General features: G+C 68.8%; 49 protein-coding genes and 6 pseudogenes (1 of these 55 running past the window's edge). 26 read left to right on the forward strand and 29 right to left on the reverse strand.

Annotation, left to right across the window (positions count from 1 at the left end):
- Positions 1-991: 991 nt before the first annotated feature.
- From ACFVWD_RS37150 to ACFVWD_RS37165, 4 genes and pseudogenes are all read right to left on the reverse strand, one after another.
- Positions 992-1,747 (reverse strand): hypothetical protein, encoded by a 756-nt coding sequence (locus ACFVWD_RS37150; RefSeq protein WP_389602447.1) that lies wholly within the window; start codon positions 1,745-1,747, stop codon positions 992-994.
- Positions 1,748-1,762: 15 nt separating this feature from the next.
- Positions 1,763-2,339: pseudogene (locus tag ACFVWD_RS37155) on the reverse strand (hypothetical protein); the annotation flags it as partial.
- A gap of 593 nt (positions 2,340-2,932) precedes the next feature.
- Positions 2,933-3,253 carry a hypothetical protein gene (locus ACFVWD_RS37160; RefSeq protein WP_389602448.1) on the reverse strand — a complete coding sequence of 107 codons (321 nt, stop codon included), beginning with the start codon at positions 3,251-3,253 and terminating at the stop codon, positions 2,933-2,935.
- 196 nt (positions 3,254-3,449) lie between these two features.
- Positions 3,450-3,791, reverse strand: a complete 342-nt coding sequence (locus ACFVWD_RS37165; RefSeq protein WP_389602449.1) for a hypothetical protein — start codon at positions 3,789-3,791, stop codon at positions 3,450-3,452.
- A gap of 1,239 nt (positions 3,792-5,030) precedes the next feature.
- Between ACFVWD_RS37165 and ACFVWD_RS37170 the strand changes: the two genes are divergently transcribed.
- Together ACFVWD_RS37170 and ACFVWD_RS37175 are read left to right on the forward strand one after the other, a co-directional pair.
- Positions 5,031-5,588 (forward strand): hypothetical protein, encoded by a 558-nt coding sequence (locus ACFVWD_RS37170; protein WP_389602450.1) that lies wholly within the window; start codon positions 5,031-5,033, stop codon positions 5,586-5,588.
- Between the two features lie 42 nt (positions 5,589-5,630).
- Positions 5,631-8,120 carry a Helicase associated domain protein gene (locus ACFVWD_RS37175; protein WP_389602451.1) on the forward strand — a complete coding sequence of 830 codons (2,490 nt, stop codon included), beginning with the start codon at positions 5,631-5,633 and terminating at the stop codon, positions 8,118-8,120.
- Positions 8,121-8,246: 126 nt separating this feature from the next.
- Here the strand turns inward: ACFVWD_RS37175 and ACFVWD_RS37180 are convergent, their stop codons facing one another.
- On the reverse strand, positions 8,247-8,474 hold the full coding sequence (locus tag ACFVWD_RS37180; protein ID WP_389602452.1) for a hypothetical protein: 228 nt from the start codon (positions 8,472-8,474) through the stop codon (positions 8,247-8,249).
- Positions 8,475-8,489: 15 nt separating this feature from the next.
- Between ACFVWD_RS37180 and ACFVWD_RS37185 the strand changes: the two genes are divergently transcribed.
- The 3 genes from ACFVWD_RS37185 to ACFVWD_RS37195 all read left to right on the forward strand — a co-directional run bounded on the left by ACFVWD_RS37185 (position 8,490) and on the right by ACFVWD_RS37195 (position 9,728).
- The gene (locus ACFVWD_RS37185; RefSeq protein WP_389602453.1) at positions 8,490-8,909 is read left to right on the forward strand and encodes a hypothetical protein; all 420 of its coding nucleotides are present in this window, start codon (positions 8,490-8,492) and stop codon (positions 8,907-8,909) included.
- Positions 8,910-8,933: 24 nt separating this feature from the next.
- Positions 8,934-9,125 (forward strand): hypothetical protein, encoded by a 192-nt coding sequence (locus ACFVWD_RS37190; RefSeq protein ID WP_389602454.1) that lies wholly within the window; start codon positions 8,934-8,936, stop codon positions 9,123-9,125.
- A gap of 372 nt (positions 9,126-9,497) precedes the next feature.
- A complete protein-coding gene (locus ACFVWD_RS37195; protein ID WP_389602455.1) occupies positions 9,498-9,728 on the forward strand; it encodes a hypothetical protein in 231 nt (76 codons plus the stop codon).
- A 95-nt stretch (positions 9,729-9,823) separates the two neighbouring features.
- Here ACFVWD_RS37195 and ACFVWD_RS37200 read toward each other — a convergent pair whose 3' ends face one another.
- A complete protein-coding gene (locus ACFVWD_RS37200) occupies positions 9,824-10,162 on the reverse strand; it encodes a thioredoxin family protein (RefSeq protein WP_389602456.1) in 339 nt (112 codons plus the stop codon).
- 549 nt (positions 10,163-10,711) lie between these two features.
- A complete protein-coding gene (locus ACFVWD_RS37205) occupies positions 10,712-11,851 on the reverse strand; it encodes a PucR family transcriptional regulator (protein WP_389602457.1) in 1,140 nt (379 codons plus the stop codon).
- Positions 11,852-11,938: 87 nt separating this feature from the next.
- On the opposite strand from ACFVWD_RS37205, the gene ACFVWD_RS37210 reads away from it, so the two are divergent.
- The 4 genes from ACFVWD_RS37210 to ACFVWD_RS37225 all read left to right on the forward strand — a co-directional run bounded on the left by ACFVWD_RS37210 (position 11,939) and on the right by ACFVWD_RS37225 (position 16,700).
- Positions 11,939-12,994: a ferredoxin reductase gene (locus ACFVWD_RS37210; RefSeq protein ID WP_389602458.1), complete on the forward strand. Its 1,056-nt coding sequence runs from the start codon at positions 11,939-11,941 to the stop codon at positions 12,992-12,994.
- Between the two features lie 7 nt (positions 12,995-13,001).
- Positions 13,002-14,120 (forward strand): fatty acid desaturase family protein, encoded by a 1,119-nt coding sequence (locus tag ACFVWD_RS37215; protein WP_389602459.1) that lies wholly within the window; start codon positions 13,002-13,004, stop codon positions 14,118-14,120.
- A 276-nt stretch (positions 14,121-14,396) separates the two neighbouring features.
- A complete protein-coding gene (locus ACFVWD_RS37220; protein WP_389602460.1) occupies positions 14,397-15,374 on the forward strand; it encodes an ATP-dependent DNA ligase in 978 nt (325 codons plus the stop codon).
- Positions 15,375-15,770: 396 nt separating this feature from the next.
- Positions 15,771-16,700 carry a replication-relaxation family protein gene (locus ACFVWD_RS37225; RefSeq protein ID WP_389602461.1) on the forward strand — a complete coding sequence of 310 codons (930 nt, stop codon included), beginning with the start codon at positions 15,771-15,773 and terminating at the stop codon, positions 16,698-16,700.
- Positions 16,701-16,958: 258 nt separating this feature from the next.
- On the opposite strand, the gene ACFVWD_RS37230 is transcribed toward ACFVWD_RS37225, so the two are convergent.
- Entirely contained in the window at positions 16,959-17,405 is a 447-nt protein-coding gene (locus ACFVWD_RS37230; RefSeq protein WP_389602462.1) for an NUDIX domain-containing protein, read from the reverse strand.
- 204 nt (positions 17,406-17,609) lie between these two features.
- Positions 17,610-18,698 carry an alcohol dehydrogenase catalytic domain-containing protein gene (locus ACFVWD_RS37235; protein WP_389602463.1) on the reverse strand — a complete coding sequence of 363 codons (1,089 nt, stop codon included), beginning with the start codon at positions 18,696-18,698 and terminating at the stop codon, positions 17,610-17,612.
- Between the two features lie 102 nt (positions 18,699-18,800).
- On the opposite strand from ACFVWD_RS37235, the gene ACFVWD_RS37240 reads away from it, so the two are divergent.
- From ACFVWD_RS37240 to ACFVWD_RS37250, 3 genes are all read left to right on the forward strand, one after another.
- The gene (locus ACFVWD_RS37240; RefSeq protein WP_389602464.1) at positions 18,801-19,694 is read left to right on the forward strand and encodes a LysR family transcriptional regulator; all 894 of its coding nucleotides are present in this window, start codon (positions 18,801-18,803) and stop codon (positions 19,692-19,694) included.
- 739 nt (positions 19,695-20,433) lie between these two features.
- Positions 20,434-21,048, forward strand: coding sequence for a DUF1326 domain-containing protein (locus ACFVWD_RS37245; protein WP_389602465.1), 615 nt, complete (start codon positions 20,434-20,436; stop codon positions 21,046-21,048).
- Complete coding sequence (locus ACFVWD_RS37250; protein ID WP_389602466.1) at positions 21,045-21,803, forward strand: DUF2182 domain-containing protein; 759 nt, start codon at positions 21,045-21,047, stop codon at positions 21,801-21,803. Before ACFVWD_RS37245 ends, ACFVWD_RS37250 begins: the two co-directional genes overlap by 4 nt.
- A gap of 1,944 nt (positions 21,804-23,747) precedes the next feature.
- Here the strand turns inward: ACFVWD_RS37250 and ACFVWD_RS37255 are convergent.
- On the reverse strand, positions 23,748-24,602 hold the full coding sequence (locus tag ACFVWD_RS37255; RefSeq protein WP_389602467.1) for an oxidoreductase: 855 nt from the start codon (positions 24,600-24,602) through the stop codon (positions 23,748-23,750).
- Between the two features lie 79 nt (positions 24,603-24,681).
- A complete protein-coding gene (locus ACFVWD_RS37260) occupies positions 24,682-25,947 on the reverse strand; it encodes an MFS transporter (RefSeq protein ID WP_389602468.1) in 1,266 nt (421 codons plus the stop codon).
- A gap of 68 nt (positions 25,948-26,015) precedes the next feature.
- Between ACFVWD_RS37260 and ACFVWD_RS37265 the strand changes: the two genes are divergently transcribed.
- Positions 26,016-26,573: a MarR family winged helix-turn-helix transcriptional regulator gene (locus ACFVWD_RS37265; RefSeq protein ID WP_389602469.1), complete on the forward strand. Its 558-nt coding sequence runs from the start codon at positions 26,016-26,018 to the stop codon at positions 26,571-26,573.
- 360 nt (positions 26,574-26,933) lie between these two features.
- On the opposite strand, the gene ACFVWD_RS37270 is transcribed toward ACFVWD_RS37265, so the two are convergent.
- From ACFVWD_RS37270 to ACFVWD_RS37290, 5 genes are read right to left on the reverse strand one after another with little or no spacing between them, the layout of a single operon-like run.
- A complete protein-coding gene (locus ACFVWD_RS37270; protein ID WP_389602470.1) occupies positions 26,934-27,629 on the reverse strand; it encodes an SDR family oxidoreductase in 696 nt (231 codons plus the stop codon).
- Positions 27,626-28,081: a VOC family protein gene (locus ACFVWD_RS37275; protein WP_389602471.1), complete on the reverse strand. Its 456-nt coding sequence runs from the start codon at positions 28,079-28,081 to the stop codon at positions 27,626-27,628. The genes ACFVWD_RS37270 and ACFVWD_RS37275 overlap by 4 nt, the downstream gene beginning before the upstream one ends.
- Complete coding sequence (locus ACFVWD_RS37280) at positions 28,078-28,356, reverse strand: hypothetical protein (RefSeq protein ID WP_389602472.1); 279 nt, start codon at positions 28,354-28,356, stop codon at positions 28,078-28,080. Before ACFVWD_RS37280 ends, ACFVWD_RS37275 begins: the two co-directional genes overlap by 4 nt.
- A 7-nt stretch (positions 28,357-28,363) precedes the next feature.
- Positions 28,364-29,497, reverse strand: coding sequence for a ferritin-like domain-containing protein (locus tag ACFVWD_RS37285; protein WP_389602473.1), 1,134 nt, complete (start codon positions 29,495-29,497; stop codon positions 28,364-28,366).
- A gap of 27 nt (positions 29,498-29,524) precedes the next feature.
- Complete coding sequence (locus tag ACFVWD_RS37290; RefSeq protein ID WP_389602474.1) at positions 29,525-30,325, reverse strand: DJ-1/PfpI family protein; 801 nt, start codon at positions 30,323-30,325, stop codon at positions 29,525-29,527.
- Positions 30,326-30,582: 257 nt separating this feature from the next.
- Here ACFVWD_RS37290 and ACFVWD_RS37295 point away from each other — a divergent pair, with 257 nt between their 5' ends.
- From ACFVWD_RS37295 to ACFVWD_RS37325, 7 genes are all read left to right on the forward strand, one after another.
- Positions 30,583-31,350 (forward strand): cupin domain-containing protein, encoded by a 768-nt coding sequence (locus ACFVWD_RS37295; RefSeq protein ID WP_389602475.1) that lies wholly within the window; start codon positions 30,583-30,585, stop codon positions 31,348-31,350.
- Positions 31,351-31,360: 10 nt separating this feature from the next.
- Complete coding sequence (locus ACFVWD_RS37300) at positions 31,361-31,906, forward strand: DJ-1/PfpI family protein (RefSeq protein WP_389602476.1); 546 nt, start codon at positions 31,361-31,363, stop codon at positions 31,904-31,906.
- A 92-nt stretch (positions 31,907-31,998) separates the two neighbouring features.
- Entirely contained in the window at positions 31,999-32,730 is a 732-nt protein-coding gene (locus tag ACFVWD_RS37305) for an HAD family hydrolase (RefSeq protein ID WP_389602477.1), read from the forward strand.
- A 33-nt stretch (positions 32,731-32,763) separates the two neighbouring features.
- Positions 32,764-33,426, forward strand: a complete 663-nt coding sequence (locus tag ACFVWD_RS37310; protein WP_389602478.1) for a type 1 glutamine amidotransferase domain-containing protein — start codon at positions 32,764-32,766, stop codon at positions 33,424-33,426.
- Positions 33,427-33,624: 198 nt separating this feature from the next.
- A complete protein-coding gene (locus ACFVWD_RS37315) occupies positions 33,625-34,518 on the forward strand; it encodes a LysR family transcriptional regulator (protein ID WP_389602479.1) in 894 nt (297 codons plus the stop codon).
- 19 nt (positions 34,519-34,537) lie between these two features.
- Positions 34,538-35,236: a type 1 glutamine amidotransferase domain-containing protein gene (locus tag ACFVWD_RS37320; RefSeq protein ID WP_389602480.1), complete on the forward strand. Its 699-nt coding sequence runs from the start codon at positions 34,538-34,540 to the stop codon at positions 35,234-35,236.
- Positions 35,237-36,383: 1,147 nt separating this feature from the next.
- On the forward strand, positions 36,384-38,501 hold the full coding sequence (locus ACFVWD_RS37325) for an MFS transporter (RefSeq protein WP_389602481.1): 2,118 nt from the start codon (positions 36,384-36,386) through the stop codon (positions 38,499-38,501).
- Between the two features lie 11 nt (positions 38,502-38,512).
- Here the strand turns inward: ACFVWD_RS37325 and ACFVWD_RS37330 are convergent, their stop codons facing one another.
- Complete coding sequence (locus ACFVWD_RS37330; RefSeq protein WP_389602482.1) at positions 38,513-38,965, reverse strand: MarR family winged helix-turn-helix transcriptional regulator; 453 nt, start codon at positions 38,963-38,965, stop codon at positions 38,513-38,515.
- 325 nt (positions 38,966-39,290) lie between these two features.
- Positions 39,291-40,502 (reverse strand): annotated as a pseudogene (locus ACFVWD_RS37335) (RNA-guided endonuclease InsQ/TnpB family protein); the annotation flags it as partial.
- Positions 40,503-40,575: 73 nt separating this feature from the next.
- On the opposite strand from ACFVWD_RS37335, the pseudogene ACFVWD_RS37340 reads away from it, so the two are divergent.
- Positions 40,576-40,719 (forward strand): annotated as a pseudogene (locus ACFVWD_RS37340) (transposase); the annotation flags it as partial.
- A 75-nt stretch (positions 40,720-40,794) separates the two neighbouring features.
- Here ACFVWD_RS37340 and ACFVWD_RS37345 read toward each other — a convergent pair.
- Positions 40,795-41,973 carry an alpha-hydroxy-acid oxidizing protein gene (locus tag ACFVWD_RS37345; RefSeq protein WP_389602483.1) on the reverse strand — a complete coding sequence of 393 codons (1,179 nt, stop codon included), beginning with the start codon at positions 41,971-41,973 and terminating at the stop codon, positions 40,795-40,797.
- Positions 41,974-42,185: 212 nt separating this feature from the next.
- Here ACFVWD_RS37345 and ACFVWD_RS37350 point away from each other — a divergent pair, with 212 nt between their 5' ends.
- Positions 42,186-43,448, forward strand: a complete 1,263-nt coding sequence (locus tag ACFVWD_RS37350; RefSeq protein ID WP_389602484.1) for a PucR family transcriptional regulator — start codon at positions 42,186-42,188, stop codon at positions 43,446-43,448.
- Positions 43,449-43,512: 64 nt separating this feature from the next.
- Here the strand turns inward: ACFVWD_RS37350 and ACFVWD_RS37355 are convergent, their stop codons facing one another.
- A complete protein-coding gene (locus ACFVWD_RS37355; protein WP_389602485.1) occupies positions 43,513-44,322 on the reverse strand; it encodes an SDR family NAD(P)-dependent oxidoreductase in 810 nt (269 codons plus the stop codon).
- 90 nt (positions 44,323-44,412) lie between these two features.
- On the opposite strand from ACFVWD_RS37355, the gene ACFVWD_RS37360 reads away from it, so the two are divergent.
- On the forward strand, positions 44,413-44,976 hold the full coding sequence (locus tag ACFVWD_RS37360) for a TetR/AcrR family transcriptional regulator (RefSeq protein ID WP_389602486.1): 564 nt from the start codon (positions 44,413-44,415) through the stop codon (positions 44,974-44,976).
- A gap of 100 nt (positions 44,977-45,076) precedes the next feature.
- Here ACFVWD_RS37360 and ACFVWD_RS37365 read toward each other — a convergent pair whose 3' ends face one another.
- The 6 genes and pseudogenes from ACFVWD_RS37365 to ACFVWD_RS37390 form a co-directional block, all read right to left on the reverse strand.
- Positions 45,077-45,838, reverse strand: coding sequence for an SDR family oxidoreductase (locus ACFVWD_RS37365; protein WP_389602487.1), 762 nt, complete (start codon positions 45,836-45,838; stop codon positions 45,077-45,079).
- A gap of 68 nt (positions 45,839-45,906) precedes the next feature.
- On the reverse strand, positions 45,907-47,517 hold the full coding sequence (gene mdlC / locus ACFVWD_RS37370; RefSeq protein WP_389602488.1) for a benzoylformate decarboxylase: 1,611 nt from the start codon (positions 47,515-47,517) through the stop codon (positions 45,907-45,909).
- A gap of 514 nt (positions 47,518-48,031) precedes the next feature.
- Positions 48,032-49,246: pseudogene (locus ACFVWD_RS37375) on the reverse strand (RNA-guided endonuclease InsQ/TnpB family protein).
- A 148-nt stretch (positions 49,247-49,394) separates the two neighbouring features.
- Positions 49,395-49,757, reverse strand: a complete 363-nt coding sequence (locus ACFVWD_RS37380) for a hypothetical protein (protein WP_389602489.1) — start codon at positions 49,755-49,757, stop codon at positions 49,395-49,397.
- A gap of 222 nt (positions 49,758-49,979) precedes the next feature.
- Positions 49,980-50,396: an SgcJ/EcaC family oxidoreductase gene (locus ACFVWD_RS37385; RefSeq protein ID WP_168500473.1), complete on the reverse strand. Its 417-nt coding sequence runs from the start codon at positions 50,394-50,396 to the stop codon at positions 49,980-49,982.
- Positions 50,397-50,655: 259 nt separating this feature from the next.
- Positions 50,656-51,621 (reverse strand): sigma-70 family RNA polymerase sigma factor, encoded by a 966-nt coding sequence (locus tag ACFVWD_RS37390; protein WP_389602490.1) that lies wholly within the window; start codon positions 51,619-51,621, stop codon positions 50,656-50,658.
- A 110-nt stretch (positions 51,622-51,731) separates the two neighbouring features.
- Between ACFVWD_RS37390 and ACFVWD_RS37395 the strand changes: the two are divergent.
- A pseudogene (locus tag ACFVWD_RS37395) lies at positions 51,732-51,995 on the forward strand (hypothetical protein); the annotation flags it as partial.
- Here ACFVWD_RS37395 and ACFVWD_RS37400 read toward each other — a convergent pair.
- Positions 51,982-52,590 carry a TetR/AcrR family transcriptional regulator gene (locus ACFVWD_RS37400; protein ID WP_389602491.1) on the reverse strand — a complete coding sequence of 203 codons (609 nt, stop codon included), beginning with the start codon at positions 52,588-52,590 and terminating at the stop codon, positions 51,982-51,984. The pseudogene ACFVWD_RS37395 and the gene ACFVWD_RS37400 overlap by 14 nt on opposite strands.
- A 111-nt stretch (positions 52,591-52,701) precedes the next feature.
- Between ACFVWD_RS37400 and ACFVWD_RS37405 the strand changes: the two genes are divergently transcribed.
- A complete protein-coding gene (locus ACFVWD_RS37405; protein WP_389602500.1) occupies positions 52,702-53,712 on the forward strand; it encodes an NADP-dependent oxidoreductase in 1,011 nt (336 codons plus the stop codon).
- A gap of 214 nt (positions 53,713-53,926) precedes the next feature.
- Here ACFVWD_RS37405 and ACFVWD_RS37410 read toward each other — a convergent pair.
- Both ACFVWD_RS37410 and ACFVWD_RS37415 read right to left on the reverse strand, forming a co-directional pair.
- A pseudogene (locus ACFVWD_RS37410) lies at positions 53,927-54,238 on the reverse strand (expansin EXLX1 family cellulose-binding protein); the annotation flags it as partial.
- 82 nt (positions 54,239-54,320) lie between these two features.
- A complete protein-coding gene (locus ACFVWD_RS37415; protein ID WP_389602492.1) occupies positions 54,321-55,478 on the reverse strand; it encodes an RNA-guided endonuclease InsQ/TnpB family protein in 1,158 nt (385 codons plus the stop codon).
- 648 nt (positions 55,479-56,126) lie between these two features.
- Between ACFVWD_RS37415 and ACFVWD_RS37420 the strand changes: the two genes are divergently transcribed.
- A protein-coding gene (locus tag ACFVWD_RS37420; protein WP_389602493.1) for an LLM class F420-dependent oxidoreductase crosses the window boundary here: on the forward strand, positions 56,127-56,756 show its 5' portion. It continues 207 nt past the right edge of the window; 630 of the gene's 837 nt are visible here — the first part of the coding sequence; it begins with the start codon at positions 56,127-56,129; its stop codon lies beyond the right edge, outside the window.

Genomic DNA, 56,756 nt, shown 5'->3' on the forward strand with positions numbered 1-56,756 from the left:
TGAGATCTACTTTGATTAATTCGTCGGCTGCGTGAGATGTGTATAAGTGACAGATATGAAAGCGAACTACCGTGCTTCGCACGGTAGTTGCGCACACGCTCCGCGTGTGCGCTGGTGGCTCGCTGCGCTCCCCACCCCAACTTGCTTCGCTGCGCGAAGCAAGTTGACGCCCCCTCCGCTGCGCTCCAGGGGCGGTCGGCCGCGTTGCGGCCCGCGGCTGGGCTCCGCTCGGGTGGTGTCCTCCGCTCCGCTCCAGTCACCCCCGCACTCCGTGCGAGATGAAACCGGGCCTGCGGCCCGGGCCGCGGCAAGAAGTCTGGGTTCGCGGGGGCCTGACACGACAACAGGGCGGGGGCTGCAGTTAGCGGCAGTCACGGGGGGGGGCGTAACGGACTGTCAGGGGAATTAGGGCAGAGGGCTGAAGGAGATGGGAAGTGTGCTTCAAAGTGGACATGAGATAAAGTCTGTAACTATGGCCTCCCACCCTGCGAGGTGTGTCTCCTCGACGGGTCAGGCCGATAAAAAGGCCGTGGAAGCGCCGTAGTTTCCGGCTTCCCAACGTAATTCGGCGCAATCGACCACAGTTACATTCTTGTCCGTAGCCCATAGTGCGGAACGGGGCGAACAGCCGGGGTGCTCGCGGAGCGTTGCTGGCAGGTCCGTCAGAGACACGCTGACCGTTCCAACCTCAACACGGATGCTCTTCGACGGTGACCATTCCAGAGCCTTCGCCGTCTCCTGCTGGTCAGGCCTCCTCGTCCCGAACGTCCCGCAGGACGACGGAACATCGTCCTTGATCGCCGCAGCGCGGTTGTACTCCGGCTGCAGCAGGTTGGGGGTTGGGTGTTGATCCACCACACCACGTCGTACTCGGAGCCGAAGCGGTACACGTACTCCGCCGCGGGCTGCGTCTTGCCCACGCCCGACATGCCGTGCAGGGTGGCCACGTCGGCCCCCGACTCGGCGCCCTGGAGCAGGTGGTAGGCGTCGTTCAGCAGCGACTCACGGCTGGTGAAACGGGTGTTGCGCCGGGATACGCTGCCCCACACTTCGGGCATGGCCGCAGGGAAGCGCGGGCCCCGGTGGGCTCCCTCGACGGACTCCGACAGAGGGTCGGCAGGCGGGTCGAGGCGGTCGCGACTCGCAGGGCTGCAGCGTCGGTGAGGTAGATGGCGTTCAACAGCTGGTCGGCCGCGACGAGTTCGCTGCGCGAGCGCTCCAGGAATTGAGTGATGAGATCGTCCCCGGCCCGAGCGGCCTCGCCGCCGGGCAGCCGGTCAGCGACCTGCTCCAGCTCGGGAAGGGCGAACTCGCCCTCCTCGAGCACATTGAGCAGGTCGTTGGACAGGTCGATATCGCTCTTGTCCAGCTCGTCGATGAGCAGCACGAGCGGGATGTCGGACGGCAGCATCGCGGTGCCGAGGGGGCCGAGCCGGATGTAGCTGCCGATGCCCTCGCACGGGTCGAGCGGTTGGCACGTGTCCTCGCCGTCGTTGATCAGCACCATGCGCCGGGTGCCCTCGCCGCCGTCGAGGTCGTCGGCCGCCTTGAGCAGCGCCGGATCGACCGGCGTCCAGCCCGTGGGCGCGAGAGTCGCGACCGCGGTCTTCGCCTCCGTGCGGTCCAGGGTCCCCACCGGGTACAACTGAGCCGTGTCCTTGCAGCCCGTCTTGCGGTCATTCCCCCGGTAGTTGGCTCTAAGGGTGCGGATGCCGGGCTGCACCTCCTCCGGCGTCGCGTCGCGCACCTCGTTGAACGCCTACTTCCGCATGAGCGGAGCCGGGAAATCACGCTCGCCGTTGCTAGTGAGCACCACGAAGAGGAAGGCGCGGCGCTGGCTTCCGATCACGGGCTGTCGTGCCGCGCGGCTGGTGTCTATGCGCGCGGCCGCCGTCCCGTGATCGGCGAACCGGTACAGGACAAGCGGCGTTGTGCTGGTCCTGCCAGCGCTTGTGGATCGGGGCGTCCTCGCTGCGTCGTAGTGGTACAGCCCGTCCTGCAGTGTGGACCGGCTGACAATCGGCCAGCGCAGCACATTGCCCAGCCCCAGTTCGTACGCCACCGAGTGCGCGAGCGTGCTCTTGCCCGCGCCGGGCGGTGACCAGCAGGGGACGGCGCAGATAGAGGGCCGCGTTGATCATTTCGAGTTCCTCGGCGCCCGGCCGGTGCAGCTCGGCCAGATGCCGGTGCGCGCCCAGCCTGCGGTCCTTCGAGCCGTCGCCGTTTCTCCCGGCCGCGTCCCGGCTCGCGAAGTCGCGCCAGGGAGGTGGGGCCGGGAGGCGGTCTACGCCGTCGTGGGGTTCACCGGCACCTCGGTAGATGAGCCACCGAGATCCCAAAGTCCGTGGCCAGGCTGCCAGCACCGACGCGTACCCCTGACCGACTTCCCGGAACTTCCACTCGCCGTCGTGGCGGTACAACTGCGGCGGCTCCTGCGGCCGGCCGGAATGTCGAGCTCTCCAGGGATGACCAAGTCGCGACCGATGCCCCCAATGCGCTCGTAGTCAGCACAAGGTGCCGCTCGGCAGTTCAGGTCCTGGCAGTCGCTTGCGCCCGCTGGCGGAGTCCCTGTCGCTGAGCTCGAAGATGTCGGGGCAAGTCTCGCCGGCGAGGCTCCCTCACTCGCACGGGACCTCAACGCAAGAAAGACCCCCTACCGGAGGTCCTCCAGGAGATGACCGACCGCCACAGACATCCAGGGGGCCGCGCATCACAGGTTGCGGTCCTGGTCGTCGAGGGCTGGCCGGTCACCGGCTGCCTGCTCAGCATCTTGGGTCGCGCACGCCAGCTCTGGTCAGCATGCTCGTACACATAGCAGTGATCACACGTGAGGTCACATCGGCTGTGCACCTTGAGCACCGGCGGCCGAGGTGGTGCAGGACCACATGTCCTGCACCACCAGGCGCACAGGCCAGCCGCCTTGAGGCGGGCGTCAACGACCGTGCAGCGTCTTACCGAGCGCCGCGGCGCCCGCACCGCACAGCGTTGCCAGCGCCGCCGCGGCGATCACGAGCTCTGCTCGGCCCAGCACGAGACACCCCAGGCCCAGGCAACCGAGCCCCACCGCGGCGGAGATCAGCAGAACGTGTGTGGCGCGAAAGACCACACGCCTGCGGCGAGCCCGCCGGAGCAGGTCAGAAGGGGTGTTCAGGAAGCGACGAAACCTCCTTCGCCCCAGCCGGGAAGCCACTGCCTCGGAGAAGTCCCTTCGCCATAAGGGATCATCAAAGGGGATCGCGGGGTCGGTGCTCATATCGGTCTCTCTTTGCGCTGAAGGGTCTAGGAGCGGGCTGATCACTGATGCTGGTGTGGAAGGCACCGCTGCATCAAAACGCCCGCCCCGGTCGGTTGCCCGGACTCTATAGCCGGTTCGCTGCCAACGCTGCGTCCAACAGCATGACGCAACAACCATCAGGAGTGGCAAGCCTCCGAGTGGCGAAGGGTCTTCGTCACTGGGCACAGCGTAGCGAGAGCGGCCAGCCGTGAACCCACCTTCCGTGTCCCACAGCTGAGCCTGCCGCCAGCACGAGGAGCCGCGGCATCAGATGAACCCGCAGCTTCCCGGAGGCTCTTTCCTCCTCGGAACTACCGATGCCGCCGCCCAGCTCATAAACACCTTCATCCATCCTGGAAAACCCGCGGATAGGGAATTCGATACGCGAGAAAAATCCAGACTCTCTCAATGAATTGCTAGCAAGATCTTTATGTCGAAAACATGGCAGGCGCATGACAGCTGAAGAGTAGGCGACAAGAAAGGAGGCCTCAGCCGCGCGCGCCTTCCACAGCGACACGGCCAAGGCCACCTCAAGCTCAAACCTGGCTACCGACCGACCCTTCAACGACCAGACGAAGCAAGACCAGAGCACCCTTGAGGATACTCACCTACTCACGCCGACGGACCCTTAGCCGACGCCAGCCCTGATGCGGCACCACGAAAACCCGCAGTGCTGAGCCCTCACGAGAGGGGCGCTACCGAAGGCGTGCCTGGCCGCGTCGCGTCACTCGTCTCCCTCACGTCGCCGGCCCTCATCCTTCCTCAACAGCACTGTGCCCCACTGGCGATCCCGTACCGCCCGTACTACGCGTACGAGGCGCCGGAGGGTACAGCCCGTCATCACCTTCTACTCCTACAAAGCGTCTCAGCAACGCTCTCTGGAGGCCAGGTACCCCGAATTCCCTGCTCCCCTACCGGCCGTCCGCACGTCGGCCAGTAGGGCGGCGGAGCCGACGCGCAACGCCAACGCTTCCGTGGACCTCAGGGAGAGTCGGGTGGGCGCCGTCTGGTCCGGCGGATCATGTCCAGTGCCCGGTCGGCCGTAGGTTCCAGCAGGGCTTCCCGGTGCGCGGCATGCCCTGCCGGACACCGGCCCTGGTGTTCGCCAGAGCCGTCGGCCGAGACCGGCCGGGCGCACAGGAGGCAGCGTCTGTACTCCGGTGGAACGAGACGGGCAAAGTGCTCATCAAGAAGATCGCGGCGACGGTGAGACACAGCATCGCCGGCCCCGGTCAGCGAAAGCGCGCTCCATCAGCCCCGAGAACACCCACGGTCGCAACCGCGGCACCCGCCAGGAGCGGAGCAGCGACGAAATGTGCTTGATCAACCGCATGCGGAGCGCCGATACGGTTCGGACGCTCCCACTCCTCATCGCTCAGCGCCATCTCGACTCCCCCCGCCCAGGCCCCAAGAACGCCAGTGTCCCGCGGACTCCCGTTTCCCGTAAGCAGCCGGGCGGCCGTACGTATGAGCGGCATCAGCGCCCCAGGCTGCCGTCGAAGGTGATGTCGAAGCCGTGCGGCGGCGTCGTCCTGCGGCCAGGAAGTCACTGGCGACCCGTCTACGAGCCGCGACAACTCAGCTGGAACCAGCAAGCCGGCTCACCAGTGCCAGCACCGGTGCAGAAGCAGACCTGTTCACCTCTCTCCCACCAAAGAACGCTCACTGAGCAAACACCAAGAACAACTATCCATAGTGACTGCAACTATACGTAGTAGTTGGTAGTGTCTGGGCTAACAGGTGCGGAGGGGATCGCATGAAGCTGACCGTGTTCCAGTTCGAAGGAACTCCCGAGGAACTGGACGCCTCGCAGGTACTGAAGGATCTGACAGACCAGCATCGCGGCCCCCTCTCGGTGGTTGCGCAAGCCGGCCGGGAAGGCGGCGCGATGCCGGCCCGGATTCAGGGAGTTGCCGACGAGGGACAGCAAACCGTGCGCCGGCTGCTGGGCCGCAGCCCGGCTCCCGGCCTGTTCGTCCGGTTCCTCGAAGAGACGACCCGCTGGGACAACGTCGGCGTCTACGGCATCAGACGCAAGAACGCACAGCCCGACACCCCCCTGGACTACAGCCGCTACCTGCGCCTGCGCAAGCAGGGATCCCAACTCGGCGGCTTCGCCTACATCTATGCCGAGTACAGCACCATCAACCTCCGGCTCAACTACAGCAAGCAGCAGCTCGACGAACTGGGCGCGGTCACAGCTCGTACCCTCACCACCGGGCACCGCGAGTACCGCGTCAGCGTCGACCTCAGCGACGAGACGAGCCTCGCCCATGCGCTGCAGCTGGCCAAACTCGCCTACGACGCCACCTGAACCAGCCACTCGTCAGCCTGAGAACCGAGAGGGAGAGTCGGTGTGGACCTTCGCCCGCATCAGCGAGAAGCAACGGACGCAGTGGTCCGTACTCTCGAACTTCCCGCCCGATCGTTGGTGCCCGAGCACGGGCTGCGCACCCAGGTGGTCATGGCAACGGGAGCGGGGAAGACCTTCGTCGCGGTCCGCAGCGCGGTGGAACTCCATGCGGGCCGTGTGCTCGTCCTTGTTCCGTCCCTGGACCTGCTCGCCCAGACCGAGGCCGCGTGGCGCGAGGGCGGGCGCACCGGGCCGATGATCGGGGTGTCCTCGCTGCGCGGGGAGGAGGCGGGCTTCCCCAACACCACGGACGTGGACGAGCTGGTGGAGTGGACCCGGTATCTGGACAAGGTCACCGTGTTCGCCACGTACGCCTCGCTCGGGCTCGGCACCCTGGAGCGGGCGCACCAGGCCGGCCTTCCCGGCTGGGATCTGATCGTCGTGGACGAGGCTCACCGGACGTCGGGCCGGATCGGGAAGCCGTGGGCGGTCGTTCACGACAACACCCGGATCCCGTCGCTGCGCCGGCTGTACATGACAGCCACGCCGCGGCTGTGGCAGCTCGATGAGGACCAGGAGCAGGGGGGCGCCCCGGGCGAATTGGCCGCCTCGATGGAGGACGACCCCAACGGGCCGTTCGGCGCCCGCTGTTACACGCTGACGCTGTCGGACGCGATCGACCGGGGGATCTGCGCGCCGTACCAGGTGGTGTGTGTGGACGTCACCGACACCCAGTTCCAGGCCGCCGTGCTGCTCGGTGTGGAGGGGCGGTCGGACCAGGTGCGCGGGGCCCGGCTCGCCGCGCTCCAGACCGCGCTGGTCAAGGCATCGTCAGAGGAGAACTTCAAGCGCACGCTGGTGTTCCACCACGTCGTCAAGGAAGCCGAGGCGTTCGCGACCGGACTGCCGGATGTCGCCGCGCAGCTGCACGCCGCCGACCCCGAGCTGTACCCGAAGACCGTGTGGGCGGACTGGCTGTGCGGCGAGCACAAGCCGGGCCACCGACGGCGCGTCCTCAACGAGTTCGCCGACGGGATCGCCACGGACGGCACGGTCGTGGAGAAGGGCTACCTGGGCTCGGTGAAGGTGCTCGGCGAGGGCGTCGACACCAAGAACTGCGACTCCGTCTACTGGGCAGACGTCCGCGGCTCCATGCCCGACCTGGTCCAGGCCGTCGGCCGCGCGCTGCGGATGCAACCCGGCGAAGGCAAGATGGCATCCCTCGTGGTGCCTGTACTGCTCGGGCCCGGAGAGACCGCGGACAACATGCTGACCTCCCGGGCGTACGGCGGCTTGGCGAAGCTGCTGGAAGCACTCAGGGCCCACGACGCCCGGATCGTGGAGCAGCTGGCCGAACCGCAGGCCCCCAGCCGCTACAAGCCCGTCCAGAAGGACCTGAAGGGCAAGGAGAAGAGCGGGGCGGGTGCGGGCGGCGCTTCCGCCCCGGCCAAGGCGCTGCTGAAGTTCTCCACACCGCGCGACCCGGCCGGGCTCGCCGCGTTCATCAACCTGCGCGTCCTCAACCCCGAACACGAACACTGGCGCCGGGGCGTAGAAGCCGCCGCACTGTACGCGCGCGAGGCCGGCGACCTGAAGGTGCCGTTCACATACCGCGTACCGACCGGTGACGAGGCCCAGGCTGAGGGGTGGCCGGCCTCGCTGGCCAACTTCCCGCTGGGACAGTGGATCGCCGACGCCCGACGCTTCTACAACCGCGGCAGCGTGGACGAGGACCGCGTCCAGCAGTTGGAGAAGCTCGGCATGGTCTGGTCGCACTTCGACGTCGCGTGGGAGGAGGGCCTGGCCGCCGCCCGTGGGTGGGCCGCCGAGAACGGGCACCTCCTGGCCCCGCTGGACGCCACCCACCAGGGCGCGAAGGTCGGCATCTGGCTCAAGAACGCCCGGGCCGCCGCGCGGAAGGCTGCCGAGATCGAGCAGCAGCGTGCCAAGGGACTTCCGGTCGGGTCGTCGGTCGGCGCCCTGTCGGAGGAGCGGCGCGAGCAGCTGGAGGAGATCGACCCGTCCTGGTGCCCCGTCTGGCCCGTGGAGTGGCAGCGCGCCTTCCACCTCACCCGCCAGCACCTGGACGAGGGTGGTGCACTGCCGACCGAGCCGGGCGTGGTCATGCGCCAGGGCGAGGATCTCGGACGGTGGGTACGGTCGGTCCGACTCACCTGGGACAAGCTCACGTCCGTACAGCAGTGGCTGTGCGAACAAGTCCTCGGAATCGAACCCGCCGCCGAGGACGAGAAGCCGCCCATTCGCCGTGCCCAGGCCGACAAATGGGCGCTGAACCTCGCCGCCGCCCGGCAGTTCTTCGAGCGCGAGGGGCACCTTCAGGTGCCGAGAAGGCACGTCGAACGGACCGTCGGCGAGGACCAGCAGGAGCGGGAGCTCCGACTCGGGGCGTGGATCGGGAACCAGCGGAGCCGGGCCGCGACACTATCCCCGGAGCGGATGGAGCAGTTGTCCGCGATCGGGATGCGGTGGTAGAGCATGCATCCTGCTGGACGACCTGGAATTCGTGCGGGGCCCGCGTATCCACCAGAGCCGGTGAGCATTCGGGAACGGGCAGCGGGGCCGGGCAGGTTGATCCTGTCCGGCCCCGCTGCCGTCGGATCAGCCGAAGTCGAGCGTCTCCTGTGCGAAGTCGGCCGGGGCCGGGCTGGGCAGGGGCGGCGGCGGTGCGCCGTCCTGGCGCGCGCCCTTCCATCGCTCGGTCAACTCGTCCTTCCAGCCCTTGGGCGGAGGCCACGAGACTCCCCAAGCGGCGAGCTGGTCGCGCTTCCAGCCGCCGGCAGGCGTGCGGGCGGCTTCGATCTCTTCGGGCGAGGGCAGATCGGGCATGTCTAGCGGCCTCCCATGAGGAACAGGGCCGAGGGCCTTGTCCCAGCCCCGGACGTGTCCTCCTGGCGGTGGTCGCGGGCCGCCGTGGAAGCGATGGATGGGCACGCGATCCGGGCCTCGCTCCCCCACGAGCCGGTCTCCGCCGCCGTAGCCGGGGACCGGATCGCCCAGGCGCTGGGTACGCCGAACGTGCCCGACGAACCGCCGATCGTGAGTGCCTTCGCGGTGCGCCGGCTCATCGCCTGCGGGCTGCCGACCGACCTGACGGCGAACCCGGAGGCCGTGCTGATCAACCCCGACCGGGTGACGGAGGTCTGCGGGATCGAGGGCCTGGCGCAGCGGCTCGCCGCCGAAGCGCCGCTCGGGCCGGACCAGGCCGCCGCCCGGTTGGGCGGGAGGAGGGTCGACTTCGACTACATGCGGGATCTGCTGTAGGTACGGCCGACGGAACGGCGTGAGGTGTGCTTCGGCACGTCACGGGCCGGGGCCGTGGTGGTCCCGCTGTTCACCACGGCGTCCGTCGACGCCCTTCCCGCCGCGCACCCCGAGATCGACTGGGAGCAGCTGCGCGGCGTCGGGAAAGGTCGGCGCTCCCCGCTCGCCGCCCTCGTGAAGGCCAAACAGCAGGAGAAGGAGACCGCCGCGGTGTGAGCGGGCGCCACCCGTGTGGGTGATGACAGCCGGGCAGTTCGGCGAGATGCTCAGCAGAAAGTCGAGAACTCCACCGACCACTTCAGGGCCCGGTCGCGCAGCGCGGCCGGGCTCGCGCCTTCGCGGCGGCGCGGCCGTACCGCAGCAACCGCGCCGCCCGGACCGTCTGCTGGCCGTGCGGATTACGCCAGCAGACGGTCGGCGTCCGTCCATCAGGTTCGAGGCAGAGCTCAGTCCTCATCCTGGTACTCGTCCTCGGTGCCGTCCACCTGCGCGATGAGAGCGAACGAGGAGCGAGTGCTTTCCCACGAGCCCGCCGTACTCGCTGCCGGCCGACGGGCCGCCACCGATCGGCCGCCGCAGGCTGTTCCTATGGAGTGGCCCGTGGAGGTCGCCCTCGCGCGGCCCGTACTGCAGCTGCCGGCGGGCCCGTCGTGGGCCTACGAGATCAAGGTCGATGGTCACCGGACCGTGCTGTGGCGGACCGAGGACGGCGTCCAGCTGCAGTCGAGGACCGGCCGCGACGTCACCGCGCTCTGGATGGACCTGGCCGTGGCCGCGATGCGCCTGCCGTCCGGCGTTGTCCTGGACGGCGTTGTGTGACCTGTGGGAGTGTCTCAGCCCCAAGGTGTCTCAGGCGGCGCAGCTCCCATAGATGAGACGTGACGGGCGTCGCGGCCACGTGCCGCAGCGGCCGCTCAGAGGTGGCCGTCCAGGAACTTCCGTACCTCGGCGATGGTCATGGGCCCCGTGCCGTGCGCCACGACCTCTCCCTCCTTCAGCAGGACGTAGGACGGGGCTCCGGTGATCCCGTATCGCTCGGTCGCGGACGGACAGCGCGTCATGTCGGTGCGGACGGCCGTCAGGCGGCCCGTGTACTCGTCTGCGATGTCACCCACGACGAGGTCCATCGCCCGGCAGGGCTCGATCGCCCTGGGCCATGTCCCGGTGAAGTAGGCGAGGACCGGGACTCCGCTCATCCCGAGGATGAAATCGAACTCCGCGTCCTCACGGGGTCGGTGAACCCGCTTCGCCATGGAAACTCCACCTCACGTTACGTCATTCCATCCCCGCGTGGTGCGGCAGGCTGAGTCCGGTCGGTCGTCCGGTTGACCTGTCGGAAGGGAGGCACGGGGCCGTCGCAGAACCACGGTGGTCCCCGGCGCGAGCGGCCCGGCCCCCCGCCGCTGGTGACCCGGTATGGCCGCCCCGCCGGTCACCCAGCTGCAGCCCGCCGCGCGCCCGTGGGTCAGCTCGTGCCGGGACAGCGCCCTCCCCGACGACATGAAAGCTGTTTTCCAGGGCGTAGCGGCCCAGATCACCGGCCAGATGCTCGGTGAGCGCGTCGACGAGCGGGCCGGTGTGCATCGTCCACCGGATCCAGTCGAGCCGTATCCGCCACCGCGCTTCTCAGAGACAGCGCCCCCGACGGGCTTCCCGAGGCCTTGTCCGGTCTTCGCATCAACCCCCGGTCAGCCGGCTGATACCGCTCTTCCCCGGGCCGCATGAGCCAGCTGATGGCACCGAGAACGAGGCACGGTTCCTGGGCCGCTCGCGGACGCGGTCGTGGACGGTCGAGGTACGCGTCAGCTGACCCGAAGACCGACCGCCAGCGTCAGTTCAAGGACCCGGTGTGGCGATGCGAGATCCGGAAACAGCTCCCGCAGCTGCGACATCCGGTACCGGACCGTCTGGGGATGGACGAACAACGCCGCCGCCACCTCGTCCCGCCTGCCCTGGTGCAGCAGCCACGCCCGCAACGTCTCCTCCAGCCGCCGTGCGGTCGCGACAGGCAAGGTCCGCAACGGTGCGAGGGCTCGGGCACGCAGGTCTGCGAACGCGTCCACGTCGGCGCTCAGCACCAGCTCGGGCAGGTGGTCCTCGGTGTCGCGAATATCAGAGGAGAGGGAGCGCGCGCGTACGGCTCGTGCGTACGAGGCGGACGCACGAGTCCATGGCCGGGCCGGGCCGACCACGGCGGTGCGGTCGGTCAGCTGCCGCAAGAGATGTGATCGGTCGGCATCGGGGACGAGCAGCACACCGGTGGCGTCCGGCAGATCGTCGAGGACGAGAGTGCTCGGGTCGAGCGTGCGGTAGGCGGGCCGGGCCTGGGCGGCGGGCAGCAGGACCGCGGTCAGTGAAACCGGAGGCTGCCACCCGGCCCGTTGAACGGAGGCCAGCAGCGCGTCCGGGCTCGCGCCGGCGAGGAGGTCGCGGGCCAGGTGTTCCAGGTGGCGCTCGTGGGCCCTGCCCTGGGCGGCCAGTTCGTCGGCGTGGCCCGCGGCGCTCGCGGCGGAGAGCTCGTCGATGTAGGCGAAGGTCAGCTCGGCGAACTTGGCGACCTCGGCGGCGGGCAGGCCCGCGGGTACGGCACCCGCTGCCAGGCATCGCCAGGCCACGCGGGCGCCGACGCGGTAGGCGCTGAGCAGGGCGTCCATCGAACGGCCGTCGCGCACCTCGCCGCGGCCCAGCTCGTAGGCCGCGTCACCGCCGTCGCCGCCTGTGGCGTTCCCGCTCGCGAGGTCCAGGTAGTGCCCCAGGGCGGTGCGGACGGCTCGGCGGATGGTGCCGCCCATACGGCCCGAAAGGGCGTTGGCGTAGGGAGGGACCTCGTCGATGATCGCCTGGACGACCTCGTCGGCGGTGGTCTTCAGCGCGGCCCGAAGTGCGGTGACCGTCGTCTCATCGAGGGCCAGTTCGCTGGCCCTCCGGATTGCATGGTTCACGTTTTTGTTCCCTGTGAACAATTCAGCCGATCAGATTTACGTCCTGCGGTCAGGACTTTACGCCTTGAGGCGCAGCAAGCTGGAGTCATGACGAGTGCAGCCCTCCGCAGCAGGGCGTGGAAACTGCTGGAGATGGTCACGACGCCGCTGCTGCCGTCGGACTACCTCGACCTGGTCAGCCCGCTGCGTGCGGGCGCCGACCTGCGTGGGCGCATCGAGGCCGTGCACCCCGAGACGGGTGACGCCGCGACTGTCGTGATCAGGCCGGGACGGGGCTGGCGCGGCCACACAGCCGGTCAGTACGTGCGGATCGGGGTCGACGTCGACGGGGTGCGCCTGTGGCGTGCCTACTCCCTCACCTCGCCGACGGACCGTCAGGACGGCCGCGTCACGATCACCGTGAAAGCGATCCCGGACGGCAAGGTCAGCAACCACCTGGTCCGCAGGGCGAAACCGGGCACGCTGATCCAGCTCGACCAGGCGACCGGTGACTTCGTGCTGCCGCAGGCCAAACCCGCCAAGGTGCTCTACCTGACGGCCGGCAGCGGCATCACGCCCGTGATGGGCATGCTGCGCGACATCGAGTTCGACGACGTCGTCATGGTCCACTGCGCGCCACAGCCGCAAGACGTGATCTTCCGCAACGAACTGCACGACCTGGTCGCGGACAAGAAGCTGCGGCTCACCGAGGTGCACACCGACACAGACGGCATGCTCGACATCGCCCGTCTCGACGAACTCGTGCCCGACTGGGCCGAGCGCGAGACCTGGGCCTGCGGGCCCGCGGGCCTGCTCGACGCCGCCGAAGAGCACTGGAGCGAGCACGGCGTACAAGAGCGCCTGCACACCGAACGCTTCCGCCCCGGGATCGTCGTCGCCGGCGACGGCGGCGAGGTCACGTTCAGCGCCACCGGCAAGACCGTCGACGCGGACGGCGCCACGCCGTTGCTGGACATCGGCGAGGAGGCCGGCGTGCTCATGCCCTCCGGGTGCCGCATGGGCATCTGCTTCGGCTGCATCACGCCGCTCAAGGCGGGCGCCGTCCGCGACCTGCGCACCGGCGAGATCACCGAGGCCGAGCCGGGCGTCCTCATCCAGACCTGCGTGTCCGCCGCGGCGGGCCCCTGCGACATCGAACGGTAGGAGCACCTTGACCGCCATCGACCCCACCGCCCACCTGACCGCGGAGCAGATCGAGGAGCTCGGCCGCGAGCTGGACGCGATCCGCGACGAGGTGATCGCCGGCCGCGGCGAGAAAGACGCCGCCTACATCCGTAAGGTCATCTCGGCGCAGCGAAAGCTCGAGCTGGTCAGCAGGGGCGTGCTGCTGTTCTCGATCTTCCCGCCCGCGTGGCTGCTGGGCACCGCCGGTCTGTCCGTGGCGAAGATCATGGACAACATGGAGATCGGCCACAACATCCTGCACGGCCAGTGGGACTGGATGCGAGACCCGAAGATCCACTCCACCACCTGGGAGTGGGATCACGTCTCGCCGTCCGAGCAGTGGAAGCACTCGCACAACGAGCTGCACCACACATACACCAACGTGATCGGCAAGGACAACGACCTCGGCTACGGCATCATGCGCGTCGACGAGGACCAGAAGTGGCACCCGTTCCACCTCGGCCAGCCGCTGTGGAACTTCCTCAACGCCTGCTTCTTCGAGTACGGCATCGCGGCGTACGACCTGGAGCTCGGCAAGAACCTGCACAAGCGCCGCCGCAAGAACCCGGAGTTCCGCGCGCGGGCCAAGGCCGTGGGCCGCAAGATCCGCAAGCAGGTGCTCAAGGACTACGTGATCCACCCGCTGCTGTCGGGCCCGTCGTTCCTCCCCACGCTCGCCGCCACGTTCACCGCGAACCTGGTCCGCAACATCTGGACCCACTCGGTGATCATGTGCGGGCACTTCCCCGAGGGCGTGCAGGTCTTCGAGCGCCGGTCGATCAAGGGCGAGACGCGCGGCCAGTGGTACCTGCGCCAGATGATGGGCTCCGCGAACATCAGCGGCAGCAGGGCCATGCACTTCATGACCGGCAACCTGTCGCACCAGATCGAGCACCACCTGTTCCCGGACCTGCCGAGCAACCGGTACGCCGAGGTCGCGGTGAAGGTGCGCGCGCTGTTCGAAAAGTACGAGCTGGAGTACGTCACCGGGCCACTGCCCAAGCAGGTGTTCTCCGCGTGGCACAAGGTCTTCCGGCTCTCGCTGCCGAACAAGAAGCCCAACGTCAAGACGCCGGACCGCGAGCAGGAGCTCGTCGCGGCCTGATCCCGGTATTGGTTCGGATCTTTCGGCCGCACCGGCGGCACCGCCGGGTTCGGTGAGATCCGTTGCGGACGGTGGGCGTCCGCGACATCAGACCGTACGACACGGGATCCGGGCAGCCCGGTGTCCGGCTGCGCTGCCTGGACGTGCGCCAGGAGCTCAGCACACAGCCCCCGGCGAGGTGTTGTAGTGCGCTGACCTGCCGTGGTCGGGCCGGTAGTCGGGTGCGTACGCGCACTCGGTTCGCCGACGGGCGGGCTGGGGGGGAAGGCATGGGCTGTGACGTGGACACCGCCGGAACCGATGCTCGCCGCCCCTGTGTCCGACCCTGCGCTGCTGCCGGGATGGGCGGGTGAGCCGAAATGGGACGGGTTCCGGGCAGGGGTCCCCGTCGACCCGGGCCAGGTGGTGCTGCGCTCCAGGCGCGGCACCGACATGGCGCCGGTCTTTCCGGAGGTTGTGGCCGGGGCTGCGCAGCTGCCGGACGCGACAGCGCTGGACGGCGAGCTGGTCGTATGGGACGCCGCGGGCCGCCTCGCGTTCGAGCGGTTGCAGAACCGGCTTGCCCGGCGCGGTGCCGGGGCGGCCCGGGCGGCACAGGAGTGGCCGACCCGCTTCGTCGCGTTCGGTCTGTTGCGGCTGTCCGGGACGGACACGACCGGGTGGCCGTACCGGCGGCGAAGAGCCGCGCTGGAGTCCGTGTTCGCCGCCCGCCGGCTGTCGGCGCCGTGGGCGCTGTGCCCGTCGACCACCGAGGCCGACGTCGTGCGCGAGTGGCTGACCTGGGCGTCGGTCGGGATGGAGGGCGTGGTCTTCAAGAGGCCGGCCGGCGCCTACCGGCCCTCGGTCAGGGGCTGGCAGAAATACAAGGTCCGCGAGACGGGCGAGGCGATCGTCGGCGCGGTCACCGGCTCCCCGGCCGCTCCCCGCACGCTGCTGCTCGGAAGGTACGACGACCAAGGCCGCCTTCAGTACGTCGGCCGCACCACCACCCTCGCCCGGGCGGCAGGTGCTGCGGTCGCCGGACTGCTCGCTGCGGCGCGGCGCGGTCATCCGTGGACGGGCTGGTCCTTCTCCGCCGGGTGGGGCAGCAAGGAAAAGCTGAATGTCACGCTGGTGGAGCCCGAGCTGGCGGTGGAAGTCGGCGCCGACGTCGCACGCGACGCTGCCGGCCGGTGGCGGCACCCCGCACGCCGGCACCGCGCCCGCCCCGACCTCTCCCCCACCGGCGTCGCCCGTATGACGTCGCCGCTCTGACGGCGGCGCAGCGCGGCGGCCCCGGCCGACGTGCGAGGAGCACCGGCGGCGCCCGATCCCCTCGCCCGCCGCCCGGGACCTGTCCCACCCACCCACTTCCTTGTTCTTCCTGCTGCGGGGCGTGGTCCGGGGGCGTAGAGGGGATGTCGGCCTCCCGAGCACGGCCTGACCAGCGTGGTGGCCTGCGCGTTCTCGGGCAAGCGCGGCAGAGGGTGCGGACGGTTGTCGGCCGGGTTGCCGGAGGGGATGTGGGCCTGGTCCACGGAGGCGTTGTCTCGTAACCGTGGTCGGGCCTTGATGGTCGGGGTTCTGGTCGGGGCCGGTTGCTGCTGTGACCGGTACGCGCGGCGCCGGGCAGGACGGCGCCGCGCCGTACGGGAAGCGAGCGGAACCGTGATGATCAGCGTGGACGTGGGCAGCAGAGACCGGCCGGCGCTGGCCGTGCTGACGCAGTACCGGATGGCCACCACCGAGCAGATGCACCGGGTGATCGCCCCCTCGGTGCGCATCGAGCAGACCAGGCGCAGACTGGCCCGACTGCGCAGTGAGGGGCTGGTCGACCGCATCACCCTGCCGCAGGCCGGACGGACCCGGGTGTGGTTCCCCACCCCGTACGGCGTGCAACTCGCCTCCGAATGGCCCGAGATGCGCGGGCACCGGCCCTCCAGGACCGTCTCCGATCCGACCGCCGCGCGGCTGAAGGCCGGCCACACGCTGACCGTGACCGCGCTCGCCTTCCTCGAGGACGCCCGCCGCCGCGGCGAGCTGTGCCGGCCCCTGGACTGGCTGACCGAGGTCCACCACCCGATCGGGAGCGGCGAGGCCGTCATCCCCGACGCCCTCATGTACTACAAGCGCCGCCCCGCCGACGGCGACAACGGGGCGATGCTGCGGGCGTTCGTGGAAGTCGACCGGGCCACCATGGGACCCGAACGCCTCGCCGCCAAACTGCCCGCGTACGAGCGCCTCCACCGCTACGTGCCCGTGATCCCGAGGCGCCGGCCAACCCTCCAGGAACCGGCGGTTGAGGAGTGGCGGCGGCGCTACCCGCTCTTCCCCCGCGTCCTGTTCGTCCTGGACGCCACCGGACCCACCGGCGTCGAGAACCGGATCAGCGCCCTGCGCGCGGGAGCCGGGCTGCTGGCACCGTCCCGAACCGTACGTGCCGCAGGAACGCGCCCGCCTCCGGGACCACCACCAAGTCGTCATCCAGGATGGTCCAGTAGCGGACTCCGGATGGAAGTTGAACAGGAAAGGCCCGCAAGGGTCTCCTCCGATCTCATGTGCAACGTGCCGCAACATTCGCGACAGCACCAGAGATGCTAGAGAAAACCCCAGGTCACACCGCTAGTACGGCGTCACACCACACTCGGAGAAGCCCTAGAGAACAACGTACGCAAGATGCGCCTCGCGCGGGTCACGGGCGGTGCGGTCGCGGACGACGTCGACGTACGACTGGGAGCTGAGCATGACCAGAACAACGAATCACCGAAGGAAGAGGCACCCTCTAACCGAGGCGGCACGCTTCAGCCTGCTCGGTGCACGACGTGGCGTACCAGCGGTGGAGGCGGCCGAGCGACGCGCTCATGGCTCCAGACGATCCAGCCAGGCGTCCTGGCCGTCCGCCAAAGGGAAGGCCAGAGGCAGCGGCTCAAAACGGCAATGGAATGTCATGCCGTTGTCGCGCCCCGCGCCCGTCACATGGTGGTCCCACGCATCCGGGACATCCGCGTCGCCGTCCACCTCCAGTTCGAAAAAGGTGGTGCGGCGAGGGAAGCGGCGAATCGGGTGCGGGGTGTGCTCCTCCGCGAGAGGGCGCAGCACTCGAACGCATGTCAGCCCGCACTCCTCCGCGACTTCCCGCAACACTGCCTCTTCCAGTCGCTCCTCCGGAGCCACACCCCCCGCTGGGATGTGCGTGCCAGGCGGCAGGTCCGCGTCGTGGTCGAACACGAGCAACTCCACCGACCCGCCCGCGCGCCGGCGCAGCACGTAGGCAGCCACCCGGACACGCAACGTCAACTCACGCATTCCCGCAGCGTAGGGGTTGCATCTCCTCGATCATGAGAGTGGCTTCGTTCACTTCACATGGCAGCGTTTGTTCGTCCGTTCGGGCTGCAGTTGGTGATCTTGAGGCTCATGGTTGTTCACGAGAAACAGCAGCAGCAGTACGGCGGCCTGCGCTCGTGAGGGCGGTGGGCCGTGGCGCTGACATGTGGAGATCAGTCGGTCTTGTCAGCGAGCCGGTGGGGTGAGGGCGGTGCGGTCGAACGGGCCGCCATGTGAGGCGGCGTACGTGACGGCGTCGTTGACGGCATTGAGGGCGAACGACCGGACCCGTTCGGGGGCGAGGTCCAGGGTGCCCGAGGCGAGGAGCCGGATGATGCCGGCGTTCGCTGTACGCGGGTACATCCACTGGCCGCGCACGGTGATCGAGTTGCGCATGATCCATGGGTACGGGAGCGCGAGGTCGTCGCCACCGAGCATGCCGACGCCGCCCATGAGAACGACGCGGCCGTACTCGCGCACGGTCATGGCTGCCGTGCGCGCCGCCGAGCTGGGTGCGCTCGGCGGTAGCAGGTCGATCACCATGTCGATCGGGCCGTCGCCCGCCGCGGACATCGCCGCGCGGTCGCCAGCCTCGTCCCCGGTCAGCGGGACCGGGCGCACACGCGGACCGAACCGGTCGGTGAGGAGGTCGAGCGCGGCCCGGTTGCGGCCCGGGGCGACCACGCGGCCCGCCCCCATCGCGAGCGCGACCGCGACCGCACTGCTGCCGAGGTTGCCGGTGGCCCCGCTGACGAGCAGCGTCTCACCGGCTGCGAGCCCGCCGGCCAGCAGCCCGCCGTAAGGGATGACGTGCACGCCGAGCGCGGCCCAGCGGGCCGGGTCCTCCCCCGCGCTGGCGGGCAGCGGGAAGACGTTCTCCGTCGGGACCCGCATGAGCTCGGCGAACGATCCGTCGTGCAGGTACCGGGCGAGCCGCGCGCCGCCCTCGCCGCGGGAGCTCCAGCCCTGGAGCGTGATGTCGGGCGTCAAGGCGTCGTCCCGCGAGCGCACCGTGGAGTCGCACCACACCAGGTCGCCAGGGCGCAGCCGGGTGGCGTCCGGGCCCGCGTGGACGACCCGTCCCACGCCGCCGATCCCGGGCACGACGGGCGGGACCAGGGGGTAGTTTCGCTCGCCGCTGAAGACCTCGGCCGCGTACGGGGCCACGCAGGTGGCGAGCACCTCGACCACCACCTCGCCGCCGCCAGCCTCGGGGTCGGGCACCTCCCGCACCGTGAGCGGGGCACCGAACTGCGTCAGAACTGCTGCTCGCACGTGATGACCTCCGTGTTCGTCCGTGTTCGTCGCGATCGACACTAGGAGCCCGGCGGACATGCGGGAAGCGACGATCAAGCATCTGTGGTATGCGTATGTCGCATGGACATCTCCAGCGCAGGCTTGCGGGTCCTGCGGCAGATCGCCGAGTCCGGCAGCTTCACCGCAGCAGCCACCCGGCTCGGCTACACCCAGTCGGCGGTCTCACGCCAGGCCGCCTCCCTCGAACGAAGCGCGGGCGCCGACCTGTTCGAACGCCGCCCCGACGGAGTGCGGCTCACCCCCGCGGGTCTGACCCTGCTGCGCCACGCTCGCACGATCCTGGACTGCCTGACCGCGGCCGAGCGCGACCTCACCGGCACCGTCCCGCGGACCGAACTGGTGCGGCTCGGACTGTTCCTGAGCGCGGGCGCGGCCATCCTGCCTCCCTCGCTCGCCCGCCTCGCGGCAACCGACCCGCAGATCACGGTCACGACTACCGAGGGCACCACACCCACCCTGATCCGGGCACTGCGCGCGGGTTCGATCGACCTCGCCGTGCTGACGTCCCGCCCGCCCCACCGGCCCTTGGACGGCGAGTCGCCGCGCCTGCACGTCGAGACCGTTGCGGACACCGAACTGGTCGTGGCGGCGCCTTCGACCGGAGAGTTCGCCGGCCGCACCGCGGTGCACGTCGACGAACTGGTCGACGCTCCGTGGATCGCCACCCCGGCGTCGAACTCCGAGCCACTGCTCGGCGTCTGGCCCGGCCTGCCTGGACGGCCGCGCATCGTCCACTGCGCGCGCGACTGGCTGACGAAGCTTCAGCTGGTCGCCGGTGGCTTCGGAATGACAACGGTGCCCTCCCGGCTCTCGCCGGTGCTGCCGCCCGGAGTGAGCCTGCTGCACGTCGAAGGCGCACCTCCCGAGATCCGCCGGGTTCTCGTGGCGCGCCTCCCCGGCTGCCCAACCCCGGCGATCACGGCCGTCACCCGAGCAATTACCTCGACCGCCTGATACGTGCCGCCAGGGCCGTCGGAGTCGGTGCCGTAGTCCTCCCCGCGCAGGCAGGGGTGAGCCGGGTTTCTCCGGGACCAAGAAGGCCGCATCGGAGTCCTCCCCGCGCAGGCGGGGCTGAGCCGGCACCGCTCCCATCGAGTCCGCGCTCCTCGACGTCCTCCCCGCGCAGGCGGGGGTGAGCCGTCCTACATGCCGTTCTGGCTGTGTACGCGAGAACGGGAGGCGTTTGTAGCGGCATTCGGGAGTCACCTCGGGGGCCCGGCTCATGATCAATGTCGATGAGTTCGGGAGTCCCTGCGGCCTTCCGTTCGACGCGGGTCGCCATCTCACCCGCTCCCCGCTGTGGCATGTAGGGCATCGGCACCAGATTTCCCACGTCCGTTCGCTAAGCCCAGCCAGGACGGACCGTGCGAAGCAAGACGTCTCCACCCCCGACGGTGCCGGATCACAGGTGCGCGACCTTCGGCGTCTCGGTTGTGAGGGCGACGAGCGCGCCGGCCACGACCACCAGAGCTCGGAGTTCGAACGGGCAATGAAGAGGTCGTCGTCGATGACGGATCCGGGGCCGCGGGTGCCCCCACGACCCGGTATCAGGACGGTGAGCTGCGCTGGCAGCGGATCTGCGCGACGGGGGTCGTCGGGAATAGTCTGGAGAAGAGTGGCACCGGGACGGAAACGGAGCCTCCCGATGCATTCCCTTTACTGAGGGGGACGTAGAAGAGGGAGGCGAAGAGCCATGCCCTGGAATCTGAACGGCACGTATCTGGAGAGCTGCAACTGCGACGTGGTGTGCCCCTGCACCACCTCGGGCCTCACCGCACCGGCCGACCACGAGCGCTGCCAGGTGACCTTCGCGTTCCACGTGGACAGCGGGAACGTGGACGGCGTGGACGTCTCCGACCGCAGCGTCGCCGTCTTCATCGACGCGCCCCGGGTGATGGCCGAAGGCGGCTGGCAGGTGGCGCTGTACCTAGACGCTTCGGCCGACGACGGCCAGGCGGAGGCGCTGGGCAAGGTCTTCTCCGGCCAGGCCGGCGGGCCGATGGCGGCGCTCACTCCGCTCATCGGCGAGGTCCTCGGCGCGGAGCGCGTTCCCATCGACTACCGCGACGACGGCCGCCGCCACGCCGCACGGGTGGGCGGCGCCATCGACATCGAGATCGAGGACCAAGTTGCCCCACAGTTCGGCGAGGACGGTCCGGTCATGGGCCTGACCGGCATGTTCCACCCGGCGAACAGCACGCTGACCATTGCCCGGTCCACCCGGGCGACGGGCGACGGCGTGTACGGCCGGTCCTGGGACTTCTCCGGCGGCAACGGACACTCGGCGCCCTTCACGTGGTCCGCGTGACCGGTCGGCCGGTCACCGGCCGCCGCGGGGCGAGTCCTGCCGGACTGCTGCTGGTCGCGGCGGCTACCGCCTGGGTCTGGGTGGTGACACGCTGGGGCGGCATACAGGCGATGCCGGGCACCATGGGCCTGGGCCTGCTCGCTTTCCTGGCCATGTGGACGCTGATGACGGCTGCGATGATGCTGCCCGCCACGGCGCCCGTCGCCGCGCTGTACGCACGCACCATCACCGTGCATCGGGCGCCGCGCATGGTCGTTTTCACGGTCGCCTACCTGCTTGTCTGGGCCACGGCCGGACTGCCCGCGTACGGGCTGGCCGCCGGCCTGGGCCGCGCGGCGAGCCTCCCCGCCGTGGCGGGGACCGCAGTGGCCGCGGCCGTGTTCGCGGTCAACGGCGTCTACCAGCTCACGCCCCTCAAGGACCGCTGCCTGGCGAGGTGCCGCTCGCCGATCGGGCTCATGCTGCGCTACGCCTCGTACCCGGGGCCCTCGCGCGATCTGCGTGCCGGAGCCCACCACGGGGCCTTCTGCCTGGGCTGCTGCTGGTCGCTGATGGTGTTGCTGACGGCGTTCGGTGTGATGAATCTGTGGGCCATGGTGGTCCTGACCGCCGTGATCACCATGGAGAAGCTGGCTCCGGCCGGCCGCCTGGTGGCCCGTGCCGTAGGAATCGCCTCGATCGCCCTGGCCGGGGCCGTCTTCTGGGTCCCGGCGTTGGCTCCGGGCCTCACCGGTAGCGGCATGGCCGGGATGTGAGGACGGGGCCACGCCCACCGAGAAATCACACTTGGATGAGACGGCGACCCGGGTCACTTCAAGGAGAGCATGCCGCCGGCCGCAGTCCGGGTGCCTCCCGAAGTCATGTACATCGGGTATCCGCGCGATCGTGCGACTCCCCGTCTCGCGTCGAAACGACGTCGCTACTCGCGTACAAAGCCAACAAGCACGTGCCCGAGCTGACGGTCGGCCGCAACGCTCTCGCGTCAGGCGACCGGGGTCCGGCCCTACCTGGACCCCGGTGACCATGTGCCACAACCCTCCGGCCCCTTCCTTACCGGATCAGGGAGCGCAACACGGGGACGCCGGCGCCCCCGCCGGTCAGCCCGGCAAGGACAGCTCCGGCCAGCGGGCTGCCGCTGAGGAAGGTAAGACCTCCGACCGTTGACGAAGGGACGCTGGTGCCGCTGTCGATGCTCAAGGGTGGCTGTGACGTGCATGGCGTTGTCCCTTGTTTCAGTGTCTTCGGGGTAGGGCTTACCGGGGGCAGTGACCCGGTCCCCTGCGCTGGCTGCCATATGCAAGCTGCTGCCGACGGCCTGCAGCAGCTGCTGCGAGTGCGCGGCCGCTGTGCGAAGTACTTCGCGGACGAAGGCGGGGGCCGTCCAGATGAGGTCGCTGTCGACTGCGCTGAGCAGGACCGCGGCTGCCCGACGTTCGTGGGGCAGCCCCGTGCGCAAGGTGTCGGCGAGCAGCGTCTGTGCTTCCTGGTCGACACGCTGGGCTGTCGCCCGGAACAGATCGGGGGCGTAGTGCTCACGGCGCGAAGCGATGCGGGAGCCGGGCTCTGGCGCTGCTGTCCAGAGAAGGATGCGCCGCAGGTAGGTCATACGGTGCGGGGCTTCCGACAAGCGCAGGGGGACCAGCCACCGGTACGGAAGAGGAACATAGCGAGGGCTCTCGATGTCCTTGTCCACAGCGTTCATCGGCAGCAGCCGTATGAAGGCGAGCACGCTTGACACAGTGAGGCAGAGCAGTCGCAGCAGCACGATCCACCAGCCTGACACGACCCGTCCGACAATCGCCGGCCGTTCGTGAGGATCTGCAGGTCACAGATCATGGATGGGGTTTTCGGCACCCGCACCGTGGTGCCGGCGGCGCGTTCGAGCGCGTTGCGGACCCGACTCTCGCATGCCTCCATTGCCGCCTCGTTCAAGGCGATGGCGGAGTGCACCGCCGACCCGGACCCCCGAACCAGCCCCTCCCGCGCTGTCACGCGCGCCGACGCCGACGACCCGCTCGCGGGACAGCGAGGGGGGAGAACGCAGCACCGGCAGCCGAGGAAGAGCGGTGGCAGGAGGAGACATGGTCTCGGCCATGCTCTGCGAGCAGGAGAGCTTCGACGTGCTGCACCGGGTGATCCTCCCGTCGGCGGCGCAGGACGCCGTTGCGCAGAACGGCCGGTCGTGGTCGTCGTCGCCGGACAGCCCGGCGCCGGGCAGACCGGGATCGCCGACCTCGTACAAGCCGGTCCTGGACCGCCGCGGCGGCGCCGTACGGGTCAGCCGGGATCTGTACGAGCAAGCACACCGGCACCCCACCGACGCCCTGGCCGCCGACGCCACCGTGATTCCACCGGGGGTGGGCCGTCCTCACCTACCGGCCGGTGCCGTAGCGAGGGCCGGTCGCCGAGGTTCCAGCCCGTCGCCGGCATCAGATCCGGCGTCAGCCGTACGCGATCGGGCGCCCTGGCGCGGGGAGATTTTCCGTTCAGGTACTGCGAGCGGAGCGCTCAAGGCGCCTCACCGAGACGGGGGATTCTCGGTGAGGCGCCGTCCGTGGGAGGCCACAGTATGTCGGCCTCCTTCAACGCCTGCGATGTGACCGCGAGCGGCCACGGTTCGCAGCAGGCAGAAGCGCGTCACCCGCTGAAGCAGCGTGGGCGCACGGGCGCTTTGCAGCGGGAGGCTGTTGCGATTGGGGTCAGTCGAAGTCGGTCGGGCGGCCCATGGGTTCGGTCGCGTCCACTTCCTGCAGCCGCAGTTGGAGCCGTTCGCGGATCCGGTCAACGGCGTTGGCGCCCAACGGCAGGCGCAGCGGGGGCTTTTCCATCTGGGTGGCGGTGATGATGGCGCGGGCTGCGCGGGTGGGGTCGCCCGGCTGGGTGCCGTGCATGGCGAGGAACTGCTTCTTGGCCGGGTCCAGGGCAGATCGGTAGTCGTCGATCGGGTCGGCCCAGCGTACGGACCGGCCAGTGAAGTCAGTGCGGAAGGGGCCGGGTTCCACGATGAGGACGTGGATGCCGAGGTGGGCGACTTCGGCAGCCAGTCCTTCGGAAAGTCCTTCGAGGGCGAACTTGGTTCCCGCGTAGGCGGTTCCGCCCAGGGTGGCCATGACGCCTCCGACCGAGGACATCTGCACGATGCAGCCCGAGCGCTGGGCGCGCAGGGCGGGCAGGACCGCCCGTGTCACGTCCAGTGCTCCGAAGACGTTGGTGTCGAACTGGCGGCGCAGGTCGGTGTCGGACAGTTCCTCGAGGGCCCCGCGCAGGGCGTAGCCGGCGTTGTTGACCAGGACGTCGATGCGGCCGAATTCCTTGAGTGCGGTGTCCACGGCGAGGCGGACCGCGGTGGGGTCGGTGACGTCGAGGGGCAGTGCGCGGACGCGGTCGGGTGCGAGAGCGACCAGGTCGTTGAGGGTGCTGGTGTCGCGTGCGGTGGCGACGAGGCGGTCGCCGTCGGCAATGACCTCGTGGGCCAGTGCGCGGCCCAGACCGGTACTGGTGCCGGTGATGAACCACACCTTGGTGGCGGTGGGGTCAGCAAGCCGTGACGGCATCAGGGCTCCTTCTTGGTGGGTGTCTGAGGTTGTGGTGCTGCCGGCAGGGTGGGAGTGGGTGCTTGTTTCAAGGGGAGTGTCAGCGGGAGGTGCGGGTGGGGGCGGTCAGGGCGTCGGCGTGCTGCTCCTGTGGTGCGGGGCTGTTCGCAGGTGTGTCGCTGGTTGTGGTGGAGGCCGGGAAGGCGGTGCGGCCTGTGGCAGTGGCGAGGGCCAGGACGGCGGCGAAGACGGCGAGGCTTGTCCAGGGCAGGGGGCTGGTGCCCTGGGCGGCGTAGAGGGCACCGCCCAGCAGGGGTCCTGCGGCCATGCCGGCGTTGAGCATCGTGACGAGCATCGACTGGGCGATTTCCATGGCGGAGCCGGCGGTTCGGGCTGATGCCGCCTGCAGCATCGTCGGGGCTGCGCCCAGGGCCGTTCCCCACACGGCGATGGCGATGAAAGTGGTCACGGGGCTGGAGCCGAGGGTGGCGAGCAGTGCCATGGCGGCGGTGAAGGCGGCGAAGGTGGTCAGGACGACGGCGCGCAGGTGGCGGTCGATGAGCATGCCGGTCAGCCACAGGCCGGTGATGGAGGCGATGCCGAAGACGAGCAGGACGACGTCCACGCGGTCTTGAAGGCCGGAGGAGGACAGGAACGAGGCGATGTAGGTGTACATGTTCATGTGGCCGACTTCGAAGGCGAAGGCGGTCAGCATCAGGATGGCGATGCCGGGCTGCATGAGGACTCGCTTGACCGGGACGCGTTCGTGGGCGGCCTCCGCGGCGCTCGGCGGGAGAGCGGCACGCGCCCATGCGGTGACGATAAGGCCGAGGACGGCCATGACGGCGAAGGTGGAGCGCCATCCGATGCTGGTGCCCAGCGCGGTGCCGACGGGGACGCCGACGGCCAGGGCCACCGGGACGCCGCCCATGGAGATGGCCAGCGCCCTGCCCTTGCTGGCTTCGGGGACCATGCGCATGGCGTATCCGGCGATCATCGCCCACTGCAGGCCTGCGCCCAGGCCGGCGATGAGGCGGCCGGTGAAGGTGAGGGCGAACCAGGGCGAGGCGGCAGTGGCAGCGTTGGCGGCGACCACGGAAAGGATGGTGACGAGCAGCACGGGGCGTCGCGGCCAGCGGCGGGTGAGTGCGGTCAGCGGTATCGCGGCGAGCATCGAGCCTGCGGCGTAGACGGTCACCAGTTGTCCGGCGGTGGCCTGGGAGACGTCGAGGCCGTTGCTGATCTGGGGCAGGAGGCCTGCGGGGACCGTTTCGGTGAGCACCGTGACGAATCCGGCGACTGCAAGGGCCAGGAGCCCGGCCCAGGGCAGGCCGTGCGTGTTCTCGTTGGTGGACGTGTCTGTCACGAGCCCTCCTGATGTGGTTATCTTGAGTGCCAAAGTAAATTATCTTGAGACTCAAGGGAGTGTCAAAGGTGCCCGGATCCGAGCAGCCGCCCACGCCACAGGACTCGGTGGAGGCCGAACTCTCGCAGTGGCTCGCCGGCATGCCCGACGTCGAACCTCTGACCGAGGCCGCCCGCCAGCGCATCGGGCGCATGGCCAGGCTTTTTGAGCGCCTGCTCACCCAGGTAGCCGCCGACAACGAGCTCACCGCCGGCGACTGGGCGGCGCTTTCGGCCCTGCAGCGCTCCGGCCCGCCGTACCAGGCCTCCCCCACCACTCTCTCCCAGCAGCTGGGCATCACCTCGGGCACGATGAGCGTGCGCCTGGCCCGCCTCTCCCAGGCGGGCCTGATCGAGTCCGTCGCTGCGGCCGATGGCCGCAGCAAACCCGTCCAGCTCACCTCTCACGGCCAGGACCGCTGGCGTGCCGCCACGCAGCAACGCACCGCCCGGGAGCATCGGCTGTTCGCCGAGGCCCTCTCCCCCGAGGACCTCAAGGAACTCAACGTGCTGCTCAGCCGCCTGCTGGGCCGCCTTGAGAGCGAGTTCGGCCAGGCAACCCGCCACGACGTTCCCAAGGACGCCTGAGCACAGCCGGCGGCACCCCAAGCGCAGCCAGTGCCGGCAGAATTGAGAGCTTCCCGGAACCTGATGATGATCAGCGGCGAACTTGCACAGAGAGCCTGCAGGCGCGAACGGCTTCGGCGGTGGGTGACCGTGTCGTGCACCACGGCCGGACGGCGCCGGGCACGTGAACCGCTCGCAAGGAAGAACGGGTGTGCCAAGCGCTCCGGCGGGCGGGAATATTCGGCGGGCTTCTGGAGTACCGGGTGCAGGCACATACGGCGACACGCGCGCTGGTGGCCGGCCCTGGAGCGCAGTAGGCCGACGGCTCGTGCGCGGCGCAGGTGCCTTTGGTACCGGGGCGCCTGCGCGGTGCGAGAGGCCTCAGTTGATCTGCCCGACGGGCCGCATCTGCAGGTGGTTGATGTCCAGGCCGGGGGGCTGGTTCAAGGCGAACAGGATGCAGTTCGCGATGTCCTGGGCGCTCATCGCCGGACCGTCCGGCAGGCCTCCTCTGTTGTCCCAGAAGGGCGTGTCGACCTTGCCTGGCGCCACCAGCGTCACCCCGACCCCGTCGGTGGTGACCGCCAGGCGGGTGTTCTCCGCCAACGCGTGCACCGCCCACTTGGTGACCGAGTAGAGGTTATTGGGAGTGTGCTTGGCCCCGGCGACACTGCCTACCAGGACGAGCCGGCCGCGGCTCTCCTTCAGATGGGGGACGCACTCACGGACGACAAGTGCAGGCCCCAGCACGTTGGTCAGCACCATGGCACGCATGGCCTCGGGTGTGTGATCCATGAGCGTTCCGGGCAGGGAGAACCCGGCGTTGACGACGACGTTGTCCAGACGTCCCCACGACTGCGTCACGAGCCTTATCGCACTGCTCACGTGGGCGGGGTCGGAGGTGTCGCCCGGCAGCGTCATGATGTCGTCGCCGGCGTCCTGCGCGGCCGAGAAGTCCGCGAGCTTGACCGCGTCCCGGCCGGTGAGGGTGACGCGGTGTCCCTGCTTGAGCAGGCCGTGAGCAGTGGCCGCACCGATACCGGTACTGCCGCCGGTGATCAACGTGACGGGCTTCATGTGGCACTCGATTCGTTGATGGCGGGCATCGGCTGCCCGCCGGGATTCCAGCTCCGCTGGAAGGAGGGCTGCCGGGTGATGTCGACGAGTTCGATGTGTCCGCCGATGGTGTCCAGGCGGTGGTAGGCGAAGGCCCGCCCGAACGGGCATCCCGAGAACGCCTCCTGGTAGCCGAGGCTGCTCAGGCGCGCGCTGCCGGCGGCCAGATCGGAGGTCCAAAAGCCCAGATGATGGAAACCTGGCGCGCGTACGTCTCCCCAGGGACCGCCGGGTGCGGTTTCGATGAGCTCGATGAACGGAGGGGCGCCCGCGGTGAAAGCCATTCGGTAGTCCCATTCCGCCAGCCGTCCCTCCACCGGTGGCTGCCATGCCAGCCCTGCGGACCGGGTGAGGTCGGCCATCGTCGCTGCGAGGTCGGGCGTCGTGAAGCACACGTGGTAGAACGTGCTCACCGTGCCAACTCCTGCTGCTGCGTTCCCTGTCCCTGCGGCGAGCGGTCTGTGGGTGTGGGCGCAGCGAAGGCAGTGCGACGGGTAACAGCTGCCACAAGCAGCGCCGTGGCGAACACGATCAGGCTCGTCCAGGGGAGGGCGTCCACATCCTGCCCGCTCAGGACGAGTCCGCCCGTCTTGGATCCCGGGGTGTTGCCGTTGCGAACCACGGTTGGATCTCGCCCTTCGTCGGGATGGAGAACAGGCGTGGTGGTCCGCACGGTGCGGGCCACCACGGCTGTTTCATGCGGCGTTGTTGATGAAGCGCGGGCCGTAGAACACGGGCTGGTTCAGGTCCGTGTAGCGCTCCAGAGCCCGGTACTCGCGCGGGTAGAGATCGCGCAGCTGGGCGATGGCCGCCTGCGGGACCTGGTTGCGCATGATGTTGAAGCAGGAGCGCACGCGCATCTGGTCCATCTGCGTGACCGCGGCGCCCAGCGAAGGCCACCACGTTTCCACCGGGCCGTTCCACGAGGTGTCCAGGGCCACCATCATCTGGGTGTAGGCGTCGTCGAAGCCCTCGAGTTCCTTGCGGACCTCAGGTCCCTGGGGGTCGAGCGCGAGGAGCGCCGCGTAGCCGTCGTCTGGGACGGCGAGGGTGTTGATGACCACGGGCCAGGTGATCTCCTCACCGGTGAAGAAGTCCCGCTCCTTCTCTCGGGAGATGACCGCCTCTTCGGGTGCGAGGTAGCGCCGGCCGTAGCGCAGTTCGGCAAAGCGCGCGTAGTGGGATCCCTCCTTCTGGAAGTTCTCCCGGGCCGTCTCGACTGTTCCCTCGCCCTCGCCCTCGCCCTGTTCGGTGATGATATCGAGCCCCTGCAGGAGCTTGCCCACCGGATCATCATCGTCCGGCTCGAAGGTCAGGTAACCGAGGTTTCCGCCCACCTGGTTGGCCGGCCCGCCCCCACGCACCGCGCGTTCCACCGCGCCTGCATTGCGGATGATTGCCTCCCGGATGGCGTCGTAGAAGGCGCCGATGGTCGGGTAGGCGGATCCGCGCTGGCGGGCGTTGAGCATGAACTCCGGGGCCTCCAGGCGCATGAACGCCTCCAGGCTCGCGGGGGACAGCTTGGCCAGGCGCAGCCGCAGGTCGGGGGCTACGCCGCCGGGCAGGCCGCCGGCACCGGGAAAGGACGGTGCGAGGCCCTTGATGTCCGGGCTGCCGCCGAGTGCGGCGACCATGTTGGCGGCGATGGCCATGTGGACCATCTCCTCCATCAGCACGCTGCGGATGGTGTTGTAGGAGGGGTAGTTCTGCACCTCGAGCGAGTACATGGCGGCGCAGTACAGCGGCATCGTGGAGTGTTCCAGCGCCACTGCGGTCTGCAGTGCGCCGCGGATCCAGTCGATGTCCCGCAGAGTGATGGGCGTGGGCATGTGACGGCTCTCCAGGGGTCGGGGCGCTCAGGCGGTCGCGTTTTCGTCCAGCGGGGGGTAGAGCATGGGCTGGAAGAGGTCCTGGAAGGACTCCTCCAGCTCGGGGTGCTGGTAGAACTCGGGACCGGTCTCCTCGAAGATGAGGTCGCCGATGCCGCCGATCGTGTCGAACATCATCGAGACGATCGTGCCGACCTCGCGCCCGAAGTAGTGGGCGACCAGGGCGACGGCGCCGCCGTTGACGCCGTAGGACCCGGTGAACGTCCAGATCCGCGAGGCGGTGTTGGCGACCCACATCCGCCGGGCGACCGGGACGTTGAAGCCTTCGTCGCGCAGTCCCCGTGCCACGGCCGCCACGCAGGTCAGCGGCTCGTCGTTGACGATGCCGGAGCGGGCCAGGACACCGACGCCGGAGCAGTTCGCCGCGATGATCTTCCCGGCCTCGTGGTGCCGGCGGATGACCTTGTGAAGCCGGTCGTTGGTCAGAAGTGCCCCGGAGCCGACGCCGCCGGGGATGTACAGGATGTCGAAGAGCTCGTCGTCGTTGAGGACGGAGTCGGCGACGACGTTGGTGCCCATTTGCATCTTGATGACGCCCGGCTCCAGGGCGACCAGGCGCACGTCCAGCTCACGGTTGGCCGCTTCGCGCTGCCACGGCGCGATCTGGCCCGCGGTGACCATCCCGGCCCCCTTGAATATCTCCAGAGGGGTGATGGTGTCCTGCTCGGAGCAGGCCTCGTAGCCCAGCACGCCGATGGAGTTGATCTGCGGCGTCACGCTGTCCGGTGCCTGACTCTGACGGCCTCGAGCCGGCGTAGGGGTGCTCACAGTGCGTCTCCTCAATAGGGGGCGAAAAACGGAACCATCGCTCTTGGTGTGGTGCGGGGTGGATTCCTGAGGGAACCCTGCCAACAGACGATCTGCGCATCAAATAAGCAGAAACGCAGGCAGCCATCACGTCATACAGCCCCCCGCGGGCCCTTATGGCCGCCATAGCGACTGCTATTTGGAACTAGTGAGAGCTCCTGTCTAACGTCCTGCCGGGACCGGGGAACCGAAGCGAGCCACGAGAAGGGGGATCAGCCATGTCTGAGATGGCTCCGAGTGTCCAGAACGCGTCTGATCTGATGGTGAGGATCGATCCCGGTCCGCGTGATTTCTCCGCCCTCAACGAGGCGGTCCGGAAAGGTTCACGCATCGGAAATGAGAACCCGGAAGAGGACCATCACCTCAACGAGGTGATTCCCAAGCCGTGGGGCATGGAATACCGCATTTATGTGGACGACTTCATCGACGTGTGGAACCTGAAGATCAACGAAGGTGAATCCACCTCGATGCACGTGCATCCGCGGAAGCTGACGTACCTGCTGTGCCTCGCCGGCCAGGGGGTGACCGACACCCTGGCGGGTCAGGTCCCCGTCGGCGCGGGGACGATCCTGCGTATCGGCGGTGGTGCCTTCCACTCCAGCAAGAGCATCGGGCCCGGCCCGTTGTGGCTGGTCGAAGTGGAAGCCCCCCGCAACAAGTTCGACCTGATCCGGCTCCGGGACAACTACGACCGGCAGGGCACCGGGTACGAGCAGGAGCACACCGAGGTTCCGGACCTGCCCGCGCGTCCGGTCTCGTTCCTGCCGCAGGCCAAGCTCCGTAACCGTTCTCCCGGCGGGGAGTTCACCTTCGGTATCCGCGCCGGCGCCGACATCTTCTACCGGCGCCAGCCGCAGGACCTCTTCCACATTCCGCTCGGCCTGACCGGAGTTGTCACCGGCGAGCTCGACATCCTCGCCCCGGCGCAGGCGGATGCCCGCCGCCCTGCACTGGACCAGTACTACCTGTCCCTGGCACTCGACTAAGGAGATCTGCATGCCCAGCGCCGTCATCATCACCGGTCCCGGATTCCAGGACCACGATGTCGTATACACCTACTACCGGCTCATCGAGGAGGGTTGGAACGTCGGCATCGCCACAAAAAACGGTGCCGACGTCACGGGCAAGTACGGCATCCCGCTCCCGATGGACAAGACCGCGCGGCCGCTGACGTCCTTCGACCAGCTGGACGCCGCCAACTACGACGCGGTGATCCTCACCGGTGGTCACGAAGCCCCGGACCGCGTACGCCAGGACGCGCACGTGCTGGATTTCGTCCGAGCGATGGATGCGGCCCAGAAGGTCGTGGCGGGCTTGTGCCACGGCCCCTGGATCATGGTCAGCGCCGGCGTCCTCAAGGGCCGCCGCGCCTGCGCCTACATCGGCCTGCGCGACGACGTCATCAACGCCGGGGCAGACGTCGTGGACTCCGATGTCATCGTGGACGGCCACATCATCACCTGCTCGTACTACGCCTACGTGGGCCGCTTCATGCAGCAGGTCTTCGAGACCGTCGCAAAGAACCAGGCCGTAGCCGCCTGACCTGCACGGCCCGCCTAGACACGCGAGGGGCGGGCGTCTTCCTTCCCCGGTCTGACACCAGCCCCTCGCGTCCCCCAACGGAGAGTCCTCTCGTGCTGATACTCGACTTCGACGGCGTCATCGCCGATGCCTTCACCGAATGCGCGGTCGTCACCTACTACGCCGACCACGATCCGGCCGCCCTCGCCGGCAAGCCCATTGCAGAGCTGGCCGCGGCTGTGCCAGCAGCCTTCGTGGAGCGATTCCGGCGGGTGCGCACCTTCGCGCGACTGCTGGACGACTTCATGGTCGCCCGCGACAGCGCCGCCGAATCCATCCGCACCGTGGAGGACTACGAGGCGCTCCGCGATCGCACCCCGCCCAAAAAACTCAGCAGTCTCGTCCGCGGCGCCACCGCGGTGCGAACCGCGCTGCGCGAGCAGCAGCGTGACGAATGGCTCGGCATGCACAGCCTCTACCCGGGCATCGCCGATCTGCTGCGCCGCCACCAGGGACGCGGCACCTCCATCGTGACCGCCAAGGACGAGCCCAGCGTCTGGGACATCCTGGCGCACCACCAGCTCGAGTCCACGGTCACGCAGGTCATCGGCGAGTGCTCCGACAAACGCACCGCGGTCCAGCAGATCGCCGAAGGCGACGGACTGCCTGCCTCTGCGGTCACCTTCATCGACGACCACATCACCAATGCGCTCGCGGTCCGCGACACGGGAGCCAACTCGCTGTGGGCCTGGTGGGGATACCACACGCCCGACCACATCGACCGGTCCATCACGCGCAAGCAACGGCGCATCTACCTGCCCGAACTCGCCCAGCTCACCGCCTGATCACTGCACCCCTCAACGAAGGACAACGCCACGATGCCGAAGGTACTGTTCGCTCTCACTTCCCACGGCCGGCTCGGTGACACCGGCCGCGCCACCGGCTTCTACGTGCCTGAAGTAGCACACCCTGCCGAGGTCTTCCGCGCCCACGGATGGGACATCGCGTTCGTCTCCGTGGCCGGCGGCAAGTCACCCCGCGACGGTGTCAAGGAAGGCGACACCATTACCGAGAGGTTCCTCGCCTCTCATGAGGAACAGCTCGCCGACACTCCCACCGCCGACACCCTCAATCCGGCCGACTACGACGCGATCTTCTACGCCGGCGGTCACGGCACGATGTGGGACTTCCCGGACGCAACCGCGCTCGCCCAGCTCACGGCCCGCATCTACGAGCAGGGCGGCGTCGTCGCCGGCGTCTGCCACGGTCCGGCCGGCCTGGTCAATGTCACCCTCACCGACGGAACGCCGCTGGTCGAGGGAAAGCAGGTGTCGGCCTTTACAAACGAGGAAGAGGACGCCGTCGGGCTTACGAACGTCGTTCCCTTCGCGCTCGAATCCGCCCTCATTGGAAAGGGGGCCAAGTTCACGAAGACCGAGAACTTCCAGGAGTTCGCGGTGGCCGACAGCCGTCTCGTGACCGGACAGAATCCCGCCAGCGCCGCGAAGGTGGCTGAAATGGTCATCACGGAACTGGCTTGACAGCCACCGGCGGGTGGTTCTATCCGACGTGACGGCCGGATGGAACCACCCGCCGGTTTTTTAATCCCCCTTTAGCGCATACAGGCCCAAGATCGCTAGACTCCGGTAACCGGGTTCGCTACTGTAATTCCCTACGGGGTAGGGCAGCACGGGACCAGTGCGCCTCCCCTGAGATTGTCCGATTTACGGGGGAAGCATATGCAACTCGGCTGGCTTCAGACATTCATAGCAGTCTACGAATGCGGATCCTTCACCAAGGCAGCGCAAAGACTCGGGATAACGCAGCCCGCCGTGACCCAGCAGATCAGAAGCCTCGAGAAAATCCTCGGCCAGGAACTATTCGACCGCACCCCGCAAGGAGCAGACCCAACCGGGGAAGGCCAGATCCTGGCCAGCGAGACCAAGGAAGCCATTTCCGACCTCAACCGCACCATCTCGCGACGGCTCGGCACCACGCTCAGCGACAGGCCACTCCGCCTGGGCGGACCTGCGGCACTCATGTCGGAACGGGTCCTTCCATCCCTCGCACAACTCACAGCCGACGGGATGGACATAGACGTCAGCCTCGACACGTCGAGCAATCTCCTGGAAGAGCTGAAAGCCAGTGGTGTAGATATGGCAATATCCTCGATTCAGCCCAGGTGCCGCGGAATCGACAGTACACCGCTCAACGACGAAGACCTCGTCCTGGTCGCATCCCGCGAGATAGCCGACGACCTGCCTCCAGGAATCCTTGAGGTAGATGGCGCACGAGCTCTTGAAAAGCTTCCCTTGGTAACAAACGGGGAATCTGAGCCCATCACGCGCCACTACTGGCAGACGGTGTTCGATTCACTTCCTCCGGCACGGCCCGCCCTCATGGTTTCCGACATGCGCGCCGTCAAATCCGCAGTTGTCGCCTCGGTCGGAATCGCAGTCCTTCCTTCCTTCCTGTGCGCCGAAGAGCTCTCTCGCAACGACCTGGTCACGCTGATGGATCCCGAAATACCTCCCATCACCACTTTCTACCTGGCCACGCGCTCCGGAACTCTCGCCGATCCTTCCATCGCAAAGTTCCACGACCACCTCCTCACCACAGCCAAGGCATGGTAATCACCTGGAAGGCACCATCATGACCAGAAGCGCTCTGTTCATTCTGACCAGCTGCACAGTGATGGGACCGAGCGGACGACCCACCGGATTCCATCTCGGCGAGACCGTGGAACCCTGGAGAATCCTTGAGGAAAACGTTTTCTACATCGACGTCGCGACCACCAGCGGTCACGCACCCAAGATGGTCGGACACGAGCAGGACAATCCAGCCCACGCAGATTTCCTCGCAGACGCCGAGGCGTGCGCGAAAATTGAAAACCCACTCAGCCTCCCCCACGTTGTCCCGGAAAAATATTCAGCGATCTACTTCGTGGGTGGCCACGGAGCCATGTGGGACTTCCCATGGAACGAGGATCTGACAAACGTCACTCGCACCATCTACGATAACGGCGGAGTTGTGTCAGCGATCTGCCACGGGCAGGCCGCACTGGTGAACATCAAGGGCACCGACGGAAACTATCTCGTATCAGGAAAGAGACTCACCTCGTTCTCACACGAGGGCGAGATCGAACGGGGCCTCGAAGAGATCGTTCCCTTCTCCCTGCAGCACACACTTGAGGCACGCGGCGCCCACTACACCAGCGCCCCGGGGCGTGCTCCGCACGTCGTCACCGACGGGCGCCTTGTCACAGGCCAGAACCCCGCTTCCGCGGCGGGCCTGGCACGTCAACTCGTGCAGGCGGTTGCCCGCACGTCATGCGGCGCACCGGCCCAGTGATTCCTGATGCCGTCCGTCAAGCCGCGAGAGCGACGGGTGGCATGACCTCGTAGCCTCAAACGCTACGTCTTCCTCGGCACCGTTGCCGTCGCAGCGTCAGCTCATCCGCCGACCCCGACCAGGCTGACGGCCACGAGCCCCGACCATCGGTCACGATCCGGCAACGTAGCCGTCTGGCTGCCGTGGTCGGGCTCATGGTCGGGCCGACCACGCCACCTTCACCCCCGGTGCGCAGCGGTTGCGCACCCGACTGCGCAGCCCCGGAGGGGCGGTGTGCAATCGGGCTGCGCAACCGGCCGAGGATCCTGCGCAGTCGGGTTGCGCGGTGCGGCTGCGCAGTCGGCCCGAGGATTCCTGATCTTCTGGTGCGCAGGTCCGGGTGGAGCACTGCGCAGGCGCCTTGCGGGGTCCGGGCGGCTTGCGTCTGCGCATCGGTGTGCGGGTCCGCCGGCCGGGCGTCACGTGGTCGCCCCGCGGTCGCCGGCCCGGGGAAGTAAAGAGCATCGGGAACCTGCTGACCGGCCTTCAGGAAGCCGGGGCCGACGACGTATTGGGGATCGTCCCCTCTTTGCCGGCGTCTCCGATGACCATGAAGCAGTGAACGTAGCAATGATCTGGGAACGGGCGGGGAAAGGGTGCGCCGCGGCGCTGTCGCCTCTTCGTGCTCCAGGGGGGCGCGGACGTCGAGTTCGTACATGTGCAGCGGGCCGCGCCGAGAAGGAGCGCCTGTCTGCGGCACGGCGGTGGAGGGGTTCGGCCGGCCGGGGCTGAACCGCGAGGCCGTCGCCGCCTGTCCGGGAACCCGCGTGTCCGGGGACGGCTGGTCCTCCGGTTCTGACCGGGGCTGCGTCTCTCCTCCCCCATTCATCGGCTTCGCCACGTGAGGGGCGTTGTGGTGGGGCCGTGCGTCCGTGGTTCGCATCGGCGGTGATCGCAGAGGGCGGCGGTCGCGCCGCCACGTTCGCCGCTGTCCGGGTCGCGGGGCTCGACGGGCCGTGGCGAGGCCGCTCTCCGGCCGAGGCGGGAGGCCCCGATAGAGATAGGCAGGCTGCCTGATAATATTTGTCAGGTGGCCTGCTCATCTCCGCCGGGATCTCCCCAGCAGGTCCGCCCCGTCACGGAAGGTCCCGGAGGAAGGAGCCGCGCCGTGCCGCATGCCGGTGACACCCGCACTCCGGAGCGAACAGCCGAGGCCGGAGCACCCCGTGGCAATCCCTTCGGTGCGCGCTTTGTGACGCCGCTGTACCTGGGGGCCTCGCTCAACCCGGTCAACAGCTCGATCATCGCGACGGCGCTGGTCGCCATCGCCGCGGCCCTGCACATCCCCGTCGGGGACACCGCGATCCTGATCTCCAGCCTCTATCTCACCAGCGCGCTGGCCCAGCCCGCCGCCGGGCGCCTCGCCGAGGAGTTCGGGCCCCGGCGGATCTTCGTGGCCGGTATCACGCTGGTGCTCGCGGCCGGGATCGTCGGCTCGCTGGCCCACTCACTGACGGCACTGATCGTGGCCCGGGTACTGATCGGCGCGGGCACCTCGGCGGGCTACCCGGTGGCGATGCTGCTGATCCGCCGCCGCGCCGAACAGGCCGGCCACAAGACCCCGCCGCGCGAGGTGCTCGGCGGTCTGTCGATCACCGGTGCCGCCACCGTCGCCGTCGGCCCCGCCATCGGCGGACTGCTGATCGGCTGGGCGGGCTGGCGCGCCGCCTTCTGGATCAACATCCCGGTCGCCGCCATCGCCCTGTTCCTGGCGCTGGCCGGGATCGCCCGGGACCCCGACCCGGTGCGCCTCGGCTCGCCCCGCGCTCTCGCCTCCCGCATCGACCTGCTCGGCATGCTGGGCTTCGGCGGCTCGCTCACCGCACTGATGGTCTTCCTCAACGCGCTGCCGCACCTGGACTGGCTCGCGCTCGCCGCCGCCCTGGTCCTCGCCGTCGCCCTGGCCGGCTGGGAACTGCGCGCCGCCCAGCCCTTCCTCGACGTACGACTGCTCGTCGCCAACGGCGCCCTGACCCGCACCTACCTGCGCAACGGCCTGACCCTGATGGGTACGTACGTGATCCTGTACGGGCTCACTCAGTGGCTGGAGGTGGCCCGCGGCCTGTCCGCCTACCAGGCCGGGCTGATGCTGATGCCGATGGGCGTGCTGACCGCCCTGGCCGCCAGGGTGGTGTCGCGGCGGGCGGCGGTGCGGTGGCCGCTGATCGCCTGCGCGGTCCTGCTGCTCGTCGGCGCGGTGGCCACGCTGTTCGTGGGCAGCAACACCCCGATGGCGGCGGTCATCTGTGTCACCGCGGTCTTCGGCCTGACCTCCGGCGCCGGGACGGTCGCCAACCAGACCGTCCTCTACCAGGAGGCCCCCGCCGCCGCGCTGGGCACCGCTTCCGGACTGCTGCGCACCTTCGGCTACATCGGGTCCATCGCCTCGGCGGCGATCACCGGCACCGCCTTCCACCGCGGCGTGAGCGACAGCGGCCTGCACTCCATCGCGTGGGTGCTGGTCGTGATCTCCGCTCTCGTCCTCGTCATGACCGTCCTCGACCGGCAGCCGGCCCGGGCCGACCGGCACCGCACGAGCCAACCCCCGGCCGGGGCCCGGAATCCGGGCCCCGCGCCCAGCACAGAACCCCCTCGCACAGAAAGCCGATCCACTGACATGACCACTGGTACGCACACCACCGCCACCCTCGACCCGGCCCGCACCGCACTGCTGCTGATGGACTTCCAGCCCGTCGTGCTCGGCGCCGTGCCCGACCCGCAGGGCGTGCTCGCCCGCGCGGGCGAGGCACTGGCCTGGGCCCGCGCCCACGGAGCGCACGTCGTCTTCGTACGCGTCGCGCTCACGCAGGAGGACGCCGCCGCCGTGCCCGCCCACAACAAGACGTTCTCCCAGGCCGCCGCGGCCGGATACCTCACCGACGGCACTGCGGCGACGGCGGTGCACGAGTCCCTGAAGGCCGAGGAGGACGATCTGACCGTGCGCAAGACACGGATCAGTGCCTTCGCCGGCGACACCGACCTGCGCGCCGAACTCCGCGCCCGCAACGTGGACACCCTGGTCCTCGCCGGGCTGTCCACCAGCGGCGTGGTGCTGACCACCCTGCGGCAGGCGGCCGATGAGGACTACCGCCTGTTCCTCCTGGCCGACGCCACCGCCGACCCCGATCCGGAGGTGCACCGGGTGCTCATGGAGAAGGTCTTCCCCCACCAGGCCGAGATCATCAGCACCGCGGACCTCGCCGCCCTGAGCACGGCAGCGGAGTAACCGGCACAACGCTAGGCGGTCTCGGAGTCCGCCAGGCGATTCATGATCTCGGCGGCCTTGTCGAGCGTCCGGCGCTCGGGAGCCCGAAGCGCGGACCCGATCACCTCGGCCAGCCACGCCTCACGGGCCGCCGGGATCCGCTCGGTCAGCGTCCGCCCGACCGGGGTCGCACTCACCAGGACCTTGCGCCCGTCGTTCGGGTCCTTCGCGGTGGTGACCAGCTCACCGGCGCGCAGCGCGGCCACGGTCTCCGCCATCGACTGCCGCCGCACGTGCTCGGCCTGCGCGAGGTCGCTCACGGTCATCGGACCGTCCGTGACGATCCGGTGCAGCGTGGTCAGATGCGACCAGTTCCACGGCAGGTCGTCGATCGGCGCCTCGGTGCGCAGCCGCGCTCGCAGCCGTGTCATCGCCCGCATCAGCTCGACGGCGGTGCCCTCTGGCGGAACCGGTTCGCTACTCACCAACCCAGCATATTGCAGGGCGAAGGCGCCCTGACCAGGGACGGGAACCGGCAGAGGCGGATCCCCGGGCAGGAGAACCCGATGCCCCGTCAACGGTCCGCCGGACAGGCCCGGTTGCCCGAACGGAGTCCATCCGTTCAATGGCGGGCCGGTTCGGACGGCGCCGCACGCCGATAGCGGGCGCCTGCCGCTCCCGTCATTCATCCCCACGTGAGTCGCAAGATGTCTCCGCGTTGTCGTTGTTGTTGTCGCTGCCGTCCCACTGTTGACTTGCTCCTCGGGCTGAAGCCCGAGGATTCTGGCCTTCTCGTCCGTTGCTGTGGCGCTACGCGGCACAGGGTTCGGGCGGGAATCCGTGGCTTCCTGTTTCTTCGCGCTGTGCCGGGACGAGTCCTGGTCCTACCGGCGCTCCGCAGGCTGATGCCGCCAGTCCGGCGGCCGTTTTGATGTTGATCGCGGCGTTGTGGTCCCGGTCGTGGACGGTGCCGCAGGCGCTACAGGTCCATTCCCGGACGTTCAGGGGCTTGGGTCCGTCTTTGATACCGCAGGCCGAACAGGTCTGGGAGGTCGGCTCGAACCGGCCGATCTTGACCAGGGTCCGCCCGTACCGGGCGGCCTTGTACTCCAGCATGGTCACGACCGTCGACCATCCGGCGTCGTGGACGCTCTTGGCCAGCGGGGTGCGCGCCAGCGCGGACACTGCCAGGTCCTCCATGCCGATCGCTTGGTTGTCGCGGATCAGCTGAGTGGAGAGCTGGTGGTGGAATTCGTGGCGCGCGTCGGTCACCTTCGTGTGGGCGCGGGCGACCTTGAGCCGGGCCTTCTCCCGGTTCTTGGATCCCTTCTGCCTACGGGACAGCTCCCGCCGGGCCTTCTTGAGGTTCTTCTCCGCCCGGCGCAGAAATCGCGGGGAGTCGATCACGCGGCCGTCGGAGAGGACGGCGAAGTGTGTGAGGCCGAAGTCGATGCCGACCGTTTGGTCGGTGTCGGGCATCCGGGCCGCGTCGGCGGCCGGGTCGGTGTCAACGACGAACGAGGCGAAGTACCGTCCGGCGGAGTCCTTGACCACGGTGACCGAGGACGGTCTCGCGGGCAGGGTCCGGGGCCACTTCACCTTCACCGCGCCGATCTTCGGGAGGTTCAGCCTGCCGCCGTCGGTGATCGCCCAGCGGGCATTGGCGGTGAACCGGATCGGCTGACGGCTGTTTTTGCGGGACTTGAAGCGGGGTGAGCCCGCCTTCGGACCCTTACGGCCGTCTTTGAGGGAGGCGAAGAAGTTCCGGTACGCGGCCTCCGCGTCCCGAAGGGACTGCTGGAGCACCACAGCGGAAACCTCTCCCAGCCAGGACCGCTCCACCGTCCGCTTCGCCTCGGTGATCAGCTTCCTGGACAGCTCGCCGGCCGCCGGGAAGGCCTCGCCTGCCTTCCGGGCGTCCTCGCGGGCGCGCACCGCGTCGTGGAATACGACCCGGGCGCACCCGAACGTTCGTGCCAGCGAGGCGCGTTGAGGGGTGTTCGGGTACAGGCGGAAGCTGTACCCGAAGCTGCATGACGGCCACGATACATACTTGGGTTCTGGGAGAGATCGATGAGATCAGAACTGGTCGGCACTGTTCCGGCACAGGGTATTCACCGATGATCATCTGACGCGTATGGAGGAGGTCATGCGGTCGGTGTGCGCGGACTTCGAATGTGAGCTGGTGGAGTTCAACGGCGAGGACAACCACGTCCACCTCCTGGTGCACTTCCCGCCCACTGCCCGGCTCCGCCGGGACAAGCCATCACGGTGCACCGCAGCCAGTGCTGGATCCCGCGCGGCCCGCCGTGCATCACAGGCGGCGTATCGCGCCGTCCGCCCGGAGGTCCTCGAGGGCCGGGTAGCCGTCCACCGCCATGATCAGGTCGGCCTCGGCAAGCAGCGAGCGCAGGACGTGGACGATGCCCTGTGTGCCTCCGAGAGCCAGCCCGTATGTGTACGGGCGGCCCACACCCACGGCGGTGGCCCCCAGCGCCAGAGCCTTGACCACGTCCGCGCCGCTGCGGACACCCGAGTCGAACAGGACCGGCAGGCCGTCCGCCGCCTCGACCACTCCCGGCAGCGCTTCCAGGGCGGGCAGCCCGCCGTTCGCCTGCCGGCCGCCGTGGTTGGAGCAGTAGATCCCGTCCACGCCGCCGTCCCTGGCGCGGCGCGCGTCTTCGGGGTGGCAGATGCCTTTGAGGACGAGCGGCAGGTCGGTGATCGACCGCAGCCAGCTGAGATCGTCCCAGGTCAGCGGATTGCCGAAGATCCGTGTCCACTCCAGCACCGCGGCCCGCACATCCTCCTCGGGGGCTTTGGCCAGCCGGGCCCGGAAGACCGGGTCGGACGTGTAGTTGGCAAGGCAGTGGCCGCGCAGCTGCGGGAAGTTGCCGGCTCCCAGGTCGCGGGGGCGCCATCCCGTGATCCAGGTGTCCAGCGTCACCACGATGCCCTTGAAGCCTGCCGTTTCGGCCCGGCGCACCAGGCTCTCGGCCAGTTCCCGGTCGGTAGGGGTGTACAGCGAGAAGAGTCCCGGGGTTTGCCCGAACTCGGCCGCGACCTCCTCCAGCGGATCGACGCTGAGGGTGGAGGCCACCATCGGCACGCCCGTACGGGCGGCTGCGCGGGCCGTGGCCAGGTCGCCGCGGCCGTCCTGCGCGCACAGCCCGATCACCCCGACCGGCGCCATGAACAGCGGAGAAGGCAGACTCATCCCGAACAGGTTCACCGACACGTCGCGCCGGGCCGCACCGACCATCATCCGCGGCACCAGCCCCCACCGCAGGAACGCCGAAACGTTGGCTCGCTGGGTGGACTCGTCTCCTGCGCCACCGGCGACGTACGACAGCAGCGACGGCGACAGCACCGCTTGCGCTCGCGCCTCCAGCTCCTGGAACTCCATCGGCATGGCGGGCAGCACACCGGACAGCCCGTCGAGGTAGATCTCGTTCTGGTAGTCACCGAACTGCCCGTCGGGCTCTCGGTTCATCCGTGGGGTCACCGCCCTCGCCTCACCTGCCCCCGGCCATCCAGAGCCGGTGCTTTTCATCGTGCGGTGGAGACGGGGCGGCGGCCAGGTCACCGCGGTACGGATTGAGCTGAAGGGGGTGTGGCCGGCGTGCATTGATCCGCCAAACGAGTGCGGGCTGCGACGTGGTCTGCCGATGGGCGGTCGGTGATCTCGTTTTGTAGGATCGGGGCATGGCTGCGGAGTATCCCGAGGCCGCAAAGCAGCTGTCCGTGGTCGCGGAGAGCGTGGGGGCACATCTTTCGGATGTCAGCCGTGACATCGGGGAGCAGCTGCTCGCGGAGATCCCGGAGCTCCGGGGTGACGGGACCGTCGTCAAGATCCTCGAAGCGAGCGTCGCGGAGAACGTCGCCACGCTGCTGCACATTTTCGAGAACGACATACCGCTGGACAACGTCGAGGGGCCCCCGGTCGCCTCGGAGTACGCCAGGAGGCTGGCCCAGCGGAACGTGCCTCTCAGTGCGCTGATCAGGTCCTACAGGATCGGGCACTGGCGTTTCCTGCAATGGTGTCTCGACGAGCTCGACCGTCAGGGCGCCGACGAGTCCCTGGCCGCCGCGACCAACTGGCGCATGCTGAACATGAGCTTCGGCTACATCGACCGGGTCACGGAGCATGTCATCGATGTCTACCAGCTCGAACGCGACCACTGGCTGCTGAGCCGGACGGCCGTGCGCGCCGCGCGCGTGCGGGACATCCTCGCCGGGAAGGACGTCGACCTCGACTGGGCGGAGTCGGCTCTGGGTTACCGCATCCGGCAGTACCACCTCGGGCTGGTGTCCTGGCTGCCCCCGCTGGCGGAGGCGGGTGGGGGGCTGGCCAGGCTCGACCGGATGACCACCGTTCTCGCCGAGGTGCTCGGCTGTCCTGCCCGGCCGCTGTTCGTCCCCCGGGACGAGGCGTTGTCCTGGGCGTGGCTGCCGTTCGGCTCGCACCACGACGTCTCCTGGGAACAGGTGTCGGACGCGATCGAGAGCGCCGACCCCTCTGTGCATGTGTGCGTGGGGAACGTGGAGCCCGGCATCGGGGGATTCCGCTCCACGCACCATCAGGCACTGCGCGCACAGGAGCTGGCGACGCTGGCGAGTCCCGGCACCCGGTTCACCGAGTACTCCCGGGTGGCTCCGATCGCCTTGATGTGCGCCAATGTCGAGGACATGCGCGCCTGGGTGTGGGGGGTTCTGGGTCCGCTGGCTGTCGATGACGAGAACTGCGCACGGCTGCGGGAGACCGTGCGGATCTTCCTGGACACCGGCTGCAGTTACACCGCCACGGCCGGCGCTCAGATTCTGCACAAGAACACCGTGCACTACCGCATCCGGAAGGCCGAGGAGATCATGGGGCATCCCGTCCATGAACGCCGCATCGATCTGGAAGTCGCGCTGCTCGCCGTCCAGTACCTCGGCTTGACGCTCCTTCGCAGCGCCCCGGCATGAACACGCCCTCTCGTCGGCCGGCCGGATGGCACCCCCGGGCGGTCTGTGAGCCGCTCCTCCAGCGTCAGTCGGTGCCGGCCGTGACCGGCTCCCAGCGGGCGTACTCGTCCATCAGCTCGGCGAAGCGGCCCCGCACCATCTCCAGGCCGGCGGTGGCCACGGCAAGGTGCAGCGGGGGCTCGTCGATGCCCGTGATGCCGGCGACGGCCGCCATGGACTTGACGAGGTCGCCCCTCACCGCCTGCTTGTCGAATTCGGCCATGGCGGCGTAGGAGGGCGCGTAGGCGGGGACGGACGTGGCGGGGAGCTTCGCATTGGTCCCGAAGCTGGTGTCGTAGCCCGCTGGCTCGACCAGGGTGACGTGGATGCTGAGCGGGCCGACCTCCTTGGCCAGTCCCTCGGTCAGGTTCTGCACGGCGCTCTTCGAGGCGCAGTACACGGCCATGGTGGGCAGGCTGACGTGGCCGCCCATGGAGCCGATGTTGATGATGTGGCCGCGGCCGCGTTCCCGCATGTGCGGGAGCACGGCCTGGATCACCTGGACGAGGCCCACCACGTTGGTTTCGAACTGGTCGCGCAGCTGGTCGGGGCTGACTTCCTCGACCGCGCCGACCTGTCCGTAGCCGGCGGCGTTGACGAGGGCGTCGATGGCGCCGAAGCGGTCGACGGCCTCTTTGACGGCCTGCTCGATGCCGGCGGCGTCGGTGACGTCGAGGCGCGTGACCAGGACATTGCCGAGGTCGGCGAAGGCCGGGTTGGCCTTGGCCGGGTCACGCATGGTGGCCACGACGTTCCAGTCGCGCGCGGCGTACTCGAAGGTGGCTGCTTCGCCCATGCCTGTCGAAGCACCTGTGATCAGAACGGTCTTGCGCATGATGCCCTCTCTCGTGGCGTGGCCCCCGCGCCCGCTACTAAACAGAATCTACAAAACATGTATAGCACGCTCACTCGGTATGGTGTGTATATGGCAGCGACCCGTGGGGACACCCAACGCCGCGAGCAGGTACTCGCGGCGGCACTGACCGTTTTCGCGACGTTCGGCTATCGCAAGACGTCGATGGACTCGGTGGCTCAGGCGGCGGACATCTCCCGCCCCGGCCTGTACTTCCTCTTCTCCGGCAAGGAGGAGCTGTTCCGCGAGACCATGCGGCAGGCGCTGGACGAGGCCCTGGGCGACGTCCGCACGGCGCTGGCCGCGCCCGGCGCGGACCTCAACGCGCGTCTGGTGACCGCGCTCGACGCCAATCTGGGCCGCTACGTCGGCACACACATCAACGAGGGCGTCGACGACCTGCTGGAGCACGGCACAGCACAGCTCCAGAGCATGTACGACGACTACCGGGCCGCCTTCCTCGACGCGCTCACCGAGGCCGTCACCGCCTCCGGCCGGCCCACCGGAAGCGTCACCCCGCGGCAGATCGCCGAGGTCCTGCACGCCGCCGCCGAGGGCTGGAAGCACCGCGTCGCCGACCGTCCGGCATTCGTCGACAAGCTCACCACGGCCGTCGACGTCGCACTGCGCCCCTAGGTTCCGCAAGGCGGAGGAGGGAGCCGGCAACCGGCGACAACGCCGCAGACGCGCGTGCCGGAGACCGCGCCTGCGGCGTGACCGGCCGGAGGGGCCCTGGCTAGAAGCCCCTGCGCACACCCCCGTCGATCGACAGCATCACGCCCGTGAGGTACGACGCGGCGGGCGACAGCACGAAGGCGGCGCCGCGGCCGAACTCCTCGGGGGTTCCGTAGCGGCGCAGGGGGACGCCGGCGGTCGCACGGGCGCGGGCGGCGTCGGCGTGGCCGGTGTGCGCGTCGAGTTCGCGGACCCGGTCGGTTTCGATGTGGGCGGGCACGAGGCCGACGACCCGGATGCCCCGGGGGCCCAGCTCGTCCGCCAGGCTCTTCGCGTAACCGGCCAGGCCCGGCCGGAAGGCGTTGGAGAGCGCGAGGCCGGGAATCGGCTCGTACACGGAGCTGGAGAGGACGAAGCCGATGACCCCTCCCCCGCCCAGCTCCGCCGCGACGGCGCGGGACAGCCGCACCGCACCGAGGAAGACCGACTCGAAGGCAGCCCGCCACTGGTCGTCGTCGATGATGTCCGACGTACCTGCCGGCGGGCCGCCGACGCTGATGAGCACCCCGTCCAGCCGCTTGAAGGCATCGCGTGCCGCGCCGATGAGCCGGTCCGGGGCAGCGGGGTCGGCGTTGTCGGCCACGACACCGACTGCCTGCCCCGGGCCGCCGAGCTCCGCCCCGGCGGCGGCCGCCGACTTCTCACTGCGGCCGCTGACGACCACCCTCGCCCCGTCCGCCACCAGTTCGCGCGCCGCGGCCCTGCCCAGACCACGGGTGCCACCGGTGACGATGTACACCCGGTCCTTCAGCCCAAGGTCCATGACCGCTGCCTCCTGTCCCGTCGTGCCGCGTCCCGTCGTGCCGTGTCCCGTCGTGCCGAACACACGGCCTACAGCATCGCCTTCTGGGGTTGCGTGGACACCACGATGACGGTGGTGGTGCCGGCGCTCAGGGCCGCCTTGAACTCCCGCTCCAGGTCCCCCGTGGTCTCCACGTCGACCGCACGGCAGCCGAAACCGCGGGCCACGGAGGCGATGTCGAGCCCGGGCAGGTCGAGGCCCGGAACGCCTGGCGTCTCCTCCAGCACCGCGAACGACTTGAGGATGGAGTACTCCTGGTTGCGCATGACCACATACACGATCGGGAGGTTGTGCTGGGCTGCCGTCCAGATGGCCTGCACGGAGTACTGGAAGGAACCGTCGCCGATCAGGCCGACCACCGGCCGGTCGACGCCCCGGTCCCGGTCGCCCAGCGCGACACCCACCGCGGCCGGGGTGCCCCAGCCGATCCCTCCGCTGGCCGTGGCGAAGAACGATCCGGTCCTGACCGTCGGAAGCCACTCGATCTGCTGCGCCATCGTGGAGGTCGACTCGTTGACGATGACCGCGTCCGGCGGCCGGACCCTGCTCAGGGCGGCGTACACCTCCGGCGGGGTGAGCGGGCTGTTCGGCGCCTGCGGCAGCTCACGGGGCCGCGCCATCGGCTCCGGAGCGGTCCGCGCAGACCCCTCGGCGACCATGTCCAGGAGCAGTTCGATCGCCATCGCGGGATCGCCCAGGAGGCTGTCGCCCACCCGCGCCGCCGCGGCAACCCCCGGATTGCCGGTGATCTGCAGGAGCTCGGTGCCGTCGGGGAGGTAGTCGCCGGGCACGTAGGGGTAGTAGCGGAACGCCTCCGCGCCGATCACGACCACCAGGTCGTGCCCGGCCAGCCGGTCGCTGATGGTCTTCACCGACATGCCGAGCGGGCCGCGGAAGAGGGGGTGGTCCTCCGGGAAGGAGGCGCGGTCCAGCAGCGGGGCGCCGTAGACGGAAGCGCGCAGCTTCTCCGCCAGGGCCACGGCCGCGTCCCAGCCGCCGGCGCGGTCCACCTCCGGCCCGAAGACCAGCGCGGGACGACGGCTTGCGGAGATGCGGTCGGCGAACAGCCGCAGACGCTGCGCGTCGGGGACGACCCGGTCGCTGACGGTCCGCACCCGGGTGAATCCGGACAGGGGCCGCTTCCAGTCGTCCATGGGAATCGACAGGTAGACCGGTCCCGCCGGCGGCTGCAGCGCCTCCGCATAAGCCCGCATGAAGGCCTCGGGGACGTCTTCGGCGCGGGCCGGCTCGTAGGACCATTTCACCCACGGCTTCGGCAGCGTGGTGGCCTCGCGGTTGCCGAGATACGGCTCCCCGATCACGAGTTCACGGTGCTGCTGTCCCGAGGTGATGATCAGGGGCGTGTTTCCGTGGTAGGCCGCCACCAGGTTGCCCACGGCGTTCCCCACCCCGGCCGAGGAGTGCACGTTGACCAGTGCCGGGCGACGCGTGACCTGGGCGAAGGCGTCGGCCATCGCGATGACGGACGCCTCCTGCAGCGCCAGGACGTAGGTGAAGTCCTCGGGGAAGTCCTGCAGGAAGGTCTGCTCGGTCGAGCCGGGATTACCGAAGACCGTGGTGAGTTTCAGGGCCCGCAGCAGGTCGTAGGTCACGCTGTGGACGGTGGATTGCTCGGTCATTGTTGCCACCGACTTTCGTGCTGGAGCCGGGCGCCGGGTCAGCGGCCCTGCCAGTGGGGTGCGCGCTTCTCGGTGAGGGCTCGGGCGTCATCCCTCGCGTCGTGGGACGCCGGAACCGAAGCGACGATCCGATCCTGCTCGACAAAGGCGTCCTCGTCGCGAAATGCGGTCCGTTCGGTGACGGCACGTTCGACGGCTGCCACGGCCAGGGAGGGCGTTGTACGCCACGAGGGCAGCGCGCTCCACGGTCCGTTTCAGGGCCTGGCCCGGTTCGGTGAGGTGGCCGACCAAATCGAACCGCTCGGCGCGTTCGGCGGGCTGAGGCTCGCCGGTGAGCAGGAGTTCCGGGGCGATCTCCGCCTCCTGCGGCGGAGCGCGGTTGGCAATCGTCCGCCAGTACATCGGGCAGCAGAGACGCCCGCTCTGAGGTTGCACGTCACAGCAGTGTTGAGATGCATTCATCCCCGGTAAGGAACCATGCCTTGACTTCTCCCCTTCCTGAAGGAGGGGATTCTTACGGCTCGCGCCGTGAGGGTTTCCGCTTCGTCGCCGACTGCCTGTCCGGAGTACTCCGTTGAGGTCTTACGCCAGCTCCACAGACTGTCACCGCCAGCCCGGCGGCCAGAAGGTTGTGCGCCGCGTTCACGTCGCGGTCGTGGGTCGTGGGTCGTGCCGCAGGCGCACGTCCAGGTGCGGACGTTCAGCGGCATCGTGTCCTGGAGGGTGCCGCAGGCGGAGCACAACCTGGAGGAGGGGAACCACCGGTCCACCGCGATCACCTCGCGCCCGTACCACTGGGCTTTGTACTCCACCATGCTCCGGAACTCGCTCCACGCCGCGTCACTGATGGCGCGGGCCAGTTTCCGGTTCTTGACCATGTTGCGCACGGTCAGGTCCTCGATCACGATCGTTTGGTTTTCACGGACGAGCCGAGTGGTGATCTTGTGCAGCGTGTCGCGGCGCCGGTCAGCGATCCGCGCATGGATCTTCGCGACCTTCAGCCGGGCCCTGGCCCGGTTCGCCGAGCCCCACTCCTTCTTCGCAAGACGACGCTGCTGCCTGGCCAGAGCGGCACGGTCACGGCGCTCGTACCGGGGGTTGGTGATCTTCTCCCCGGTCGAGAGGGTCAGAAGATGCTCCAGCCCGGCATCGATGGCGACCGCGTTCCCGTTCTCGGGGAGCGGCTTGATGCCGGGGTCGTCGCACAGCAGGGAAACGAACCAGCGCCCCGCCGCATCCTGCGAGACAGTCACGGTGGACGGGCTCACACCCTCGGGCAGCGGCCTCGACCACACGATGCGCAGAGGCTCGCTCATCTTCACGAGCCGCAGCTCACCGTCGCGGAAGCGGAACCGTCGCGGAAGCGGAATGCGCTGGTGGTGTACTCCGCGCTCTTGCGCGACTTCTTGCGCGACTTGAACCGCGGGTACTTCGCCCGCTTGCCGAAGAAATGGGTGAACGCCGTCTGTAAATGCCGCAGCGTCTGCTGGAGGGGGACCGAGGACACCTCGTTGAGGTAGGCCAGTTCCTCGGTCTTCTTCCACGCCGTGAGCATCGCCGACGTCTGGTTGTAGTTGGCCCGCTCCTGACGCGTCCACGCCTCCGTGCGCGCGGCGAGCGCCATGTTGTAGACCTTCCGCACGCACCCGAACGTGCGCGACAGCTCGGCTGCCTGCGCATCCGTCGGACAGAAGCGGTACCGATACGCCCGCTTCAGGTGAGTGGTCACAGCTCACAAATTATCGCCAACTTGCGGCTGTCTGCGGGAAGTTGGGTGCGAACGACGATCCGCCCTGGCGGCGAACCGTCGTTCCCTGCCCTGCTCCGCAGGAGTCCGATTCCTCTCCGCCCTGAAGGGCGGAGTATCCACGCAGGGATCAGATGAACCCGGAGTCCCACCACCAGCTGTTGAGGTTGGGGACAGGCGCGTTGGTGTTCGCGTTGTAGGACGAGCTGGACTTCACGTCGATCTGGCCGCCGTGCCAATTGCCGTTGACGTAGTTGGTGTTCCAGAGGTTGACCTCGGTGTACGCAACCTCATTGCCGCTGTTGCAGTAGTTCCAGGCAAGGTAGAAGGAGCCGATCGTCCGCGAGTTGACCGTGATGGCCTGGGACGGGCCGAGAACGGAGGCGCAGGAGCCGGCTTGGGCCGTTCCTGTGCCGACAGCGGCGAACGTGAGACTGGCAGCGAGGATGGCGAGCGCGGTGGATGCCGCGCGCATTCGGGTGCTGATCTGCATGATCCCCTCCCGTGGGGGTCTGTGGGGTGACTGAGTGAGCCTCTTGCGTTGAGGGGCTCACTGAGGTGTGGCCGCGGGCCGGAGCGAGTGGCTCGGGCCTGGTGGTCGTAGGGGGAACCTGGTGGTCGTAGAGGGAAGGGGAGACTCCCCCTGTGGCCTGGTCGGCCCGAAAGCGCCCCTCTGCCGCGGCGGCGGTCGAGGGGCGCCAGGTCGGCGGCGGCCTCAGCCCTGGTTCATGACCACCGGGGAGTTCTGGTAGGCCGCAAGCAGCCACTTGCCGTCCTGCCGGACAAGCACCCAGCTCGCGACCACCAGGCGGTCTCCCGGCACCTCGGTTTCGCCCGGGAAGAGGATGCCCGTCTCGCTGACGACCACGGCGGCGTCGTCGTTGAGGAAACGGATGTTCAGTACCTTGTCGGTGGTGGTCGAGCCCTTCAGGAAGGTGCTGAAGCCGGCCTTCATGCTCTCGCGGATCTCTTCCCGGGACTTTCGGTAGGACCCGGGCAGAATCGCGCTGGCGTCCTCGGTGTAGTCGGCCACGAACGCGTCAGCATCGCTGGCGTTCCAGGCTTCGTAGACGCCCTTGAGCACGTTGCGGATGGCGGTCTCGTCCGCTGCACGCGTCTGGTTCGCAGTCAAGGTCTTCCTCGCTTCGTCGTACCGGTACAGGTCGCCGCGGCCTGCGGCTCACCGGGAGCCGTCTGCGCTCCGCAGATAGATACCGGCGGCCGGGCCGGAACTCATCGCGCCCGCGGAGATTCTTTTCGAGTGGCGGCTGAAAGCGCCCTGACCAGCGATGATGCGTCCGGATCCGGTCGGCTTGCCGCCCCGGAGCCGGCGCAGAGGGACCCGCCCGCGTCCCGGCATCGGCACGGGCCCGCGGCGGGCGGAGCAGCCCTCAGGATTCGCTCTTGGTGTCCAGGCCGAACGCCGCGAAGACCTCGGTGTCCTGGAACACGGTGGTCCTGCTGATGCCGGCGTCAGTGACGGTGAACACCTGCAGGGTGTGCAACTCGAACGCGCCGCTGTCGCCGCGGCGATAGGCCGCGAAGCCCGGCTGGCCGTTCGCCGCAATCGGGTCGAGACGCCAGCTGCTGCCGGCCTTCGCGAAGACCCAGCCCATGAACCGGGCGTAATTGTCGCGGCCGACGAACCAGTTGAGCATCGGAGGCATCTCCATGAGGACATCGTCGGCGAGGAGCTTCTTGATTCCTTCGATGTCCGCCTTCTCGAATGCCTTCATGTAGCGCTCGACGCAGGCCCGCTGCTGCGCCTGTGAGGGCTCGGCGACACTGTCCTCCCGGACGCCTGCTTCGTTCAGGCGTGCACGCGCCCGCTGCAGCGAACTGTTGACCGAAGCGACCGACGTACCGAGCACGTCCGCGGTCTCGGCCGCCGAGAAGGCGAGCACCTCGCGCAGGATCAACGCGGCACGCTGGCGTGCCGAGAGATGCTGCAGCGCGGCGACGAACGCCAGGCGCAGGCTGCCCCGGTCGACGGCTGCGCCGACCGGGTCCCCCAGGTGCAGCAGCGCGTCGGGCATCGGCTGCAGCCAGGTGACCTCGCCGCCGTGGACGAACGACCGGAGCGGATCGCTTTCCGCGACCATCCCCGACGGCAGCGGTCTGCGGCTGCGGCTCTCCAGGGCATTCAGGCAGGCGTTGGTCGCGATCCGGTACAGCCACGTCCGCAGCGACCCGCGGGTTCGGTCGTAACGGGCCCGCGCCCGCCAAGCCCGCAGATAGGTCTCCTGCACCAGGTCTTCGGCGTCGTGGACCGAGCCGAGCATCCGGTAACAGTGGGCGAGCAGCTCCGGTCGGTACGGCTCGAGTTGGCGGTCGAAGTCCTCCGTCGTGGTCGCCACACCCAGCTCCCTCCCGCTGCGTCCCTCACCGAGGACCCTATTGAACCTCCACACCACCGGCGTACACCTCAGGCGCCTGCGCCGAGTGCGGGCACACCGACAGGGCGCACCGGGTCTCCCAGGCCTGGTTCGCGTGCCGGAACTGCGGATTCGTTGATCACGCGGACCTATGGGGGTACCTCCCGCTCGAGCGAAGCCGAGAGTGGGGGGAGGCTCCCTCAACTCCCGGGCCCGCGCCCGGGAATTGTGGCGAGGCGGGGCCCCGTCAACGGCCCCGGCCGCGCGCCGAACGCCTCGGAGCGGGGCCGGACGCAAACCACACATCACCGCCGGTGATACCCGTCGTACAAGCCCGTCACTTCAGCGACGGGTAGGTGGCCTACGGGCCCGAGGGCGGCGTTCCCCCTCGGTATCGCCGCTCCCTGCGCTCGTCAGGATCGCGCTCGCGACAACATCGAAGAGGTGATCGGCGCGTGGCGCGAGCGAGGGTTGATCGCCGAGCCAAGCGAGCGCCGCTACCAGCGCAAACAGATCGGTGCCGTCCATGTCGGTCCGCGCTGCGCCCGCGGCCTGGGCACGGGTGAGGAGCCGCGCACCGGCCGCGCGCAAGGTGACGCACGAAGCGTGGAGTGCGGACTCGGTGTCCTCGATGGCGGCTGCCATCAGCACGGTCACGCCCCGATACTCGGTTGTCCACGCGACGCAGTCGCGTAGCCACGAAACGAGAGCATCGTCGGGCGAGCTCGACGTCTCGAGCTCGCCTGCCCTTGCCGTCAGCTCGTCGAAGCTCGTGCGGAGCAAGGCCTCGAGCAGCGCCTCGCGTGTCGGAAAGTGACGCAGCAGCGTCGCGAGCCCGACGTCGGCCCTGCGCGCGATGTCGCGCAGTGATACGTCGACGCCTTGCTCGGTGATGGCGGTGCCCGCGACTGCGAGCACGTGGTCGCGGTTCTTCCTGGCGTCGGCCCGCATCTGCCCCTCTTGACTATCCGGATCAGTGGTCCATATATTCGGATCAGTGGTCCAGTTATGTGGATCGCTGATCCGAATAAGCCTATCCCGCAGCGCGGGCAGGAGAAAACGATGCCGACACACACGATGAGGGCGATCCGGCTCCATGAGCACGGCGGCCCTGAAGTTCTGCGTCACGACGAGGTGCCGGTTCCCGAGCCGGGGCCGGGCGAGGTGCTCGTTCGCGTGCACGCGGTCGGCGTCAATCCTCCGGACTGGTATCTGCGCGACGGGCTGACGAACCTGCCTCCGGAGACGAGGCCGAAGTTCAGCCTGCCCGTGATTCCGGGGACGGACCTGTCGGGCGTCGTCGAGGCCGTCGCCGCGGATGTGGACGGCTTCTTTGCCGGTGATGAAGTCTTCGGTCTCCTCCGCTTTCCCAGCTTCGACGGCAGCACATATGCCGAGTACGTGGCCGCGCCCGCGTCGGACCTCGCACACAAGCCGGCCGGCATCGATCACGTGCACGCCGCGGGGGCGCCCATGGCCGGGCTCACCGCGTGGCAGTTCCTGATCGAGCTCGGACACGATCACCCCTCGCCCTTCCAGACGGCGCAGCATCGCCCGACGGCACTCGACGCCGGCACGACGGTGCTCATCAACGGCGCCGCGGGCGGCGTGGGGCACTTCGCACTACAGCTGGCGAAATGGAAGGGTGCACGGGTCATCGCGGTGGCATCGGGCGCGCATGAACCGTTCCTGCGCGAGCTCGGCGCCGGCCAGTTCATCGACTACACCAAGAGCCGTCCCGAAGAACTCGTGCACGACGTCGACCTCGTTCTCGACACCGTCGGCGGCCCCGGCAGCAGCCGCTTCCTGCGCACGCTCAAGCGCGGCGGCTCCCTGTTCCCCGTGTTCTTCGGCGACTTCGACGACGAAGAGACCGCGAAGCTGGGCGTCACAGTCTCCGGCACCCAGGTCCGCTCGAACGGCGCGCAGCTCGCCGAACTGGGACGCCTGCTCGACGCGGGCACAGTCCGCGTCGCGATAGACAGCACGTTCGCGCTCGCGGATGCCCGAGCGGCGCACGAACGCGCCACCCGAGGGCACATCCAGGGCAAGATCGTACTTACGGTCGCTTAGGAACGAACGAGCCGTCTCACAGACGCGTCCGGCGCTCGTCCCCGGGGCACTGGTGGCCGTCGAGACGCCGACGCGGAGGCCTTGGGAGCCATCTGGCGACCAGGTGGCCGCGATGCCCGCAGCGGGGAACCGAAGTCCGACCCCGACCAGCCGGCAGCTTCCCGCCCGACGGCGCGCGGCCCAGGGCCGGACTCGACCGCCCGGTCGGCGCGGGTCAGTGCTGTGCGAACTGGACGCGCGTCGGCTGCACGGCGTCCGGCCGCAGGGCGATCCCGTTGAGTACCAGTGGTTCTCCGTAGATGTCGGTGACCCTGATCGCGCCCCCGCACCCGCTGCCCTGGCCGGAGAGGAAGTAGTTGTAGTCGGTACGGGGCAGCCGATGCCAGCCGCCGCGGCGGACCTCCAGTCGCGCCACCGGATTCCGGTGGCCGATCACCTGGATGGCGCACCACCAGCGGCTGGACCCGGTCTTGTACCGGATCGAGACCGTGCCGGACATGCTGGGGCTCAGCAGGCTCCACTTGACGCCTCCCCCGGCTACAGCTGGGGGATTCCTAGCTCACGTCGCCTGCTCCTCCGGCGGGGGTGCAGGTCTTGCACGATCAGCACTAGCCGGGTTGCAGACCAGCCCGGACCAGCATCACGCGGGCGGAGTTCTTGTCCCGAGGGCTCACGACTCCGCACGCGGTGCAGGTATACGTCCTTTCGGAAAGAGGTAGTGCGTGCTTGGTTCTCGCTCCGCACTGCGCACAGTCCATCGTGGTGTGCGCGGGGTGTACCAGATGCACGGTCCGGCCGTGCTTGCGGGCCATCTCGACCAACGCGGCCTTCGTCGCTCCGATCGCGGCGTCAGCGGCCTTGCGGGCCATGGTGGACTTCGCGAGGAACTTGGGGCGGAAGTCCTCCACCGCCAAAGCGTCATGGTCGCGGACGACCTTCTTGGCCCACTTGCGGGCGGCGTCCTGACGCTGCCGTGCCACCTTCTTGTGCAGCTTCGCGGCCCGGGCCTGCGCGGTGCGGTAGCCCTTCGAGGCAGCCTGGCCCTTCGGGGGACGACGGCGGGACATCATCCGCTGGTAGCGGGCGAGGCGCTGGGCGGCGTTCTTCCCGTGCTGGGGGTGAGGAAGGTCGTGCTCGTCGCTGGTGGTGGTCGCGGTCTCCTTGACACCCCAGTCGATACCGATCACCGCGCCGGTCTCCGGCAGGGCCTCGGTCACGGCCGGGACGACAAAGGACGCGTACCACGCTCCGGTGCTGTCGCGGTACACGCGGACGCTGGACGGAGGTTGGGGCAGGTCCCGCGACCACACCACCGTCACCGCGATGCCCCCGGCCAGGTGCAGACGACCGTTTTTGAGGCGGAAGCCGCGCCGGGTGTAGTTCAGGCTGGGGGCATCCTGGTGCTTTTTCTTGTACCGGGGCATACCGGCCCGCTGCCGCATCGGCAACCGGGCCTTGATGTCCTTGAGTGCTTTGGCCCGGGACTTCGCGAAGTCGCGTATCAATTGCTGCTGAGGAACCGAGGCGCCTTCACGCAGCCACGACATTGCGGTGCGGGCCTCCGTCAGCATCTTGTCCAGCCGTGCCGGACCGCACTTCTCCCCGTCCCGGTGGGCCTTCTTCGACCGGGCGCAGCATTCGTTCCACAACCACCTACAGCGCGACCACTCCGCCTCAAGAGCCGTGCGGGCGCCAGAGGAGACACGCAGGCGATAGGTGTAGCGGGCGTGCCCGTCACCTTCCGATTCCTGCGTGATCGCCGTCATGACATCAACCTATCCGGGAGGACTGACAGTTGAGAGCTCCCGGCCGGTGCGGACTGCCTCACCCCCGTTGCGGGTGGACGCCGAATCGCCCTGCCGCCGATTCAGCCACCTCTGCCCTGCCCCGCAGGAGTCCGATTCCTCCCCGCCCTAAAAGACGGAGCACCCTCGGAGGAACTCGGTGAACATGGCCGCCTAGCACGGCCTGGCCCTGGTCGCCGTCGACGCGGCCTACACCTCCAAGTGGGGCGCCGAGCACTGGAAGACGCCCCTGGCCAGCAGTAAACGTGCGATGAGCCGCCACGACGCGGCGGCCATCGCGATCGGAAGACGCGCCCTCGGGTACCCGATCCGGCGACGGACGGCACCGCCCCGCCACCACCAGAGCGATGGTGGCGGGCATCGGACCGTCCAGGCCGATCGTGGCACTCGGGGGCGTGAGGGACTCCGCCAGGCACGGAACGGAGTCGGCCCCCAGAGGGCGGCGACCGGTCGTGCGGTCACAGCGGGGAACCAGCGTGCCCAACACCGTTCGGGACACGCGGCTGAGCATGAGTGCTGGCAACAGGACTCACTCCCGCTCAGTTTCTAGGAACGGTTTGGACTGTTCCCCGGTTCGGGAAGGGACGCGCGTCGCACTAGCGTGGCCGCATGCGCTTTGCCTTCAAGACGTCACCGCAGAATACGACTTGGGACGCCATGCTCCAGGTGTGGCGGGCCGCCGACGACATCGAGATATTCGAGTCCGGCTGGACCTCCGACCACTTCTACCCGACGCACAGCGCCGACCCGGCTGTCCCGCGCCTGGAGGGCTGGATCACGCTGACCGCGCTGGCGCAGGCGACCAGCCGACTGCGGATGGGCACGCTGGTCACCGGCATTCACTACCGGCATCCCGCGGTGCTGGCCAACATGGCGGCAACCCTCGACGTCGTGTCCGGCGGCCGGCTGGAGCTCGGCATCGGGACCGGCTGGAACCAGGAGGAGTCCAGTGCCTACGGCATCGAGCTGGGCGCCCCGAAGGAGCGCAGCGACCGGTTCGAAGAGGCGTGCGAGGTCATCACCGGTCTGCTCGGCCAGGAGACCACGACGTTCAAAGGCAGCTACTACGAGCTGACCGACGCCCGCTGCAACCCCAGGCCCGTGCAGCAGCCGCACCCGCCGGTCTGCATCGGCGGCAGCGGCGAGAAGCGCACCCTGCGCACCGCCGCCCGCTTCGCACAGCACTGGAACTTCGACAGCGGCACGGTCGGGCAGTTCATCCGCGCGCGCGACGTACTC

Origin of the sequence: Streptomyces sp. NPDC058086 (assembly GCF_042885015.1) — a bacterium.
Taxonomy (GTDB): Bacteria; Actinomycetota; Actinomycetes; order Streptomycetales; family Streptomycetaceae; genus Streptomyces.

Coding starts and splice junctions, on each gene's coding strand:
- ACFVWD_RS37210 (WP_389602458.1), top strand. CDS start 11,939: ATGACGAGTGCAGCCCTCCGCAGCAGGGCGTGGAAACTGCTGGAGATG.
- ACFVWD_RS37380 (WP_389602489.1), bottom strand. CDS start 49,757: ATGCAGATCAGCACCCGAATGCGCGCGGCATCCACCGCGCTCGCCATC.
- ACFVWD_RS37365 (WP_389602487.1), bottom strand. CDS start 45,838: ATGGACCTTGGGCTGAAGGACCGGGTGTACATCGTCACCGGTGGCACC.
- ACFVWD_RS37240 (WP_389602464.1), top strand. CDS start 18,801: ATGGACATCTCCAGCGCAGGCTTGCGGGTCCTGCGGCAGATCGCCGAG.
- ACFVWD_RS37415 (WP_389602492.1), bottom strand. CDS start 55,478: ATGACGGCGATCACGCAGGAATCGGAAGGTGACGGGCACGCCCGCTAC.
- ACFVWD_RS37270 (WP_389602470.1), bottom strand. CDS start 27,629: ATGAAGCCCGTCACGTTGATCACCGGCGGCAGTACCGGTATCGGTGCG.
- ACFVWD_RS37160 (WP_389602448.1), bottom strand. CDS start 3,253: ATGAGCACCGACCCCGCGATCCCCTTTGATGATCCCTTATGGCGAAGG.
- ACFVWD_RS37225 (WP_389602461.1), top strand. CDS start 15,771: ATGATCAGCGTGGACGTGGGCAGCAGAGACCGGCCGGCGCTGGCCGTG.
- ACFVWD_RS37170 (WP_389602450.1), top strand. CDS start 5,031: ATGAAGCTGACCGTGTTCCAGTTCGAAGGAACTCCCGAGGAACTGGAC.
- ACFVWD_RS37360 (WP_389602486.1), top strand. CDS start 44,413: ATGGCAGCGACCCGTGGGGACACCCAACGCCGCGAGCAGGTACTCGCG.
- ACFVWD_RS37405 (WP_389602500.1), top strand. CDS start 52,702: ATGCCGACACACACGATGAGGGCGATCCGGCTCCATGAGCACGGCGGC.
- ACFVWD_RS37185 (WP_389602453.1), top strand. CDS start 8,490: ATGAGGAACAGGGCCGAGGGCCTTGTCCCAGCCCCGGACGTGTCCTCC.
- ACFVWD_RS37230 (WP_389602462.1), bottom strand. CDS start 17,405: ATGCGTGAGTTGACGTTGCGTGTCCGGGTGGCTGCCTACGTGCTGCGC.
- mdlC (WP_389602488.1), bottom strand. CDS start 47,517: ATGACCGAGCAATCCACCGTCCACAGCGTGACCTACGACCTGCTGCGG.
- ACFVWD_RS37255 (WP_389602467.1), bottom strand. CDS start 24,602: ATGCCGTCACGGCTTGCTGACCCCACCGCCACCAAGGTGTGGTTCATC.
- ACFVWD_RS37300 (WP_389602476.1), top strand. CDS start 31,361: ATGCCCAGCGCCGTCATCATCACCGGTCCCGGATTCCAGGACCACGAT.
- ACFVWD_RS37295 (WP_389602475.1), top strand. CDS start 30,583: ATGTCTGAGATGGCTCCGAGTGTCCAGAACGCGTCTGATCTGATGGTG.
- ACFVWD_RS37195 (WP_389602455.1), top strand. CDS start 9,498: ATGGAGTGGCCCGTGGAGGTCGCCCTCGCGCGGCCCGTACTGCAGCTG.
- ACFVWD_RS37180 (WP_389602452.1), bottom strand. CDS start 8,474: ATGCCCGATCTGCCCTCGCCCGAAGAGATCGAAGCCGCCCGCACGCCT.
- ACFVWD_RS37200 (WP_389602456.1), bottom strand. CDS start 10,162: ATGGCGAAGCGGGTTCACCGACCCCGTGAGGACGCGGAGTTCGATTTC.
- ACFVWD_RS37350 (WP_389602484.1), top strand. CDS start 42,186: ATGGCTGCGGAGTATCCCGAGGCCGCAAAGCAGCTGTCCGTGGTCGCG.
- ACFVWD_RS37355 (WP_389602485.1), bottom strand. CDS start 44,322: ATGCGCAAGACCGTTCTGATCACAGGTGCTTCGACAGGCATGGGCGAA.
- ACFVWD_RS37285 (WP_389602473.1), bottom strand. CDS start 29,497: ATGCCCACGCCCATCACTCTGCGGGACATCGACTGGATCCGCGGCGCA.
- ACFVWD_RS37315 (WP_389602479.1), top strand. CDS start 33,625: ATGCAACTCGGCTGGCTTCAGACATTCATAGCAGTCTACGAATGCGGA.
- ACFVWD_RS37400 (WP_389602491.1), bottom strand. CDS start 52,590: ATGCGGGCCGACGCCAGGAAGAACCGCGACCACGTGCTCGCAGTCGCG.
- ACFVWD_RS37320 (WP_389602480.1), top strand. CDS start 34,538: ATGACCAGAAGCGCTCTGTTCATTCTGACCAGCTGCACAGTGATGGGA.
- ACFVWD_RS37310 (WP_389602478.1), top strand. CDS start 32,764: ATGCCGAAGGTACTGTTCGCTCTCACTTCCCACGGCCGGCTCGGTGAC.
- ACFVWD_RS37245 (WP_389602465.1), top strand. CDS start 20,434: ATGCCCTGGAATCTGAACGGCACGTATCTGGAGAGCTGCAACTGCGAC.
- ACFVWD_RS37345 (WP_389602483.1), bottom strand. CDS start 41,973: ATGAACCGAGAGCCCGACGGGCAGTTCGGTGACTACCAGAACGAGATC.